Source organism: Alkalihalobacillus sp. NPDC127517 (genome assembly GCF_050276055.1).
Lineage (GTDB): Bacteria > Bacillota > Bacilli > Bacillales > Bacillaceae_D > Alkalicoccobacillus.
Genome location: NZ_JBNNQX010000007.1, coordinates 57672 through 112793, shown reverse-complemented (window position 1 = coordinate 112793; position 55122 = coordinate 57672). Strand labels below are relative to the sequence as shown.

71 protein-coding genes and 1 pseudogene (2 of these 72 running past the window's edge) are annotated in these 55122 nt (G+C 36.8%); 25 read left to right on the top strand and 47 right to left on the bottom strand.

Annotation, left to right across the window (positions count from 1 at the left end):
- On the top strand, positions 1–145 hold the end of the coding sequence (locus ACQKKO_RS11240; RefSeq protein ID WP_498647163.1) for a YetF domain-containing protein. Its footprint begins 551 nt before the window's first position; 145 of the gene's 696 nt are visible here — the last part of the coding sequence; the start codon falls outside the window, past its left edge; its stop codon occupies positions 143–145.
- An 8-nt stretch (positions 146–153) separates the two neighbouring features.
- Here the strand turns inward: ACQKKO_RS11240 and ACQKKO_RS11235 are convergent, their stop codons facing one another.
- Positions 154–714: a GNAT family N-acetyltransferase gene (locus ACQKKO_RS11235; RefSeq protein ID WP_498647161.1), complete on the bottom strand. Its 561-nt coding sequence runs from the start codon at positions 712–714 to the stop codon at positions 154–156.
- A 114-nt stretch (positions 715–828) separates the two neighbouring features.
- Here ACQKKO_RS11235 and ACQKKO_RS11230 point away from each other — a divergent pair, with 114 nt between their 5' ends.
- Positions 829–1794 (top strand): ornithine cyclodeaminase family protein, encoded by a 966-nt coding sequence (locus tag ACQKKO_RS11230; protein WP_498647159.1) that lies wholly within the window; start codon positions 829–831, stop codon positions 1792–1794.
- Between the two features lie 41 nt (positions 1795–1835).
- Positions 1836–2294, top strand: coding sequence for a GNAT family N-acetyltransferase (locus tag ACQKKO_RS11225; RefSeq protein WP_498647157.1), 459 nt, complete (start codon positions 1836–1838; stop codon positions 2292–2294).
- A gap of 411 nt (positions 2295–2705) precedes the next feature.
- Here the strand turns inward: ACQKKO_RS11225 and ACQKKO_RS11220 are convergent, their stop codons facing one another.
- Positions 2706–2966 (bottom strand): hypothetical protein, encoded by a 261-nt coding sequence (locus ACQKKO_RS11220; RefSeq protein ID WP_498647155.1) that lies wholly within the window; start codon positions 2964–2966, stop codon positions 2706–2708.
- 121 nt (positions 2967–3087) lie between these two features.
- Here ACQKKO_RS11220 and ACQKKO_RS11215 point away from each other — a divergent pair, with 121 nt between their 5' ends.
- The gene (locus ACQKKO_RS11215; RefSeq protein ID WP_498647154.1) at positions 3088–4071 is read left to right on the top strand and encodes an aldo/keto reductase; all 984 of its coding nucleotides are present in this window, start codon (positions 3088–3090) and stop codon (positions 4069–4071) included.
- Positions 4072–4419: 348 nt separating this feature from the next.
- Here ACQKKO_RS11215 and ACQKKO_RS11210 read toward each other — a convergent pair whose 3' ends face one another.
- The 6 genes from ACQKKO_RS11210 to ACQKKO_RS11185 form a co-directional block, all read right to left on the bottom strand.
- Positions 4420–5250: an anti-sigma factor gene (locus ACQKKO_RS11210; protein WP_498647152.1), complete on the bottom strand. Its 831-nt coding sequence runs from the start codon at positions 5248–5250 to the stop codon at positions 4420–4422.
- Positions 5243–5809, bottom strand: coding sequence for an RNA polymerase sigma factor (locus tag ACQKKO_RS11205; RefSeq protein ID WP_498647150.1), 567 nt, complete (start codon positions 5807–5809; stop codon positions 5243–5245). The genes ACQKKO_RS11210 and ACQKKO_RS11205 overlap by 8 nt, the downstream gene beginning before the upstream one ends.
- 952 nt (positions 5810–6761) lie before the next feature.
- Positions 6762–8564, bottom strand: coding sequence for an ABC transporter ATP-binding protein (locus tag ACQKKO_RS11200; protein ID WP_498647148.1), 1803 nt, complete (start codon positions 8562–8564; stop codon positions 6762–6764).
- On the bottom strand, positions 8561–10288 hold the full coding sequence (locus ACQKKO_RS11195; protein ID WP_498647146.1) for an ABC transporter ATP-binding protein: 1728 nt from the start codon (positions 10286–10288) through the stop codon (positions 8561–8563). The genes ACQKKO_RS11200 and ACQKKO_RS11195 overlap by 4 nt, the downstream gene beginning before the upstream one ends.
- A gap of 1142 nt (positions 10289–11430) precedes the next feature.
- Entirely contained in the window at positions 11431–11832 is a 402-nt protein-coding gene (locus ACQKKO_RS11190; protein WP_498647144.1) for a hypothetical protein, read from the bottom strand.
- A gap of 330 nt (positions 11833–12162) precedes the next feature.
- Complete coding sequence (locus tag ACQKKO_RS11185; RefSeq protein WP_498647142.1) at positions 12163–13518, bottom strand: serine hydrolase domain-containing protein; 1356 nt, start codon at positions 13516–13518, stop codon at positions 12163–12165.
- 123 nt (positions 13519–13641) lie between these two features.
- On the opposite strand from ACQKKO_RS11185, the gene ACQKKO_RS11180 reads away from it, so the two are divergent.
- Complete coding sequence (locus tag ACQKKO_RS11180; RefSeq protein ID WP_498647140.1) at positions 13642–14244, top strand: TetR/AcrR family transcriptional regulator; 603 nt, start codon at positions 13642–13644, stop codon at positions 14242–14244.
- A gap of 93 nt (positions 14245–14337) precedes the next feature.
- Here ACQKKO_RS11180 and ACQKKO_RS11175 read toward each other — a convergent pair whose 3' ends face one another.
- The 4 genes from ACQKKO_RS11175 to ACQKKO_RS11160 form a co-directional block, all read right to left on the bottom strand.
- Complete coding sequence (locus ACQKKO_RS11175) at positions 14338–14889, bottom strand: hypothetical protein (protein ID WP_498647138.1); 552 nt, start codon at positions 14887–14889, stop codon at positions 14338–14340.
- Entirely contained in the window at positions 14890–15288 is a 399-nt protein-coding gene (locus tag ACQKKO_RS11170) for a hypothetical protein (protein ID WP_498647136.1), read from the bottom strand. It lies immediately after the preceding gene.
- Between the two features lie 142 nt (positions 15289–15430).
- Complete coding sequence (locus tag ACQKKO_RS11165) at positions 15431–16171, bottom strand: sulfite exporter TauE/SafE family protein (protein WP_498647135.1); 741 nt, start codon at positions 16169–16171, stop codon at positions 15431–15433.
- A gap of 123 nt (positions 16172–16294) precedes the next feature.
- On the bottom strand, positions 16295–17191 hold the full coding sequence (locus ACQKKO_RS11160; protein ID WP_498647133.1) for a LysR family transcriptional regulator: 897 nt from the start codon (positions 17189–17191) through the stop codon (positions 16295–16297).
- Between the two features lie 438 nt (positions 17192–17629).
- On the opposite strand from ACQKKO_RS11160, the gene ACQKKO_RS11155 reads away from it, so the two are divergent.
- Positions 17630–17758: a hypothetical protein gene (locus ACQKKO_RS11155; RefSeq protein WP_498647131.1), complete on the top strand. Its 129-nt coding sequence runs from the start codon at positions 17630–17632 to the stop codon at positions 17756–17758.
- A 322-nt stretch (positions 17759–18080) separates the two neighbouring features.
- The gene (locus ACQKKO_RS11150; protein ID WP_498647425.1) at positions 18081–19712 is read left to right on the top strand and encodes a BCCT family transporter; all 1632 of its coding nucleotides are present in this window, start codon (positions 18081–18083) and stop codon (positions 19710–19712) included.
- 72 nt (positions 19713–19784) lie between these two features.
- Here ACQKKO_RS11150 and arsC read toward each other — a convergent pair whose 3' ends face one another.
- The 6 genes from arsC to ACQKKO_RS11120 form a co-directional block, all read right to left on the bottom strand.
- Positions 19785–20204, bottom strand: coding sequence for an arsenate reductase (thioredoxin) (arsC, locus tag ACQKKO_RS11145; protein ID WP_498647129.1), 420 nt, complete (start codon positions 20202–20204; stop codon positions 19785–19787).
- 19 nt (positions 20205–20223) lie between these two features.
- On the bottom strand, positions 20224–21522 hold the full coding sequence (locus ACQKKO_RS11140; RefSeq protein ID WP_498647127.1) for an arsenic transporter: 1299 nt from the start codon (positions 21520–21522) through the stop codon (positions 20224–20226).
- Positions 21523–21538: 16 nt separating this feature from the next.
- Positions 21539–21913, bottom strand: a complete 375-nt coding sequence (locus ACQKKO_RS11135; RefSeq protein ID WP_498647125.1) for an ArsI/CadI family heavy metal resistance metalloenzyme — start codon at positions 21911–21913, stop codon at positions 21539–21541.
- A gap of 57 nt (positions 21914–21970) precedes the next feature.
- Complete coding sequence (locus ACQKKO_RS11130) at positions 21971–22285, bottom strand: ArsR/SmtB family transcription factor (protein ID WP_498647123.1); 315 nt, start codon at positions 22283–22285, stop codon at positions 21971–21973.
- Between the two features lie 90 nt (positions 22286–22375).
- Positions 22376–22750: a hypothetical protein gene (locus tag ACQKKO_RS11125; RefSeq protein WP_498647122.1), complete on the bottom strand. Its 375-nt coding sequence runs from the start codon at positions 22748–22750 to the stop codon at positions 22376–22378.
- Positions 22751–22767: 17 nt separating this feature from the next.
- A complete protein-coding gene (locus tag ACQKKO_RS11120) occupies positions 22768–23214 on the bottom strand; it encodes an ASCH domain-containing protein (protein ID WP_498647120.1) in 447 nt (148 codons plus the stop codon).
- A gap of 133 nt (positions 23215–23347) precedes the next feature.
- Here ACQKKO_RS11120 and ACQKKO_RS11115 point away from each other — a divergent pair, with 133 nt between their 5' ends.
- The gene (locus ACQKKO_RS11115) at positions 23348–23584 is read left to right on the top strand and encodes a PaaX family transcriptional regulator C-terminal domain-containing protein (RefSeq protein WP_498647119.1); all 237 of its coding nucleotides are present in this window, start codon (positions 23348–23350) and stop codon (positions 23582–23584) included.
- 42 nt (positions 23585–23626) lie between these two features.
- Here the strand turns inward: ACQKKO_RS11115 and ACQKKO_RS11110 are convergent, their stop codons facing one another.
- Entirely contained in the window at positions 23627–24472 is an 846-nt protein-coding gene (locus tag ACQKKO_RS11110) for an HAD family hydrolase (protein ID WP_498647115.1), read from the bottom strand.
- Positions 24473–24753: 281 nt separating this feature from the next.
- Here ACQKKO_RS11110 and ACQKKO_RS11105 point away from each other — a divergent pair, with 281 nt between their 5' ends.
- Complete coding sequence (locus ACQKKO_RS11105; protein WP_498647114.1) at positions 24754–25089, top strand: immunity protein CdiI family protein; 336 nt, start codon at positions 24754–24756, stop codon at positions 25087–25089.
- 5 nt (positions 25090–25094) lie between these two features.
- On the opposite strand, the gene ACQKKO_RS11100 is transcribed toward ACQKKO_RS11105, so the two are convergent.
- The 3 genes from ACQKKO_RS11100 to ACQKKO_RS11090 form a co-directional block, all read right to left on the bottom strand.
- Complete coding sequence (locus ACQKKO_RS11100; protein ID WP_498647112.1) at positions 25095–25577, bottom strand: GNAT family N-acetyltransferase; 483 nt, start codon at positions 25575–25577, stop codon at positions 25095–25097.
- Positions 25577–26011, bottom strand: a complete 435-nt coding sequence (locus ACQKKO_RS11095) for an HIT family protein (RefSeq protein WP_498647110.1) — start codon at positions 26009–26011, stop codon at positions 25577–25579. The genes ACQKKO_RS11100 and ACQKKO_RS11095 overlap by 1 nt, the downstream gene beginning before the upstream one ends.
- Positions 26012–26074: 63 nt before the next feature.
- Positions 26075–26224: a hypothetical protein gene (locus tag ACQKKO_RS11090; RefSeq protein ID WP_498647108.1), complete on the bottom strand. Its 150-nt coding sequence runs from the start codon at positions 26222–26224 to the stop codon at positions 26075–26077.
- 766 nt (positions 26225–26990) lie between these two features.
- On the opposite strand from ACQKKO_RS11090, the gene ACQKKO_RS11085 reads away from it, so the two are divergent.
- Positions 26991–27656: a hypothetical protein gene (locus tag ACQKKO_RS11085; protein WP_498647106.1), complete on the top strand. Its 666-nt coding sequence runs from the start codon at positions 26991–26993 to the stop codon at positions 27654–27656.
- An 11-nt stretch (positions 27657–27667) separates the two neighbouring features.
- Positions 27668–28207 (top strand): dihydrofolate reductase family protein, encoded by a 540-nt coding sequence (locus tag ACQKKO_RS11080; RefSeq protein ID WP_498647104.1) that lies wholly within the window; start codon positions 27668–27670, stop codon positions 28205–28207.
- A gap of 265 nt (positions 28208–28472) precedes the next feature.
- Here the strand turns inward: ACQKKO_RS11080 and ACQKKO_RS11075 are convergent, their stop codons facing one another.
- The 6 genes from ACQKKO_RS11075 to ACQKKO_RS11050 form a co-directional block, all read right to left on the bottom strand.
- The gene (locus ACQKKO_RS11075; RefSeq protein ID WP_498647102.1) at positions 28473–29036 is read right to left on the bottom strand and encodes a hypothetical protein; all 564 of its coding nucleotides are present in this window, start codon (positions 29034–29036) and stop codon (positions 28473–28475) included.
- Positions 29037–29163: 127 nt separating this feature from the next.
- On the bottom strand, positions 29164–29931 hold the full coding sequence (locus tag ACQKKO_RS11070; RefSeq protein ID WP_498647100.1) for an SDR family NAD(P)-dependent oxidoreductase: 768 nt from the start codon (positions 29929–29931) through the stop codon (positions 29164–29166).
- Positions 29932–30091: 160 nt separating this feature from the next.
- On the bottom strand, positions 30092–30613 hold the full coding sequence (locus tag ACQKKO_RS11065; RefSeq protein WP_498647098.1) for a GNAT family N-acetyltransferase: 522 nt from the start codon (positions 30611–30613) through the stop codon (positions 30092–30094).
- A gap of 480 nt (positions 30614–31093) precedes the next feature.
- A complete protein-coding gene (locus tag ACQKKO_RS11060) occupies positions 31094–31468 on the bottom strand; it encodes a hypothetical protein (protein WP_498647096.1) in 375 nt (124 codons plus the stop codon).
- A 91-nt stretch (positions 31469–31559) separates the two neighbouring features.
- Positions 31560–31844 (bottom strand): hypothetical protein, encoded by a 285-nt coding sequence (locus ACQKKO_RS11055; RefSeq protein ID WP_498647094.1) that lies wholly within the window; start codon positions 31842–31844, stop codon positions 31560–31562.
- Between the two features lie 386 nt (positions 31845–32230).
- Positions 32231–32836, bottom strand: a complete 606-nt coding sequence (locus ACQKKO_RS11050; RefSeq protein ID WP_498647093.1) for a DUF1349 domain-containing protein — start codon at positions 32834–32836, stop codon at positions 32231–32233.
- Positions 32837–32998: 162 nt separating this feature from the next.
- Here ACQKKO_RS11050 and ACQKKO_RS11045 point away from each other — a divergent pair, with 162 nt between their 5' ends.
- The gene (locus ACQKKO_RS11045; protein WP_498647092.1) at positions 32999–33523 is read left to right on the top strand and encodes a cupin domain-containing protein; all 525 of its coding nucleotides are present in this window, start codon (positions 32999–33001) and stop codon (positions 33521–33523) included.
- A 54-nt stretch (positions 33524–33577) separates the two neighbouring features.
- On the opposite strand, the gene ACQKKO_RS11040 is transcribed toward ACQKKO_RS11045, so the two are convergent.
- Positions 33578–34279, bottom strand: coding sequence for a M23 family metallopeptidase (locus ACQKKO_RS11040; RefSeq protein ID WP_498647090.1), 702 nt, complete (start codon positions 34277–34279; stop codon positions 33578–33580).
- Between the two features lie 348 nt (positions 34280–34627).
- Between ACQKKO_RS11040 and ACQKKO_RS11035 the strand changes: the two genes are divergently transcribed.
- Positions 34628–34837: a hypothetical protein gene (locus ACQKKO_RS11035; RefSeq protein ID WP_498647088.1), complete on the top strand. Its 210-nt coding sequence runs from the start codon at positions 34628–34630 to the stop codon at positions 34835–34837.
- A gap of 23 nt (positions 34838–34860) precedes the next feature.
- Here the strand turns inward: ACQKKO_RS11035 and ACQKKO_RS11030 are convergent, their stop codons facing one another.
- The 7 genes from ACQKKO_RS11030 to ACQKKO_RS11000 all read right to left on the bottom strand — a co-directional run bounded on the left by ACQKKO_RS11030 (position 34861) and on the right by ACQKKO_RS11000 (position 38898).
- Positions 34861–35418, bottom strand: a complete 558-nt coding sequence (locus ACQKKO_RS11030; RefSeq protein WP_498647086.1) for a hypothetical protein — start codon at positions 35416–35418, stop codon at positions 34861–34863.
- 80 nt (positions 35419–35498) lie between these two features.
- Entirely contained in the window at positions 35499–35687 is a 189-nt protein-coding gene (locus tag ACQKKO_RS11025) for a hypothetical protein (RefSeq protein WP_498647085.1), read from the bottom strand.
- A 50-nt stretch (positions 35688–35737) separates the two neighbouring features.
- Positions 35738–35953 (bottom strand): hypothetical protein, encoded by a 216-nt coding sequence (locus ACQKKO_RS11020; protein ID WP_498647083.1) that lies wholly within the window; start codon positions 35951–35953, stop codon positions 35738–35740.
- Between the two features lie 262 nt (positions 35954–36215).
- Positions 36216–36602: a peptidase M56 BlaR1 gene (locus ACQKKO_RS11015; protein ID WP_498647080.1), complete on the bottom strand. Its 387-nt coding sequence runs from the start codon at positions 36600–36602 to the stop codon at positions 36216–36218.
- A gap of 112 nt (positions 36603–36714) precedes the next feature.
- On the bottom strand, positions 36715–37362 hold the full coding sequence (locus ACQKKO_RS11010; RefSeq protein ID WP_498647078.1) for a hypothetical protein: 648 nt from the start codon (positions 37360–37362) through the stop codon (positions 36715–36717).
- 85 nt (positions 37363–37447) lie between these two features.
- Positions 37448–37840 (bottom strand): hypothetical protein, encoded by a 393-nt coding sequence (locus ACQKKO_RS11005; RefSeq protein ID WP_498647077.1) that lies wholly within the window; start codon positions 37838–37840, stop codon positions 37448–37450.
- Between the two features lie 11 nt (positions 37841–37851).
- Positions 37852–38898: a flavin-containing monooxygenase gene (locus ACQKKO_RS11000; RefSeq protein WP_498647075.1), complete on the bottom strand. Its 1047-nt coding sequence runs from the start codon at positions 38896–38898 to the stop codon at positions 37852–37854.
- A 239-nt stretch (positions 38899–39137) separates the two neighbouring features.
- Between ACQKKO_RS11000 and ACQKKO_RS10995 the strand changes: the two genes are divergently transcribed.
- Positions 39138–39623 (top strand): hypothetical protein, encoded by a 486-nt coding sequence (locus ACQKKO_RS10995; protein WP_498647073.1) that lies wholly within the window; start codon positions 39138–39140, stop codon positions 39621–39623.
- 99 nt (positions 39624–39722) lie between these two features.
- Here ACQKKO_RS10995 and ACQKKO_RS10990 read toward each other — a convergent pair whose 3' ends face one another.
- The 4 genes from ACQKKO_RS10990 to ACQKKO_RS10975 form a co-directional block, all read right to left on the bottom strand.
- Positions 39723–39989, bottom strand: a complete 267-nt coding sequence (locus ACQKKO_RS10990) for a hypothetical protein (RefSeq protein WP_498647071.1) — start codon at positions 39987–39989, stop codon at positions 39723–39725.
- 13 nt (positions 39990–40002) lie between these two features.
- Positions 40003–40578 (bottom strand): TetR/AcrR family transcriptional regulator, encoded by a 576-nt coding sequence (locus tag ACQKKO_RS10985; RefSeq protein ID WP_498647069.1) that lies wholly within the window; start codon positions 40576–40578, stop codon positions 40003–40005.
- 620 nt (positions 40579–41198) lie between these two features.
- A complete protein-coding gene (locus ACQKKO_RS10980) occupies positions 41199–41921 on the bottom strand; it encodes an SDR family NAD(P)-dependent oxidoreductase (RefSeq protein WP_498647067.1) in 723 nt (240 codons plus the stop codon).
- 318 nt (positions 41922–42239) lie between these two features.
- Positions 42240–42833, bottom strand: coding sequence for a TetR/AcrR family transcriptional regulator (locus ACQKKO_RS10975; RefSeq protein WP_498647065.1), 594 nt, complete (start codon positions 42831–42833; stop codon positions 42240–42242).
- A gap of 157 nt (positions 42834–42990) precedes the next feature.
- Between ACQKKO_RS10975 and ACQKKO_RS10970 the strand changes: the two genes are divergently transcribed.
- Both ACQKKO_RS10970 and ACQKKO_RS10965 read left to right on the top strand, forming a co-directional pair.
- Positions 42991–44175 (top strand): MFS transporter, encoded by a 1185-nt coding sequence (locus tag ACQKKO_RS10970; RefSeq protein ID WP_498647063.1) that lies wholly within the window; start codon positions 42991–42993, stop codon positions 44173–44175.
- Positions 44176–44546: 371 nt separating this feature from the next.
- A complete protein-coding gene (locus ACQKKO_RS10965) occupies positions 44547–44741 on the top strand; it encodes a hypothetical protein (RefSeq protein ID WP_498647061.1) in 195 nt (64 codons plus the stop codon).
- 154 nt (positions 44742–44895) lie between these two features.
- On the opposite strand, the gene ACQKKO_RS10960 is transcribed toward ACQKKO_RS10965, so the two are convergent.
- From ACQKKO_RS10960 to ACQKKO_RS10940, 5 genes are read right to left on the bottom strand one after another with little or no spacing between them, the layout of a single operon-like run.
- Entirely contained in the window at positions 44896–45300 is a 405-nt protein-coding gene (locus ACQKKO_RS10960; RefSeq protein WP_498647059.1) for an NAD(P)H-binding protein, read from the bottom strand.
- Positions 45301–45338: 38 nt separating this feature from the next.
- Entirely contained in the window at positions 45339–45968 is a 630-nt protein-coding gene (locus tag ACQKKO_RS10955; RefSeq protein ID WP_498647057.1) for an SDR family oxidoreductase, read from the bottom strand.
- On the bottom strand, positions 45931–46125 hold the full coding sequence (locus tag ACQKKO_RS10950; protein WP_498647055.1) for a TdeIII family type II restriction endonuclease: 195 nt from the start codon (positions 46123–46125) through the stop codon (positions 45931–45933). The genes ACQKKO_RS10955 and ACQKKO_RS10950 overlap by 38 nt, the downstream gene beginning before the upstream one ends.
- A gap of 56 nt (positions 46126–46181) precedes the next feature.
- Complete coding sequence (locus tag ACQKKO_RS10945) at positions 46182–46550, bottom strand: hypothetical protein (RefSeq protein ID WP_498647053.1); 369 nt, start codon at positions 46548–46550, stop codon at positions 46182–46184.
- Positions 46551–46553: 3 nt separating this feature from the next.
- On the bottom strand, positions 46554–46736 hold the full coding sequence (locus ACQKKO_RS10940) for a helix-turn-helix transcriptional regulator (RefSeq protein ID WP_498647423.1): 183 nt from the start codon (positions 46734–46736) through the stop codon (positions 46554–46556).
- A 158-nt stretch (positions 46737–46894) separates the two neighbouring features.
- On the opposite strand from ACQKKO_RS10940, the gene ACQKKO_RS10935 reads away from it, so the two are divergent.
- The 4 genes and pseudogenes from ACQKKO_RS10935 to ACQKKO_RS10920 all read left to right on the top strand — a co-directional run.
- Positions 46895–47287 carry a hypothetical protein gene (locus ACQKKO_RS10935; RefSeq protein WP_498647050.1) on the top strand — a complete coding sequence of 131 codons (393 nt, stop codon included), beginning with the start codon at positions 46895–46897 and terminating at the stop codon, positions 47285–47287.
- A gap of 334 nt (positions 47288–47621) precedes the next feature.
- The gene (istA, locus tag ACQKKO_RS10930; RefSeq protein ID WP_498647421.1) at positions 47622–49163 is read left to right on the top strand and encodes an IS21 family transposase; all 1542 of its coding nucleotides are present in this window, start codon (positions 47622–47624) and stop codon (positions 49161–49163) included.
- Entirely contained in the window at positions 49163–49927 is a 765-nt protein-coding gene (istB, locus tag ACQKKO_RS10925; protein WP_498647048.1) for an IS21-like element IS643 family helper ATPase IstB, read from the top strand. Before istA ends, istB begins: the two co-directional genes overlap by 1 nt.
- A 40-nt stretch (positions 49928–49967) precedes the next feature.
- Positions 49968–50264, top strand: a pseudogene (locus tag ACQKKO_RS10920) (tyrosine-type recombinase/integrase); the annotation flags it as partial.
- A 34-nt stretch (positions 50265–50298) separates the two neighbouring features.
- On the opposite strand, the gene ACQKKO_RS10915 reads toward ACQKKO_RS10920, so the two are convergent.
- Both ACQKKO_RS10915 and ACQKKO_RS10910 read right to left on the bottom strand, forming a co-directional pair.
- Positions 50299–51039 (bottom strand): hypothetical protein, encoded by a 741-nt coding sequence (locus ACQKKO_RS10915; protein WP_498647046.1) that lies wholly within the window; start codon positions 51037–51039, stop codon positions 50299–50301.
- A gap of 463 nt (positions 51040–51502) precedes the next feature.
- Positions 51503–51661 carry an anti-repressor SinI family protein gene (locus ACQKKO_RS10910; RefSeq protein ID WP_498647044.1) on the bottom strand — a complete coding sequence of 53 codons (159 nt, stop codon included), beginning with the start codon at positions 51659–51661 and terminating at the stop codon, positions 51503–51505.
- Positions 51662–52408: 747 nt separating this feature from the next.
- On the opposite strand from ACQKKO_RS10910, the gene ACQKKO_RS10905 reads away from it, so the two are divergent.
- From ACQKKO_RS10905 to ACQKKO_RS10885, 5 genes are all read left to right on the top strand, one after another.
- Positions 52409–52834: a hypothetical protein gene (locus ACQKKO_RS10905; RefSeq protein ID WP_498647042.1), complete on the top strand. Its 426-nt coding sequence runs from the start codon at positions 52409–52411 to the stop codon at positions 52832–52834.
- 74 nt (positions 52835–52908) lie between these two features.
- Positions 52909–53478, top strand: coding sequence for a VanZ family protein (locus tag ACQKKO_RS10900; protein WP_498647040.1), 570 nt, complete (start codon positions 52909–52911; stop codon positions 53476–53478).
- Between the two features lie 149 nt (positions 53479–53627).
- On the top strand, positions 53628–54089 hold the full coding sequence (locus ACQKKO_RS10895; protein WP_498647038.1) for a hypothetical protein: 462 nt from the start codon (positions 53628–53630) through the stop codon (positions 54087–54089).
- Between the two features lie 52 nt (positions 54090–54141).
- Entirely contained in the window at positions 54142–55044 is a 903-nt protein-coding gene (locus ACQKKO_RS10890) for a hypothetical protein (RefSeq protein WP_498647036.1), read from the top strand.
- Positions 55041–55122, top strand: the beginning of a protein-coding gene (locus ACQKKO_RS10885) for a hypothetical protein (protein WP_498647034.1). It continues 1211 nt past the right edge of the window; the window shows 82 of its 1293 coding nt (coding positions 1–82); it begins with the start codon at positions 55041–55043; the stop codon falls past the right edge of the window. Before ACQKKO_RS10890 ends, ACQKKO_RS10885 begins: the two co-directional genes overlap by 4 nt.

Sequence of the window (55122 nt, the reverse complement as noted above, 5' to 3'; positions counted from 1 at the left end):
ACGAGAAAAAGGGTATACAGAGGAGTGGCTGCTCGTTGAAATCAAAAAGCAAGGAGCGACTGATTTTAAAGACGTCTTCCTTGCTCAAGCTGATTCGTTTGGGAATGTTTATGTAGATTTGTATGAGGAAGAGAAACAAAAATAGATTTATTCTTACTGTTGAACTCCTTTATATTCCTCTCTCAAAACCGACATAATGATGGTGTCATAATAGCTACCATTAATAAATTCACCTTTTCTCAGCCTACCTTCTAATACGAACTCACACTTTTCAAAAAATCGAATAGCTCTTTGATTTCCGCTCCACGTATCAATTTGGATCCGTTCTAGGTTGAGGGAATCAAAGAGATAACGCAATAACACGTGTAACGCATCTTCACCATGTCCTTTGCCCCAATACTCAGCTTCACCAATCATCATACCTATTGTTGCTGAACGTGCAATCCAATTGATATCTCGATAATCACATTTTCCAATATGAGCATTATCTTCTTTTGAATAGATTGAAAAGAACTGCCCATCCTCAATTAAATTATTCTCAAGTGTATTTTTCTCTAAGTAATGACTTAACCCCACTTGGGAATTGTTAATCTGAAAAGCCTTGTCACTTCCAGAAGCCAATGTGACCAACGCTTCATCATTATTCCACTGACATACGTTATGTAAATCCTCTTGAACGACCGGTCGAAGTTCTGTTAACTGTCCCGCAAGCATTGTTAGACCTCCTCTTTCTGTTTTACAATTATGTTGTTCGATGCTAATAATTTTAACATGACACGTAGTTTTAAAGCTTCCCTGCACAAATTCTTAAAAAGGTGGGCGTATCGTTTGGAAACGTTATTACTTAATCGAAGCGAAATTGAAGCAATCTTAGATCCTTTAGAGCTTTATCCGAGATTAGTTGAAGCCTTTAAACTGAACACCACAAATCGGACCATAACCTCTCAAAGAGCATATTCTAAATTACCGAAAGAAGAAAACAGTGTAATGATTTTGTTTCCTGGGCTTAGCTCCAATGTACCTGCTTATACAGTGAAGGTTCATTCTAAATTCCCTACAACTACACCTTCTATTACTGGGATTATTCATCTTCATGATGTTGAAAACGGAAGTCTATTGTCTATTATGGATTCTACCTATATCACTGCTGTTCGCACGGGACTTTCTTGCGCTATTGGCACACACCTTTTAGCAACCAAACATGCAGAGAATGTCGCGATCATTGGGGCTGGTGTACAAGGTCAACTCCAACTGCGTTCTCTTAGTTATCTACGAAAAATATCGCAGGTAACAGTTTTTGACACTAATATAAAAAACGCTAAACAATTCGCTGAGAAAATGCAGACAGAGCTTCAGATTCCCATTCATCCATGTAGCTCACTTGAAAAAGCGGTATGCGAGAGTGACATCATTATCTCAGCTACCTGGTCTAAGGAGCCATTTCTCTTTTCACATATGATCAAAGAAGGCACGCATATTACAACACTTGGTCCAGATCAACCAGGAAAATGTGAAGTGAGTGCAGAATTAATAAAAAAATCCACCTTTGTATGTGACAACATTAAATTATCGATCGAAATGGGTGCAATCGGTGGGGCAGGCTTACTCGAATCCGATATTCATGCAGAACTTGGCGACATTCTAACTAATCAGGAATGCGGCAGAGTGAACGATCAGCAAATTACAATATACGGTGCTGTAGGACTTGCTTTTCAAGACTTAGTAAGTGCTTGGTATGTGTATCAAAAAGCAAAATCACTACATAAAGGACGTTTCATTAACTTCTTAGACTAGGATTAAAAGAGTTCACAAAGAACAGATGAAAGGATGAACCTATGCCAAAACTATCCATACAAGAAGTAACAATCGACAGCTTTGATGCATGCATTAATCTTAAGTTAGCTGAAGATCAAGTTCATCGAATTGACCCAAATGTCTACTCTATCGCTGAATCGAAAGTAGACCCCACCCTCACCCCATACGCTATTCATCTAGAAGAGACGGTTATTGGTTTTGCAATGACGGAATTCGATCAAGATGAAATTCCTGAGAGAAGGTATTGGATTCCTAGGTTTATGATTGATGTTACCTATCAACGGAAAGGGTATGGGAAAGAGGCCATGCAAAAAGTGATTGAACGTTTGAAGCAAGAAGATGACTGTCAGTTCATTGGTCTCTCTACAGAACCTGATAATGAACCAGCTCTTCAATTCTATCAATCACTTGGTTTTGTAAATACAGGAGAGTGGCTTGAAGAACGAGAGGTTATACTTATCCTGAAAGTATCAGCTTAACCAATATTATCTAGCTTGTTCAGCCTCTCTCTCATTCTCTACGTGAAATGTACGATAGGATGGTAAAACAATAGATAAATTGCTCCTACAGTAAGGATTAATGTCATTCCCCCAAGAATTGTAGCACTTCTTGGGGAAAGAGCCGTTCCGACTGCTCAAGCACGAAAATCTCCTAATTGAGGTCCACCAAATCTGAGAAGATATTCTACAGAGTTTACTCTTGAACGTAAGTGATCTGGTGCAGAGTGGACTACGATGGTTTGATTTAAGACAACCATGAGTGAATCCGCTGCACCTGGAGCATTAAGAATAATAACGGGAGGAAGATGACTCTATTAACACTTAATCCAAAACACATGATTGTTACAGCATAGGAAAAAGCTTACACGATGACTGCTCTTGCTTCTCTTTTTACTTTTGAAAGCTGACCTGCGCAGATTGATCCAAGAAACCCTCCCAAGTCTGGCGCGGCCATAAAGTAACTAAAATGGTTGGATCATTACTAAAATACAGAGCCGTTATCGCTAGAAAGAGCGCGGTTGAAGTCCCAAAAAGTGTGACGCTCATATCCGTAAAGAACGCCCCTTTCATTCGTTCATTTTTCACAATGAATTCCATTCCTTCAGCAATCATTCTAATAGACGGCTTGGCTGACCCACCTTCTAGAAGCATAGCAGGTAACTTGAACGCTCCATATAAAATATTGTAAACGCTAACATTTCTGAGCAATCTACAATTAAAAGAAGTACAATAATAGTATGCTTTCATTCTGACTCAAAGGGAGTTGAAGAAGTTGAAGTACAGACAATTGGGTAATACTGACCTAAAGATTAGTGAACTTAGCTTTGGGACATGGGCCATTGGTGGATCTTGGGGACAGACAGATGATCGAGAGTCGCTTAAGGCGCTAGAGATTGCAATCGAGAATGGGGTAAATTTTTTTGATACGGCTGATGTCTATGGGAATGGACACAGTGAGGAATTACTTGCGAAAGCAACAAAGGGAAAAGAAGATACTATTTATATTGCGACTAAATTTTGTAGAGACGGTGATATACATTCACCAGACACCTACACGATCGATCAAGTACGAGCATATTGTGAAAATAGTCTGAAGCGTTTAGAAAGGGAACGATTGGACTTATATCAGATCCACTGTCCACCGCTCGACATTGTTAAGGACGGTAAGGTATTTCAGGTATTAGATCAATTACAAGAAGAGGGTAAAATCCGCCACTATGGAGTAAGTGTTGAGACTGTAGAGGGAGGTCTCCTTTGCTTAGAACACTCAAATGTACGTGCGTTACAGGTTATCTTTAATCTATTTAGACAAAAACCACTTGAGGAGTTGTTTCCAAAAGCAAGCGAAAAAGGGGTCGGTATCATTGCTCGAGTACCATTGGCTAGTGGATTATTAACCGGAAAATTTACGAATGAGCACAAGTTTGAAAAAGATGATCATCGTCATTTTAATAGGAATGGTGAATCGTTTAATGTGGGAGAGACCTTTGGAGGAATAAATTTTGAAAAAGGGGTCGATCTCGTACAGAATCTTTTATGGATTGAACAAGGAAGAAAGCATCTTTCAAGTGCGGCTTTACGGTGGATATTGGATCAAGATGCAGTAACCACTGTCATCCCTGGCTTTAAAACGGCGGAGCAGGTTAAAGCGAATTTAGAAGCCGTTCATGTTCCTCCGTTTACAGTGGAGGAGCAGCAAAAGCTACTTACTTTTTATCAAACAATGGTGAAAAAACATATTAGAGGCCCATACTAATATTTAATGGGTTCGGTCATCGATAGAATACCGGGCCCACTTAATTTTATTTATTCAAGATTAATGACGTTTATTTTTAAATTCCTTTATTGTAGTAGTTAAAGAAGATCTCATGTCGTTTTATTATAAAATCAACTGTTTAATGATCAGTATAAATATTACTTAATACTGATCAGTAATCATTATTTAATGCTCGTCACTCTTTTACCTGTACACCAATAACGACAACTGGAACAGCAAAAAAGCTGGGGCATAAATAACTTCTGATACAAAAAGATCTCGTTCACTTGAAAAAAGTAAACGAGATCTTTTTCCTCATTTTGATACTACCTTTTACATTCTAAAGCTTTAGTATAACTCTGAAAGAGTCACAATCGGTCCTTCCGGCAAGAGATTATCTGGCTGAGGTTCGAGTGTAATTGCAATCGCTTCGAATAAATCTTCAATATTCGTGTCTGAGTCAAGGTCATAGACGATGGCACCTTCACCTTGTTCATTTGTCGTAAAGGAACCAGCGGGTAATGGTGTTTCATCTTGGAATAACCAAATCTGATAGACTTCTGAATCCACAGGCTCCTGCATTTGTTCTACCTGTACAATTAATTTGTACCCATCCTCTTGTTGAACAATGGAGGCCTGGCCAACATGTTCATTTTCTTCACTCGAAAGCAAAGAGGTTGATGTAACGACCTGTTCAATCTGAGCCATTCCAGATGAAGGTGATTGTTCGGCATCACTAATTTGACTAGCTAATAGGTCGCGCTCTAGTTCTGTATTAGCAAGTTCTGATTGCGAATCATTTAATTGATTCATTGTATATACGTTTATTCCAATCGAAGCAATGAACCCGGCTGCGATGACTTGAGCCCATGGCTTCCATTTGTTTTTCTTCTTTATTGGTGTTACAAGCGGAGTAACAACGTGATTCTCTACTTTTTGTTTTTCCTCAGGCGAATTCTCTTCCTCTAGAATGGAACCAAGTATGCGTTGCTTCATGCCATTCGGAGGCGTGCTTTGCGTAGAGTGAGTAGCCACTTCACTAGTAAATTCATATAGCTCTTGTAGCTGCTCTTGGCATTCTTCGCATTCTAATAAATGAAGTTCAAATTCCTCTTTTTGTTTTGAATCAAGGTGATCGTTAAAATAATCAAGTAAGTGTATGCATTTGTTATCATTCATAGTAGATATCGCCTCTTTCGCCTTTCCTGCTAAGAGTCTTACGTAGTTGATTCAGTGCTAAACGCAGCCTGCCTTTAACAGTTCCAAGGGGAATCTTGCAAATTTTTGCAATGTTGCTTTGCGGTTCTCCATCAAAATAAAATAATTTAACCACATGTTGTTGCTCTTTAGGTAAGAGAATCAGTGCCTTTTGTACGATCATGCTTTCTTCTTTAAGAACAAGAACATCCTCAGGGATCTCTAAATCAGGCTCTGCATCTCTCTCCTGAAACTCGACCTCAGTTACCTTTTTCTTTCTAATTTGATCAATCGCTGCGTTTCTGGCAATGGTTAAAAGCCAAGACGAGAGTTTCCCCTTACTCACTTGATAACTGGCCTTGCCTTGCCAAAGCTTCATAAAGAGATCCTGCATTACTTCTTCAGTCAGACCCTCGTCTTTTGTAAATCGAAGAATGAATGAAAATAGAATTCGTTCATACCGATCATACAGCTCCTCAAGAGCCTCCTTATCTTGCTGAACAATTTGTTGGTATAATTGTTCGTCGGTAAGATGTGGCATGTATAACTCCTTTGCACGCTGCTTCCTTATATAGAAAGTCTTTCATCGGTTACCTGGATAGTAGCTATCGTGATAATCAGACTTCCTTTCATTAAGCATACGTAAAATGATGGTTTTTGGGTCATCATGTAAGATAAAAACTCTATTATCTTTATAATGTATCCGTTTACTCTATCTGAACTAGAAATATAGACTTATAATTCCCTTTTCAAAGAATAGTAAACAGGCTTTTTAATTGAGGAGGGACATTAAATGACAAAGAATTTAATACCGTATTATTATTCTTCTGGGCATGTTTTTCTAGACGAAGTTGAAGTCAGTTGAGTAAAAATACTGAATTCAAAGAAGTGAAAGAAGCGATGTCTGTTTTTGTCCTTTTATTACTTAACACGTGTGCAAGTAAGCATAAACCCCAAAGCAATTTTTATTTCCTTGTAGGATACTTCTAAAGACTCCGTTTTCATATCTATTAGAGATTCAACAAAATTACAATAATCATTCCTTAAAAGGTCGTAACTCCAGAAAATAATGACGAATTTATCTTTAAAAAAAGTCAAAATAAAAAAACAGGCAGTCACCTGTTTTTTAGCAAAATGATAGGCTCCATTATGTCTTGAACCTTCCAATGTAATTGTTCCTTTGTGTACCTGTTTAATTTCTTCGCTAGCATAGATGCTTCAGAGAAATTATTAAAGGTTTTATCCAATTGACTGCTTGAGTCCTTTAAGGTCTCCGTTGAACCATCGATGCTTCTTATCAAAGAAAACATTTGGTCAACTCCAATTATAGCTATGCGTCAGCTATATATTTAATCGTCTCATACATATCGACGACTTTAAACCCATGCGACAAAATAAGACAATTTCACAACTCAATCTATAGCTAATCGAGTTAAATACAAAACCAAAATATTTCATGTTTAGTGAAAAAGATAATTGCCTTTTCACTAAACTTAATGGTATGCATGCTGTTGATTAAGGTTAGCGTAGAACCCTCCATTTGCAATAAGTTCATCATGACTCCCTTGGGCCACGATTTTTCCTTGATCCATTACAAGAATCAGATCGGCATTTCGAATGGTTGAGAGCCTGTGAGCAATGATAAAACTTGTACGCCCCTTCATCAAGTGAGCCAATGCTTCTTGAATCTGGTGCTCCGTCCTAGAATCAACATTCGCTGTTGCTTCATCAAGCACAAGGATCGACGGATTAGAAAGGAGCGCTCGAGCAATTGTCAGTAGCTGTTTCTGTCCTTGAGATATATTGGATCCCGATTCATTTAAAACGGTCTCATACCCATGAGGCAGTGTTCGAATAAAGTAGTCAGCGTGTGCAGCACGAGCCGCTTGTACAATCTCATCTTCTGTGGCTCTTTCATTTCCGTAGGCAATGTTTGCTTTTACAGTTGAACTAGAGAGCCAAGGATCTTGCAAGACAAGACCAAATTGCGCGCGCACATCCTCCCGTCTCATTTGCTGAATATTCGTTCCATCTATGAATATCTGGCCCTGGTCCACATCATAGAAACGAAGTAACAAATTCATTAATGTTGACTTTCCAGCACCAGTTGGTCCAACAATCGCTACCTTCTGTCCTTGCTTCACATTTAAATTAATATTTTGAAACAACGGTTTATCTCCGCTATAAGAAAAAGACACGTTCTCAAATGTCATGTTTCCTTTAGTAAGAGCATGATACGGCAAAACATTTGATTCCGATTTCTCTTCTGGTTCATCTAGAATCTCAAAGATTCGTTCAGCTGCGGCAACGGTTGATTGAACCACATTTGTGATATTTGCTACTTTCTGGATTGGCTGAGAAAAAAGGCGTACATACATGATAAATGCCTGAATATCACCAATTGCCATCCTACCTCCTGCCACAAAGATCGCTCCGATCACACAGACTAACACGTATACAAGATTGCCAACAAAGCTTAAAAATGGCACCATCAGACCCGAAATAAATTGTGCGCGCCACGTCGTGTCATATAGTACAGTATTTATCTTCTTAAACCGGTCAACGGATTGTTCTTCCCTACCAAATGTCTTAACAATTTGATGGCCCGTATACATTTCCTCAACATGACCGTTTAAGATCCCAAGAACCTGTTGCTGCTTAACAAAGTAATTTTGTGAACGCGCCACTACATATTTAGTAATCAAAAGGCTTAATGGCAGAATGAGCATAGTGATCAGCGTTAATAGGGGGCTAATCGTTAACATCATAATGGTAACCCCAATCATTGTAATCAGTGATGTGATCAGTTGTGTCAAGCTCTGTTGTAGGGTACTACTTACCTTTTCTAAATCATTAATAGCACGGCTCAATAGATCTCCCCTTGTTCTTGAATCAAAGAAATGGAGCGGCAACCGTGACAATTTCTCATTGATTTCCTTTCGCATTACACGTGTGACCTTCTGTGCAATCCCTACCATAACGTATTCTTGAACATAGCTGAAGTAGCCACTTAGTAGGTAGAGCCCACCAAGCACAAGTAAAATTTGTAACACAAGAAAGAAGTTAATGCCATCACCTGTCACACCCTGAAACAACTCTGTAACCGCTAATCCTAGAATTTTTGGACTCAGGATCGTAAAGGCTGTGCCGATGATCGCTGCAACACTCAGAATCACTAAACGCCACCTGAATGACCCTACGTAACGAAGGAGTCTAAGTAGACTTCCTTTTGTGTCTTTCGCTTTTTGAGAGGATTCTCTTTTTTTTGTAGGAGGTGTTCGTTGTTTCTTGCTCATGCTGTTTCCTCCTCTGCCTGCTTAGATGCGACCATCTCTTGATACACTGTACAGTGCTTAAGCAGTTCTTCATGCGAACCAACACCTGCAACTTCTCCCTCAGACAATACGACAATTTGATCTGCCTGTTTGATTGATTCCACACGTTGTGTGGCAATGATTACAGTGGCAGCTTCCGTCTCCTTCTGAAGGGCTTGGCGGAGCAAGGAATGTGTATGAAAATCAAGGGCAGAAAAACTATCATCAAATAAATATAGTCCGGGTTTTCTCACTAGCGCACGAGCAACAGCTAAACGCTGACGTTGCCCTCCGGAGACATTTGTCCCTTGCTGAGCTAAGGTAGAATCAAATCCGTCCTTCATTTTTGAGACAAACTCCGTGGCTTGCGCTATGCTAGCTGCATGTTCGACTTCCTCATCTGTAGCTGATTCATAACCATGACGTATATTTTCTGCAATCGTCCCTTTAAAGACAAAGGACTGTTGAGGCACATATCCTATTTGTGCTCGCACATGCTCATGCGGGATATCTCGAATATCTACACCATCTAAGAGTATAGAGCCTGCATCAGCCACAAATAAACGAGGGATGAGCTGAATTAAAGTTGTTTTTCCCGAGCCAGTACCTCCAATAATGGCTGTTGTTTCTCCAGGCTTAGCAGTAAACGAAATCGATTGGATCACTGGTTTCTCTGCTCCAGGGTACCGAAACGATACATTTTGAAATTCAAGTTGTCCCTTTCCTGCACCTGTATGCCATGTTTCTCTCGTTTCTTGTTTTTCAGAAATCTTATCTAGTACCTCAAGGATTCGATTCGCTGAAACAGCTGCACGAGGTATAGCCACAATCATGACGGAGGCGATTGTTACAGCAAACATCATTTGCATGGCATACTGAATAAATGCCATCAATTCACCAACCATAAGTGATCCACTATCTATCCGAAATGATCCAAACCAAACGAGAAAAATCAACGAGAAGTTTAAGATAAACATCATGATTGGCGTGAGCGAGACCATGAGCTTGTTCGCATTCATCGCTGTATCTGACACATCCACATTCATCTCGTTAAATCGTACCTGCTCCTGTTTCACTCGATTGAATGCACGAATCGTACGAAGTCCTGTTAGACCCTCCCTAAAGATAAGTGTTAGTCGATCGTTTTTTTGTTGTAATGATTTAAACAGCGGAACCGCCTTCTTGGAGATCAAGAATACAGCTCCAACGATAATTGGGAGTGGCGCTATCAGCCACAAAGAAAGTACGGGATCAATTGTTAGTGCCAGTGTTACAGCTCCAACAAACATTAGTGGTGCCATTAACATGACTCGCAACAACATGGTCAACACCTGTTGTACTTTCATGATGTCATTTGTTGTCCGTGTCACTAACGACGCTGTTCCTAACTGATCAAAGTCCTGAACCGACATACTCTCTACATGAGTAAAAACTTGATTACGTACCCTTTGTCCAAATCCCGCAGATACCTTTGAAGCATAAAACACACACAGAATTGAAAACACCACACCCACAGCGGAGACAGCTAACATCCATCCACCTGTTTGAAGGATAAAAGCACTGTCCCCTTGTACAATACCTACATCTACAATTCTAGCCATTAATGTTGGCAGGACTAATTGTGCAAAGCCCTGTAAAAACGTAAACACAATAACCCAGACGATCTGGGTCCGAAATGGCTTTACATATGCAAGCAACCTCATCATCTCTCTCACCTCCATTACTTTTCAACTATGTATACTATCAAGACAAATAATTAAAGCCGGGGCAAAATTAACCCCGGCTCCTGCATCAACCTGTATGAAACCAATTGCTTTCACACACATTGTTCTTATTTAAATGGGGTCTTAAACGACTTAGAGCAGGTTGCTGACATCTATATCGAGATTGCCAGATTCGTTCCCGCTCTCGTTCAGGATGTCTCCTAAAATTTGCGTGATATCATTCATCTCTGGTCACCTCCTTATTTTCTTCAGCTTTCGTTTCAGTTATTTAGATTAAAGCAGGTTGCTGACATCAATGTCGAGATTGCCAGATTCGTTCCCGCTTCCGTTCAGAATATCTCCTAGAATTTGCGTGATATCATTCATCTCTGGTCACCTCCTTATTTCGTTCAGCTTCTGTTTTCAGTTATTCAGATTAAAGCAGGTTGCTGACGTCAATGTCGAGATTGCCAGATTCGTTCCCGCTTCCGTTCAGAATATCTCCTAAAATTTGCGTGATATCATTCATCTCTGGTCACCTCCTTATTTTCTTCAGCTTCTGTTTTCAGTTATTCAGATTAAAGCAGGTTGCTGACGTCAATGTCGAGATTGCCAGATTCGTTCCCGCTTCCGTTCAGGATATCTCCTAGAATTTGCGTGATATCATTCATCTCTGGTCACCTCCTTATTTCGTTCAGCTTCTGTTTTCAGTTATTCAGATTAAAGCAGGTTGCTGACATCAATACTAATGTTTGCGGAGTCATTCCCGCTCTCATTTAGAATGTCACTTAAAAGTTGAGTCACATCAGTCATATCTCTCGCCTCCTTTTTTCCGTTTCATAAAGCTAACGGAAGAACTAGATTCTTGGATCACTTTCTGAGAAACTTTTTTAATCTTTTTTCGCAATCTATAGTAGATAACTACTACCTACCTCTAGTTTGCTTGATTTATGGCCTCTCTCACCAAAAGTGTCTTTCAAGATTTGCGTTACATCAATCATGATGTCGCACCTCTCTTGCTCTTTCATAAAGGCTAACGAAACAATTACGAGATTGGATCACTTTTAGAGAAACTTTTTTTAATACTTTTTTCTACTATACTTATATTCCCTGGTATATCAGTACTTTTGTATCCTCTCTATTAATTACTCAGCAAGCTCAGACGGTTCTGACTCTCTCCCCGCTTCATCAACAGACGTGATGTAATAACGATGTTTAGCTGCATCAGAATCTACAAATGTCTTTCTCTCATGCACTGCTACACGTCCTACTTCTTCAAATTCATTATCTTTCCCATCACGATACACTACATAACTCACAACTCCGTCATCTCTTACTGCATGCCAGCTCACAAACGTTCCATTAATTTCAACATTCGTTGGGGAATCAGGTCGTTCCTCTTTCAGACCCTCTATCTGTTCCGTCTGAGAATTTGAAGCGGGCGACTCGTCCATGGCTTGTTCAGTATTGTAGAGGTTTGTTGCATAACCATAAATACCCCAGAGGCAAAAGAGACCACATAGAACGAATATCGTCATTTTCTTCATTTACGTCACCTCGTATCTATATAAAGAAAACGTGAGAAATGATATTTTAGATCACTTTTAGTGATATAAAAATGTTTATGATTATTATTCAATTGACTTTAGTCTGTTCCCTAAGAGTTTCAGTTTTCTAATATATTTTGGCTATTAACGAATACAAAAAACCTGTATCTGTGCTGGACACACAAATACAGGCGTAAAACAGGTTTAGTCACCCTAAAGGCTGGTGCAAGAAATGTTCTCATTAGCCCTTATTCATGTCTTCAGCTCTAAGGGCTATTTTATGCTTCTAATGATGTAAAGCATTACTGTAACATTTTTACATCTTTACGATCATTCATTCTCAATTTTCAGGAGTTGCCTAAACCCAAAGTGCAGACGATTCTCTCTAAACTGCAGCAAGAACTCGGTCCCATGCATTGTAATTGTGACAGCCCTTTGGCCCACTGACCGGTTTGGCATTTCATTTCCTTGGAATTCCACAATGATGGTCGCATCTTTTTCATAGACTTTAATTGTTAGACCTTCACTAGACTGATATGTACCAATAATCGCATGGCGATCTGTCTCAGAGAGCACATAATCTTCATACGTTAATGCGACTTTATCAGGTGCAATATCCATTTCACATTGCACAGCCCCTTTTAAAAGAGCCTCAGCAGGAGCACCTGCCATATTTGTTAAACAAATTGCTGCAATATTACTATCAGGTAATACGGCAAACTGTGCTGATGCTCCCTTAATACTTCCCCCATGTGTAATGAGCGTTTTCCCGAAAAAATCAGGTATGATGAGGAGTCCATAACCATAATGCACACCAGGCTCTGCTTCAATATGTTTAGAAATTAACATATCAAGACTTTCTGGAGTTAAGATGCCATTGCCTTCTTTTAGAAAAACATCTCCGAAACGGAGCATATCATTCACCGTTGACTTTGCATAACCCGCTGGCCTCATCGCAGGAGCATCCCACCATTCAGGTGAGTGTTCAACCGTTGCAGTAAATGGATCTAAGCTGTATAAGCAAGCCGCCTGCTCATCGATCCGTTCAAGGTGAAAGAAACTGTTTTTCATCCCTAGAGGTTGAAAGATGTTTTTGTCTATATAATTTTCATATGATAACCCACTAACACGTTCAATAACACTACCCAGTAAAGCGTAGCCATCGTTTGAATAGCTAAATGAATGTCCTGGTTGGTCAAGGATAGAGAATTCAATTGCATTTAAATAAGCGATAAGGTCCTCGTAATTATTAATACTCTCTTGCTCTCTGTCTAGAGGGACACCCATCTTAATCTGTAAATCGAAGGAACCATCCCTCTCCATTGATTCCCTATTCGCATAAAACAGTGTATTTAATGGTGGAATACCGGACGTATGGGTCAGCAAGTGATGAAGAGTTATATCATCACTACCTTCAAAGGTGATTTCGGGTATGTATGTTTTAATAGTGTCATGTACAGAAACTTTACCAACTTCTTGTAGTTGAAGTATTGCAATACTAGTCATTGACTTTGTGATACTGCCAATACCGAAGATCGTGTCCGTTGTAACAGGCAACTGCTTTTCCTGATCACGATAGCCGAAGCTTTTTTCGTAACAACGATTGTTCAACGCGATAACTGCTGCTGGGGTTTGATGCGTGTTTATAAGCGATTTAGCAAACTCTTCGTAGAGATCTTTATTCATATTAGTGCCTCTTCCTTTTATAGCTTTCATTTTTATTATCCACATATTTTATACCGATAAGTATTTAAATACTTATCGGTATGTTAATGTAATATGATAATATTGTCAAGAGGAGGAAGGACAATGAATAGAAAAAGAAGGACTCATGAGGAGCGAAAAGTAGAAACTCGGAAGATGCTTCTGAATGCAGCTGCGGAAATTTTTGCTCAACTAGGATTTCATGGGGCATCAGTGGATAAAATTGCGGAATATGCAGGATATAGCAAAGGAGCCGTATACGCCAACTTTAATTCTAAAGAAGAACTGTTCCTAGCCTTATTAGAAGAGAAAATGAAAAGAGATGTAGATACGATTCATCAAGCCATGAAACAACAACAATCCGTTGATCAATTCATTGAAAAAATAGATTATTATTTTGACTTAGAGAGGCAAACGAACAGAGTTTGGAGCATTCTGAACATGGAATTTCTCTTATATGCCATGCGTCAAGAATCAGTACGTGAAAAATGGACGGCCATGATTGTAGATTCGGTCGAACAAATCTCCGATGGTATTGAAAAAATGATGGAACCGGATAATCATATGAAAATTCAATCATCAGAAGAACTGGCATGGACCATTTTATCTTTAGGAAATGGTATGGCTACTCTTCATTATATTGCAGAAGATCGTGTCCCTCCTAAATTGTATGGTAAAGCGTTGCAGAACATTTTTAGGCCTTCCTAGTCTTTAGACATTAATAAAAACATACTAAGTTTAGTGGGTAAGATCATCGAGGGATGAACTCACCCACTCACAGCTTTAGCTGAATAATAAAAATCATATAACACCATTCTCCGCCAATGCTTCTAAATACAATTGAAACTCTTGATTATGTAGATCATCTCTCACCATTCCACCTACACCCACATGTGCATGTAAATAAGAAATGAGTGTGCTTGCGAATCCGTATACTTTAAAATGAGACACAGTATCTTCTGATTCCTTCTCGAGCAAAATGGAGACCCTTGTACCATTGTTGTGTTGATGGATTAGTTTGTTATATACGCGTACCTCAGAACTCTCCGCTTTTAGTTGAAACCCAATATGTTCAAAATAACCCCTGATTTTCACTAATAGCGCATCATCAAGTACCTCTCTATCTTCCTCTGTTTGAATCACCTTTAAAACATTCTTATCTGTAATTGTAAACAGCTTATAAATGAATGTCTCATTGACTTCCTCATCATGAAGATAGTCCTGGCTACTAATGAAAGTAAGAGGGATTTCACACGCCTTAAATGTTGATGTAAGAGCCTTTTCTACTTCTAAGATAGTCATAATCGGAGGGTCTGATTGGTTATATCTTGTCACTAATTCGAAGTTGTACATTTATATGTCCTCTACTTTATTTTCCACCTGGATAGTAATATACTGCTCTGTCCACATTTGCGTACTGACAATGAGTTCTTCTTCTACGTTTTGAAAGATAAATGCGGATCCAATCTTCTCTTTATAATTCCAGCCTTTGTTTTCAATAAACTGTACAACTTTTTCATCTGCATTTGCGAAGCCCTCTTCCCTATCGCTCTCTGTGAGGTACCACGTGTAGTCTTCTAATTCTGCTATCTTCGCCACGTCTTCGCCTGATTGATCAAACTGTGCAACGACCGTACGCGCAGATAAATTCGATACTGGGAACATCGGGTAGAAATAATAGGTTCTTGTTACAAACAGATATACGGCTAATCCTAAAACAGCCAAACTAAATAGAATTCCAACCTTTTTCATACTAACACTCCTTTTAAATTTCAACCTTTTTTTCTATATTACACCATTTATTGTCTGTTATTTCTTAATTCTTTCTTAAGCCTTTCTATACATAGTTAAAGAACCAAAGCCCTAGAGAGCCTTGGTTCTTTTGTGTATAGACCTACCAAATCAAAATAACACCCATCACGATCACAACTGTAGCAAGCATCCTCGTCACAACGTTTGCACTCAGTCTTTTAGAAATAAAGACTCCTAGCTGAGATCCCACTAATACGCCAATTCCAGACCAAGCAAGTACAGTCCAATCAATATTTCCTTTTAATAATGGAGGAATAGACCCAATCGTTGAATAAATGATCAATGCGAAGATAGAAGTAGCTGTCGCCAAATGAATTCTCAACCCAAAAACATGCAATAGAATAGGAACCACAATAAATCCTCCACCAATTCCGAAGAAGGAGGAAATGGTTCCAATTCCTACGCCAATCAGTGGCAAAAAGAGTTTTTGCTTTTCTTTACTTATAATCGGAGAACTCTGTTCAGATGGCGTTCTAAAAATCAGAAAGAAGCCTAAGCCTAATAGCATCAAAGCAAAAATTTTATAGAACGTCACTTCCGGCACAAATGAAATTAGTGTATTCCCAATAAATGTTCCTGGAATTGCTCCTGCCGCTAGTAGCAATCCTATTTTATATTGAATCCTTTTTTGTTTGATATAAGAAATGAATCCAGATAAGCTACTAATCAAAACAATTAACAAACCCGTACCGGCAGCTTCTTCCGGAGAAATGCTATAAAATAATAAAAGCAAAGGTACAAAAATGAATCCCCCACCTGCACCAATAATGACTCCATACATACTTGCAATGAGTCCTAAAAGAATGAATAATACTATTGTCATGTCTCGCCCCTCCAACATCTCCTATATTACAGGGAATAAAGAAGTAAAAGAGAGAGGAGCGCGAGGATATATAGCCTATATCATTTTGGCATACGAAGGTAATCTCATCGGATTAACCTCTTATTAGATCGTATGTAAGGTTTCAGAAACAATCGCCTCAAACGTTTCAAGAGCCGCTTTCTCAAATCTTAATGGTTTTTTTACTCGCCAAAAAGGACGCTCGATTTTACAGTTTACTAAAGGAACATTCACAAGAAGCCCATGATCGATCTCATGTCTGACCGCATAATAGGAAGCAAATCCATAGCCTAAGCCTGATTGGATGGCATTTTTTACGGCCTGATTTGTATTTAACTCCAGATGAGGTGCTACTTCATACTCATTAAATCGTTCTTTTAATTTCCGTTCAACAATCCGCCTCGTCGAGGATTTTGACTCTCGCGCGACATATTTTTCATTCATTAATTCTTTAATATAAACACTTGGACGCTCTGCCCACGGATGAGCAGGACTAACAACCAATTGTACGTTATCGTACGAAATCACTTGCTTCATTAATCGTTGATCTGTTAATTCTCCTTCTATAAAAGCTACATCTAGTTGTTGATTATCAAGCTGTCTAAGGATTGTGCGAGTATTATTAATTTCAAGATGGATAACCGAGTCCGGGTATGCCTGTTGGTACCTCGCAAGCACGGAAGGCATGATATATTCGCCAATGGTGTAGGAAGCCCCTACAATCAATTGTTTCTGAATTCCCGTTTCGAGGTAACTTACGGCTTCAAGTGAATTGTAGTATTCACTTAAGATTCTTTTTGCATGAGCATATAATTCATGGCCTGTAGACGTTGGCGAGACACTTCCATTTGTTCGGTGCAAAAGTAGCGAACCATAATGATCTTCAAGCGAGTTCATATATTTGGTTACCGATGGTTGAGTGATATAAGCTCGTCTCCCAGCTGCACTCAAACTTCCTTCTTCAACGATATAGCAGAATAGCTCTAACCATTTTAAATTCATCTAGACTCACCTTCTTGTTGCTTTAATGTGTTTTCTTTATTGTACATGAAATGCCTTACGATAGAAAAAAGCACCGAAAACCTGAGTTGGTTTTGGTGCTTTTTTCTATGGAGTGAGTTCCACAGGTATGCCTTTGCTCATCTTATATTGCATCCGTGAATACTCAACAAATTTCTCGAATTGGTCTGTGTAGATAAGTTTAAAGCTCCACTTGAATGTCTTTGTAAGAATGGAATAATACATATTTCTTGGAAGATTGACCCTTCTTTTAAATCTCGTTCATCCCCGTCATATACATTCTCAACGATAAAATCATTCCACTCCAGAACATGTTTACAGTTTAAAAATAAAGTTTCTATAAAATATCTTTCCATTCCTACCAAATTGTATCGCTTGCTTAAAAGTTCTTATAGAATAGAGCTCAATAAGGAGGCTCATATGGATAAAAATAAACAGAAGAAAAAAAGAGAGTACTTTGATTGGTTTGCACTATTAATCGAAATTCTTCTTTACCTCCCTCGTTTTATCATCGGTATCATAAAATGGGTTTTTCACTTACTCACTTAATGTTTTTAAAGTTCTTATAAATGTATTGTTATTAATCCTTAGAGAAGGGGAATACGTGAGTTGGGTGTATTTCAGCAGAATGTCAAGGTGACTGTTTTCTTTCCTTTACTGTCAGCCCCTTTACAGTAGATTTGATTTGTGAGCATAATATACCCTTGTTCTCAATCGTATCTGGCTTATATCTGTATAAACTTGTGGATATGATAAGAAGTATTGAGGAAATTAAACGGTGATGATATCTTTTGAAATCCTATAAAGTTTATTACCATGCGTATTAAGGTGAAAGGTGGGACACTTAAAGTTATTTAACTTTAAACAACTTATGAAGAAAAGCAATTTAACGATCGTTTTCTGGATTTCATTAAGTATTGCAAGTATTTTTATTCTGTGGGGCGTTATTTTTCCTGCTAACGTTGATCGTGTGTTAGGAGCCATCGACGGGTTTCTATCGAATTACTTCGGGTGGGTCTACATAATTACAACAACGTTATTCGTATTATTGGCCTTATTTTTTATATTTGGTCCATACGGTCGGATTCGTTTAGGTCAACCAGATGAACGTCCTGAGTACAGCTATTTTACATGGTTCGCCTTTTTATTTACTGCAGGAATGGGTGTTGGACTTGTTTTCTTTGGCGTAGCAGAACCGCTTATTCATTATTATGAACCTCCCTCTGCCATTCCATTAACACCTGCAGCTGCAGAAGAGTCTGCTTATTATACTTTGTTTCATTGGGGCTTTCACCCATGGGCTACATACGCAATCGTTGCTCTAACTTTAGCTTATTTTAAATTTAGACATCAGTCTCCTGCTTTACTGAGTTCGGCACTTGCTCCGATCTTTGGTAGTACGCGCACAAGCGGTTGGCTTGGACACAGCGTTGATTCATTAGCAGTATTTGTCACAGTATTTGGTGTTGCCACCTCACTTGGACTTGGCGCCTCTCAGATTACCGCAGGTTTAAATTATGTAAATGGAAATATTCCAAATAACATGTTTACAACCTTAATTATCATTCTTATTGTGACGGCACTATTCATCTTTTCTGTAATGAGGGGTGTTGACAAAGGCCTACGCTATTTGAGTTGGACAAACGTCGTAGTTGCAATCCTCTTAATGTTATTTATCTTTGTTCTGAGTTCTCCAGTACGCATTATTGAGTCGTTCACCACGACACTGGGAAACTATATTCAGCAGCTACCGAGAATGACTTTAGGAATGCAGGCATTCACTGGTGAAAGAGAATTTTTAAATGAATGGACTTTATTCTACTGGTCCTGGTGGATTGGCTGGTCTACATTTGTTGGAACATTTATCGCTCGTGTTTCAAGAGGTCGAACAATCAGAGAGTTTGTGATTGGTGTTGTAACTGTACCGGCTGTCTTTAGTGCATTATGGTTCTCGATCTTCGGCGTTGCTGGAATTGATATGGACCAGGCAACAATGGGTACACTCTATAACTTAATCAACGAACAAGGAACGGAAGTCGCCCTATTCGCCTTCCTAGAACAATATCCGTTCAGTATTGTCGTACTGGGAGTAGCCATTTTACTCATTGCTTCCTTCTTCATTACCTCTGCCGACTCAGCAACATTAGTTCTTGGCATGTTAACAACAGGTGGTCGATTAAACCCTCCAACGAAAGTAAAAGTAATCTGGGGCTTAATTCTATCTGCAACTGCTTCAGCCCTCCTTCTTTCCGGTGGACTCGAAGCACTTGAAATGGCCATGCTCATCGCAGCCTTTCCATTTGCCATTGTGGTCATCTTTATGATGATTTCATTACTCAAAGCGTTAAGCAGTGAGTATGACATTCTGCGGCTTGAGTCGAAACACAAAGAATGGACGAAAAATTATCGGGAAGATTCGAAGGAAGAGCTAAAAGAACTGAAAGAAGCGTTTGAAGAAGCGATGCCTGATGAATTTGTGGATGACAAAAAGAAAAAAGATTAAACGAATCAGGATAAACAAACACCACTCTGAACTGAAGCAGAGTGGTGTTTTTCCTAATACCGGCATTTCTGTTTATTCACCGGTTTGTTTAAACTGTTTGATTCTTTTTTCAATCTCATCTCTAACACGCTGGAAAAACGACCATTGCTCTTCTTCTGTTCCTTCCGCTTTAGCAGGATCATCAAAGCCCCAATGTGCCCTCTTTACGTGCGGTGGCGTCATTGGACATTTGTCGGCTGCGTCCCCACATAACGTGACCACAAAGTCCGCGTTCTCGAGCAAATCAGAATTAATCGTATTAGAGGTTTGACTTGTGATATCTACTCCAACCTCAGCCATAACACGTACAGCATTTGGATTTAATCCATGCGCTTCGATTCCCGCACTGTATACATTCCATTCATCAGCTAGAATTTCCTTCGCCCACCCTTCTGCCATTTGGCTTCTACATGAGTTGCCTGTACAAAGAAAATAAATACTCTTTTTCGTCATTTTTACATGCTCCCTTTTTCTAAGAAATAATAAGTAACCATAGGTATAAACCAACTAATGTGATAAATAAGACTGGCAGGGTGATGACCACACCTGTTTTAAAATACGTTCCCCAGGAGATCTTTACTCCCTTTTGAGTTAACACATGGAGCCATAACAACGTAGCAAGTGATCCAATTGGTGTGATCTTTGGTCCTAGATCCGCACCAATGACATTGGCATAAATCAATCCTTCTCTGATGATGCCCGTTGTTTCCGTATTCCCTATTGCGATCGCATCAATTAATACAGTAGGCATATTATTCATGACAGAGGAAAGAATAGCCGCTAAGAATCCCATGCCCATCGTTGCCAGAAATAGCCCTTGATCTGCGACCACTTGAATGACATCTGACAGTAGATCCGTTAGCCCCGCATTACGAAGTCCATAGACAACGACATACATACCGATCGAGAAAAACACAATGTTCCAAGGTGCACCAGTTATGACTTTTTTGGTTTCAACTGCTTTACTATTACTCGCAAATCCTAAGAAAATAAGTGCAATCACTCCTGCGATAACAGATACAGGAATATGTAAGAATTCACTCACTAAATATCCAATAAGCAGCAAGGCTAATACAAGCCATGAGAGCCGGAACATCTTATGATCTTTAATGACCTCAGCCGGCTCCTGTAGCTCCGAATGATCATATCGTTTCGGGATATCTTTTCTAAAATAAAGGGATAGAACAAGAATACTTGCCAGGAGAGAAAAGAGATTAGGAACAATCATGCGTGTTGCGTACTCAACAAAGCCAATGCCAAAATAATCAGCAGATACGATATTTACAAGATTACTCACGATCAGTGGTAAAGACGTAGTATCCGCAATAAAACCACTTGCGATAATAAAAGGGAAAACCATCTTTTCATTAAACTTGAGCGAACGTACCATTGATAAGACAATGGGAGTTAAGATGAGTGCTGCCCCGTCATTTGCAAAAAAGGCTGCGACCACAGATCCTAATAAGCAAACATATGTAAACATGAGAATAGCATTTCCCTTTGCCATTCTGGCCATGTGTAAAGCCGACCACTCAAACAAGCCAATCTCATCAAGTATTAAGGAAATAAGAATGATGGCGATAAAAGTAAAGGTCGCATTCCATACAATACTCGTCACATCCATCACATCATTGAAAGAAACAACACCAACTAAAAGGGCAAGAATCGCCCCTCCACATGCCGACCAGCCAATATTCAATTGCCTAGGTTGCCATATGACAAAAACCAACGTTAAGACAAAGATAGCCGAAGCTAAAACCACCGAACCCAAAATAAACGTTCCCCTCTCATGACTCTACATGCTGTTTCGTATAGAAATATTCCCACTCAATTCCATTTGGATCAGTTACCCAGAACTTATCTTGAATGGCATGACAGCAATTCACATCGATTTCTTCTCTTGCAAAGAAACCGACCTTCTCTAATCTTGTTTTATGAAAAAGTACTTCTTCTGATGAATCAAGTTGAACTCCTAAATGATTAATTTGGTTCCCCTCGGACTGTTCTACTTCTTTTAATGTCAGATTCAAAGCAGGCGAATCAGTTAGAAACTTCACGTAGTTCTCCTTTTCTTTTTCAGGTTTAACTCCAAGAAAACGCTCGTAAAACCCCTTGCTTTCTTCTAAGTTTTTAACATGTAAACCAATGTGAACATAAGTCATGCTATCCGCTCCTTCTTACATCAATTTTTTTTGATTAATGATTCAAAAGAAAAGCTATTAAGTTGACGGCTTTAATACGCAGCACAATTGTTCTGATAAGAGTTGATCCATAACATGTTTATTCACAGCATAATAACTCCACGTACCCTTTGTTTCTTTCGTAAGTAAATCCGCATTCATTAGGATCTTCAAGTGATAGGACAATTTCGATTGAGGCATATTCATATCCTCAACTAAATCACACACGCAGGTTTGCCCTCTCGTACTTAATAAATGAAGCAGTTGAATACGTTTCTTATCGGCCAAGGCCTTGAATTGCGTTTCGAGTACATCAAAATCATACTCTTTCAGTTCACAAACTTGAAACTGCATGCTTTCACCTCTTTCATCAACTTTTTTTGATTAACTAAAGTGTATAAGATTTAAGATGATTAATCAAGAAAATTTGATTTAATTATATACTTAATTCACTACACCCTTCCACCAACGTTGATAACAGAAATAAAAGATTAAATGACCCACGCAGCTTACCCCTAAAAGGGAAATTGCTGCAGGCCAATCCGTATAAAATCGACCTTGACTAATAAATAGTAAACAAATGAACCCACTTACGAACCCTGCTAATAGATAAGCAATAAACCGTATCACATCATATCTTTTTCGAATCCACACAATAAAAAAGTGAGACAATGGAATGAATATGAAAAATGCCGGTGATGCATAAAAGAGAAAAAATAGTAGGAAGGTAAAATCAAAGTCACCAGCTATAAGTAACAGGAGACAAACAAGTAGTATGAGTAAGATATAAGAAGTGAATAGAGCTATAAGAAACCTCAAACAAGTACCTCCCCAGATTAAGGATGCTTCACATGAACCAACTGAAATGTTTGGCACACCAGAATCATCGCTTCATAAAACTCAATCTTTGCTTCGCGACACTTCTCATAGAAAAACTTTCTATGGATATCGTACCAATTCTCGTAAGTGCCATCACCTTCAGCTATTGCAAACGCTTCGGTAACTTCGTTCATGGGAACCATTTCAACCTTAGTTAACTGGATAATGGCACGTGGATTATCTTTACTATCAAGAATAATGCTGTAGTCTCCTGGTTGAGGCATTCTTTTATTTTCAATGGTATAAAAAATTGCACCGTAACATGTCGCTGTCTTTAAACCATCTATAACCAACTCAAGTAAATAATCTGGTTGATCACCGAATTGGCCTGCATCCACTACTTTTTCGGAAAGATTTTCATTCTCCCAGAAGTTTTGCCAGTATTGATTAGCTAGCTCGTTCAACGTATATCATCCCCTTCTAGAGAATCATTCGACGCTTCTTCATATACTTCCTTTATATCGTTACAATCCTTAATCCAATTACAGCTATAATGATCAGACTCAAGAAGAAAATTCACTTGGCCTTGTACATGATTTGAAAGATAAACTAACTAATCTTACAAACACGTCGAATGTTGATGATCAATTTCTTATTTCCTACCTCCTAAAGCTAACTACGATAAAAGAAGAATTGTTAGATAGAGATCCGATGTTACCTCCTGACTTTCTTCCCGGAAGTTGGATTGGAGGAGATGTCTTAGCACTCATTGATGATCAGCTCAACACGCTAACATCCCTCTTACAAGCAAGTAGTTTTAAGATGAATAATTAAACAAGCACCAAAGCGCTAACGGCTTTGGTGCTTTTCGTATACTTATATTAAGTGATACTTTTTAAAACTAGTTAGGATTCCATCTTCGTCAGGAGTACCTGTTACATCATCAGCTACGTCCATGACAGCTTTTTTTGCATTCCCCATCGCAATGCCTCGGTTCACAAATTGAAGCATCTCAATATCATTAAGTCCATCCCCATAGCCAAACGTGTTTTCCTTATTAATCTTTAGATGTGTAATTAATGTTTCAATAGCTGTGGCTTTGTGGATCCCTTGCAGAGATAACTCTCCACTATTTTCTCCAAACATCGGAACAGTACTAGGGATGACCGTAAAATGAGATTGAAAATAATTCTCTATCTCATCAAATGGAACAGTTGAACCTAAGAAAGAAATTTTGTTAATGTCATCTCTAACTAAATCCTCTCCTTCTATTAACACATCATAAAAAGGCTGCAAGCCATTCTTAATTTCCTCTTCAGAGTCAGGTTTTTCTTTGATAAATTGATCAATTATCGATTGTAGATGTCTCTTGCAATTGACACTGGCAAACAACCCACCATTTGATTCTAAATAAAAGTCAATTTCATGCTTATTAAAGTATTCTACTAATAACTGAACATGTTCTTTTTGGATGCGTTCATTCAGCAAGACTTCGTTTCCGAGCTCAATGTAGCCACCTGCTGCCCCAATAATTCCATCAAACCCTACCTCAAGAATGTCCGGAAATATTTCCGCTATCGATCGACCTGTACATATAAATACGAGATGTCCCTTTTCTCTAGCAGCTTGAATTGCATATCTAGCAGACTCTGGAATGACACCATTGTCATTTACTAACGTTCCGTCAATATCAACAAATATTGCTTTATTCAAATTCTGCACCCGCTTTGTTCTATTATGTAGTTTGAAGCTAGTATTATTTTATCCTAGAAAGGAATGGACTGCACGTTCTATCAAACTCTGTCTACTCATCTCTAAATTATACTATTATGTTATAATCAGTCTTAATCTATTCCTCAGGTTATATACCTGAAGATAAATCTTCGTTGTTTAGAGCAATCTCTGGTGGTTCAGCGGTTGTCGCTATCATCTTCTTTTTAGAAAAAAGAAAAAAGCGCATTAGTCATTGTCTAATGCGTTTTTGTATGAAAGAAGGTTCTAAGATGAGTTGTGAATGTACTACACTTCATGCATTAAAAATCGAAGCTGATGTGGGTGCAGATCCACTTTGGTGCAAAACCTGCGGATTTAATCTCGAGTTATCGGACTTCCAACTATCTACACCCTTAGCTAGAGAGCTGATAGAATGGGCCGAGCTCTACGGAAAATGGATTGATTGGGACACAGACACACTAATCCCACATGGAATCGAGATGGAGGATGATCATAATAAGACTGGTATAAGGTTAACAAAGAGGGTAAAAGAAGAGTTGAGTGGACTTTATACGATCACATTTATCCCCTCAAGCATGGCTAGAATGTATGCGAACAAAAGATAATCCTGCTATTTAGATCTCTTTAACGACATCCTTATTGTCTTAAGAATATGCCCATCGAAGTTATCATCAAAAGTATCCACCACTGTAAACCCCTTTTTCATGTAAAAGCTTTTCCCTTTTAAATTATCAGACTCGACTTCAACAAATACCTGGTTAGGATGTAACTGTTTACAGCCGTATTCAAGTAAGGCTGAACCAAGTCCTTGCTTTTGATGCGCTGGATGTAAGTAGATTGCAGCTAGGTCCACATCCCCGTTCTCTTTTTTATTTGAGAAATTAGCAAAGCCTAGCACTTGATTCTCCACTTTTACTACATAAAAAGGGGACCGCTCCAATCTCATAAGCAAAACGTCCTCATTGTACGCTTTACTCAGAAATTTTGTTCTGACCTCAACAGGGATTATGCCATCATATGTGTCGTGCCAGCTAAGCTCGGCAATCTTTTTTACTTCTTTAATATCGCTTGATTTCATTACGGTTATCTTCATTAGATCCCTCCATTAATGGTTTTTAATTTGTTATATATTTCTACCTTTGCTTCTTCCTGTTGAGCATTTAAATCCGTCTCAAGATTAAAATGGACATGATCATTAGCATGTCTAGGAATGATGTGAAAATGAACATGTTTGATGTCTTGCTCTGCATGTTCGCCATTATCTTGAAGTATCGAATAATCGAAGCAAATTCCTGCTTTCACTAACAAATGCGCAGCACCTCTAATGGATTGCATCAGCTTGTTTGCAGCTTCTAGGCCATCTAGCTGATCAAGTCTTTCTACGTGCTTATTCGGTACTACTAGCATGTGACCATCTGCAATTGGATGACGATCTAAAAAAGTCGTCGTATACTCATCTTGATTAAATAGATATGAATCGATCTTCTTATGGATAACGTGACAAAAAACACAATCATTGTTTTCCACTTGCTCCCTCCTTGTCATGCACTCACTATGGTTGTTTCTTTCTTTTAGAAAAGATGGACCAAATTAAAAGACAATCATTGCGAGCATGTATGTTAAGAATACTATCCAGCTCCTCGTATCATCGGGTAACGTTAGCATAAAGATTAAGTTCACTAAGATCGCAGGTACCATGATAATGATGAATCTTCTTTTACTATCTTTCGAGATCAGCATGATTGTACCCTCCTGTAACATTCTGGATACTTCTCATATTTCCTCTTACAAAATTACATTAAACGTCTTACATCGTTGATCAAGCAGGCCATCAAGTATAAGATAAGTAGATAAAACCATATGGAAAGGTGCGCTTACAATAAATACTAAAAAAAGATTACTCGTTTTTATTCCTATCGTGCTCCTCATGTTATTCATTCGTGAAATCTTTGATCTATCTGATAGAGTATTTTGGATCATCATGGCTTTTGTCTTTATAGCTAATGGTTTAGCTGCTTTTACTTATAAAGAAAGTAAATCGTAAGTGTATGGATACTGGTTAAAAAAGTATACTAGAATGTAAGTCTAGTATGCTTGGGCTTCAAATCATGCGTTCCCTAAATAAAGCAAGACTAATACGGATAGTAGGGGAAGCACATACATCGTGACTACCCCAAAAATAAAAAACTTTTTCTTTAAAGCAATCAATACACAGATCAGCCAAATGGGAATGGAAAATAATACTTCTGGATTCACATACCTATCACCAGTGTAATTCTCGCCTATAGCTCCGCCTGCAAAAAAAGTTGCGAAAAGAAGAATAAACACGCCACTAGGAAAAGCGTTGTACAAGACATATTTTTTAGTATCGTTTATGATTAACCCTCCTTATCCATTTTATGTATTTATTCATGCAAGCATAACACTTGATTCCACACATATCATCGTAGTTTCAAAGATAATTGAAAATTGTTTTTTATTCATGTCTACTTTAATTGGAGGATATATGAATATCATCATTTCTCAACCTAAGCAGGAGAACAACCTTCAAACTTTAAAACAACATATCACTTATGCATCCCCTAATGACTTTGTCTTCTTTCCAGAAGGTTATATAAAAAGCTACGAAGATGTGTGTAAAGTAGCTAAACTAGCACAAGCCAAATCCATCTTTGTGGTAGCCGGCTATTTAGACAAAGATTCAAAAGATAGAGTTCTCATCATTGATAATAAAGGAAAGATTCTTTTAGATAGAAGAAAAACCAGAACGAATGAACGATTGGTTGAGCCATTCAGTATTTTCATAAACGACATGAACATTGGCTATATCTTATGTATGGAGATCTTAAAAGGATATGATCAATTAGATAGATACACTGACATGAAGTTAGATATGATTTTTCACCCGATCGGTACAGGTATGTTCAGCGAGGCGCAATTTAAAGAGTGGATTCACGAAGCAACTAGAATATCTAAGAAATATGATACAACGGTTATAGGAACGAGTCACGCCGATGGCTCATTTCAGAACTGCGGTGTATCTATACCTATATCTTATGTTGTGAAGAAAGGTGAAACCCTTTTCATTTCAAAAGATGACACTAGAAGCAGAGTGTATAATTACGGTACGGAAAAAACGTATATCTTTAATCCTAAAAATGAACATTACTAAGAGGTGCCGACATGAATAACAACAGAAACGTAGTATTATTTATTGCCACAAGTTTAGATGGATACATCGCTACAGAAGAAGAACGTCTTGAATGGTTGTTCGAGGTGGAAGGTGAAGGTGATAATGGGTTTTCTGATTTTTACAGTACGATCGATACGGTGATCATGGGAAGGAAAACGTATGATTGGATTGCCGATGTAGATAACATGGAAGAGTATCCGTACAAGGACAAGAAAGGGTTTGTCTTAACTAGGTCGTCCATGAAGAACGATGAATACACAACATTCGGCAATCCAAATATAGAGCAACTCATTTCACAGCTCAAAGAGCAAGATGGGAAAAAGATCTGGTTAGTTGGCGGAGGCCAATTGGTCACCTCCTTTATAGAAAAAGGATTAATTGATGAAATTTTTATAACAGTAGCGCCAACCATTATTGGTAAGGGGATACCACTTTTTAATCAAGGTGAGTATCAAACAAAACTTCAATTAGAAGGCGTAAAAACGTTTAATCAATTTGTTGAATTACATTATACAGTTAAGAAAAAGTAACTACTCTCAATACATGGACTTAGACTTAGTTCTTAGCTGCATTCTAACTCAACGAATCATTTGATATACATGTTTGAATTCGAATTTTATAAATATAAGTGTTTACGCATAGTCCATGAGATCAATTCAAACGCAAGACCTTGAGACATAACTAAAACTAATTAGAAAATGGCGAATGACTCAATAAGAGAATTATTTGCCGTTCGTTTTTAAACAAACAATCAACAAAAAACCTGTATCATCAGACACAAGTTAGGTCATCTGCCTATTCATGTATTTTCTCTACTAAGCTATTAAACGCTTCCCTATCAACTACCTGCCGAATATTCGGTCCTAACAGGTCGTCATGATTTGCTGGTTCAATCGACGTTAATTCTTCATCTTCTATTTTTCTTTTAAGAACGTCTCCATCAATATGATACGTTCCAAGTTCTTCTCCCTGAACCCAATAATCAGCCATACTTCCACTCGTGGTCTGACGTAGAAAGAGAAGATAGGTGTCACCTTCCTGGAAGATCTGATTTTGATTAAAAAGCATTCTTTCTGATCCTGATTGCAGAAACGTTATCTCCTCTTCTGATTCTCCTACTAGAGTCTGTACCACTTTTGCACTGTGTTTGGTCTTACACATATTGTCGAAGACCGTCTCGCTATCCAGAATCTCAACTTCTGCAATGAGATCTGCTTGCTTCACAGAGTCTGTAAAAGGAATCCATTCAAGCGATGCTTCAATGGCTCCGTACTGTCTACACTCCTCCGGTTCAGATGTTCCAAACCCACAACCTCCAGTGATAAGTATGGCAAACAATCCGATTATATATCTTTTCATCTTGTCATCCACCCTCCTTATCGTGTTCTATCTTTCATTATAGTTTAAAATGGTTAGATCTATCCTTTTTACTTTTCTACAAAAAAAGCATACTAGTCGCTAAACTAATACGCTCATATAGCCTCTATTACACATTAAATAATCCACCATCAATTGTGTATGAAGACGAAGTAACGTAAGCAGCTTCATCTGATAACAGGAATGCGATCAGGTTTGCAACTTCGTCTGGCTCACCGTAGCGTTTCATCGGAACTGCATCATTGTATGCATGTTTAGCAGCCTCAGCATCCTCAGACACATTTGATTCAATGTTACGCATCATCTGTGTGTTAATTACTCCAGGGTTTACTGTGTTCACACGTACATTATGAGCAGCTGATTCTAAAGCAGCTACTTTATTAATCCCCATGACCGCATGCTTTGAAGAATTGTATAATCCCATACTTGGCGCTCCAGTTAATCCAGCTACAGAAGACGTATTAACAATGGAACCAGCATTTTGATTTTTCATAACTGGCAACACATGCTTCAAACCAAACAGTACACCTTTCACATTAATTCCATACACGAAATCAAACTCTTTCTCTGTAATTTCCTCAATTAGTTTAGCGGGTCCTTCAACACCTGCGTTATTCACAAACCCATCGATGCGGCCAAATGTAGCTATTGTTTGTTCAACGTACTGCTTCACGCTTTCTTCACTCGATACATCAGCTTGTACAACAAGACTATTCTCTTTCGTTAAAGAAAGCTCAGACTGAACAGCTTCAATTGCTTCTTTATTCAAATCAACCAATACAACCTTCGCTCCACCAGAAGATACTTTTTTTACTACTTCTTTTCCGATGCCGCCTGCTGCCCCTGTCACGATGATTACTTTATCTTTAAAATTCATAACTGAATCCCCCTAGTATATATCTATTTAATTGAGATCACTCTCGAATTAATACATATAGTATAAATCCATTCTTACCATTTATGAAGTACGCACATAAATGTGGTATAGTTACTAAAAAGATACTTATGTGATTCAAAGAATTAGCATGAATTGCTTCTCAAAAATTAAGGTAATAATAAATATCAGAGTTCCCTCTTTCCGATGTAAACTCGTAATCTCTTGTGTTTAACCCTCCTATTTCAAATCCATACTTCAGATAAAAACGATTTGCAGCTAGATTATAGGCTTGGGCGATGGTACTGAGGCCCTTACAATGCTTTTCTTTCGCTAGGTTCATTGCAAAATCTAGCATCTGTTTAGAAATACCTCTTCCTCGGTTGTTCTCCTTTACCTTGAGATCACTTAGATAGCAGTATTTATTCCATCCGATTTCAAATACTGCCAAACCGACACATTGACCTTGATCATATGCAGCAACGGCAAACCCCTTTTGACTGATGTTCTCAAATGAATAGTTCTCCTCTGGGAACGTTTTTTCTGTTCGTTGATCAAAGGTTCGTTCGGAATACTCCCATGAGCCATTTGATCTCGTAACAAGTAACTCACCGAACAACTGAAATGGTTCGTTTGATAAGCTCAAACTCTCTTTTGTTTCTTCTGTGACCTGTTCAATTTTCAATGGTTGGCCCCCTATCGGATAAGTAAAGTTTATATTAGTATACTCGATCTCATAAAAAAGAACGTCATTCCCTTACATGTGAATGACGTTTCATATACGTATCATTATCATCTCAATGTTGTACTATTTAACTATAGTACAAGCAAATACACGTGCTTCAAATGACTTTCGCCACACCTTTAATCTGATCTGATCGCACTCTCCTTGCAGCAAGCACATTTAAAATGTCCTGCTTGTACATAAACCCTTTCTCAATGGCATAGGAAGTGATATCGTTTGGATTCTCTAAGTGTGATGATGATCCAAAATAATAATTTTGTCCGCTACTAAATTTAATAGAATAAAAGAAAATGGTAGTTACTCCTTACTGTATTGAATTTAAGTTCAACTAATGATGTTTATCAGAATCCTTATACCCACTTTTCTTAGTTTTAAACCAAAAAATTAAGAAATATCGTTAAATTGCAATTTTTTTGCCGGTTATTCTGATTGATCAACTACCCATCCCATTTCTTGCAGACGATCTAACGTTTCATTCGGTAATTCACTCAGAGCACCTTCCTCTAGAAATGTACAAGATGTAACATTAGCAGAGGCAGGATCACTTTGATTTATTGCATTCGTAATGATTGCAATCTTATCACCCAGCGTAACGTCTTCACATACTTCACTTTCATTGAGTTCATTTTCCATTACCATGATTCCTTGATCATTAACTAAAATACTTTGACCATTAGTCAATTTCAAAAATCTTCCTTCTGTTGTCTCATTAACATCCATCTGATCATCTAATGTACACCCGAACAAAGTGAACAGAGCCGAAATACTTAAAAGATAAAGAAGATCTTTGGTCATATTCTCACCCCAGCTTTTAAATATGGATTCATTCTAATCGTATACAATGTATGGGTGCGTCATTTAGAAGTTATATTAAGGTTTCGTTAAATTACAAACGTTCATATAAACTCGATGAAAAATGTGAATGAAGACTCTTCTCCAATTGCAGGAAATGATACGAATTTAAATCCATTCTCATCTGACTATTTAAGCTGTACCCACAAATAATGAGATGAGTATGAGGAGAACCATCTTCATGAGCGAAGTGATTAATCCCCAACCAATCCATCCTGTGTCCAACTATTTCTTGTAAATCATTCATACTCATTCTAATCCATTCTTTGATACATTCATCATCAAACCCTGAAATCTCTCTGCTAACATGAATAATCATTCGGTAGCCACAATTATTTCCCTTTGAAGGAAGTCTGTTCAGTAATTTGATAAAACGATTTTTCGTTGTTTGATTGTGTTCCTGATCGAAATAAGGATGACTATGCAAAACCTTTTTTCCTATATAGGTAATGTGACCTTTTAATTGAGTTAAAGGAATGACAATGACTTCTCTTAAATATCAAGTGTTCGATTTTCACTAGCAATATCATCATCTCCTTTATAAAACGCAAAAAAGCCCATCATCAAATGGACATATTCATCCCCTGGTGACAGGCTCCTCCTAAGTAATCATTATTTTATTAAGTAAATTTAGTATACACGAAAATGACATTCAGTACATTTCCTATGGTTCATTATGTTCATACACAAATGACTTGAATGAACCTATTTACCATACCTAATGTTCTTAACTGTTTTACACTCCAATTTGTAATCTGAAAAATAACGCTCTCCCCCATTACCTATAGGAGCTTGAGCAACAAATCCGACTTTAATCGTTTCTTTAACAGGCAAGTGAAAAACGCGCATCATTTCATAGTGTTCACCATTTAAAGAGTAATGAAACGAGAATGAATTCCCAACTCTAACTACTTTTAACCATACTGTATCTCCCTCAATATGATTTCCATTAGCGTCATCTGTCGTTTGATTTCGTACAACGCTTACAACAGCATTTTTATTGAAATCCGTTCGTTCTAAACACGCTTTTGCCCAGCATTCTTCATTCTGGTGGATCATGATGGCAGAAGCATCAAATGTATCTTTAAAAGTGAGTGATACGTTAACACTCATAACAAAATCTCCTTCTACTTCTGTATAAAAGTAGGGAGCATTGTTAAGGCTTTTTGATAATTCACTTGATCCCGAGGTCATCCCATTGTCATAGGCAAAATCACTTTTGGGCGGAGCTATAATGACCATTTTCTCTTCTTTGAAAGAGTGTGATCCTTCATTTAACCATTCGAATTGACCAAGCTTCATGCGATCCATTTTAAAACTCCTTTACAATCATTTTTATCATACTAAAACTATTATACACGCTTACATTTATTTCTTAGTCATTTACACTCACGCGATTTAATGTACTTTTCTGATGAACCTCCAGTAGGCTAATGCATATAATACACAATATAAAAGCTAAGGAGTGATATTGTGTATTACTATCAGAATCCTTTTTACTCTTGCTACCCCTTTATTCAAAGAAACTCAATATACTACCCCTACACTCAATCACAGTCCATAAATAGAACCGTTCCGTATCAGCAACCCAAAACGGATTACGGGAAGGATCCATTTACCCTTAACATTGCACAAGCAGCAAGAAATAATAACACCTACCGTACTGCCATTTGGACAGGAGATCATCTGCAGGTGACTGTCATGAGCATTAATGTAGGGGACGACATCGGGTTGGAAATTCATCCTAATACTGATCAATTTCTTCGCATCGAACAAGGTCAGGGGTTAGTTCAAATGGGGGATAATCCGCAGAATCCAAATAATCTAACGTTTCAAGCCAATGTGTTTGAGGATAGTGCCATTATGGTCCCAGCAGGTACATGGCATAACATTATTAATACTGGACCAACTCCATTAAAACTGTATACCATCTATGCCCCTCCGCACCATCCTTATGGAACGATACAAATGACAAAAGCAGATGCAATGGAATCATAGTAAATTAGCTTGCAAGCAAACTGTTTGCAAGCTTTTTTATGCAGGTTTCACTCTTCAGCAGTCATCCTTATAAAATCTTATTCGATCTTTATTTGTTGGAATACCATTTACTACACTTTCCCATACACCGTTTTTATAGACTTCGTATTGTTCAAACGCAAAAGGAACTCCATTCGCGTCAGCTATATCACTGTCATCCATAAACTGAATATGTAAATGTGGAGCAAAAGAGTTCCCCGAATGTCCAACCTTTCCAATGAATTCACCTTTTTTTATAGACTGACCGACAGCTACTTGGACAGACCCCAATTGAAGATGAACAAAAGCAGCATACACACTATTGGCACAATCTAACATGATGTAATTACCCGCCACTGATTGCACATCATCTTTAATCGGGTCGAACCATCTAGCATGTTTGTATGCATTAGTCAGATCCTTGAGCAAATTCGTTTTTGCTCGTTCTGGATATCCATCCTCCGCTTTGATAACAACCCCGTCACAAGGAGCAAACACATCTTGCCCCCAACAATAGTATTCATGGATCGGAACTCCAGAAAACAAGTAGTGAGCTAAGCCCGTCCGGTAAGCAGGCCATCCCTTTTGATTCCAATTCACTTGAACAAAGTCATAAGCATATCTAGATCCAAATTTGTCGGTACCATGACTAGGAATTTTCGTTCCTGGCGTGTTAGGAGCATACCACTCTCCTCTTAATGGAAACTCTACAATGATTGGATCACGTGTGTAAATCATGTGCACTTCCTCCTCTGCTCTTTTTAACAATCGATTTAATATAAATGATCTAGTACGAAATCCTTCAGTCATCCTACTTGACGTAATATACTTTTAGTTGAAATTACGCTAAAAAATAGCATGTAGACAGAAATAACGAATGGAAATCATAGTAATATAGAGTTAAGAAGAGAGGTGTTAAAGTGATTAATTCAAGAGACATTAAGACCAGACAGGATCGAATCCAATACCTATTAAAAAGCGAGTATAACTGGCGCTTTTCTGAGTTGAATTTCTTTAATTCTGGTACCCCACATATATAACAATTAATGGTAAAATAAATAGACGATTTAAAAAGGAGCGACACTCATGGAAGCCATTCTAGCAACGATTTACTCCACCATTATTCTAATCATGACCGTTTATTTTATAGTGAAAATGCTAAACATAGCTTATAAGAGAAATGAAATCACGATCCGTAAATTCATCCTCATTGCCACCGCATCCATCACTATTGGTATCACATTGTCGGTATTATCTCTTTATATGTACCAAACATTATTTGGTCTCCTTCTTTAGATAAAGAAACATAACGTATTTATTTAGGAAAACTTCTTTTCTAAAAGCTCCTGTGACTCTAATAAATTACTATACGAAGACTCTTCTAGATCAAACTCAAACTGCCTGATAAATTGAATAAATCGTTGACTTGCATGAAAGACTGCTTCATTAAAAATGGTTAATGGAATATGCTTAAAGTGTATTTGCTCATCTTCTTGGTCAACATAATTTCGTCGAATGATACTTAGTTCAATTTCTTGATCTGTTGCAATCAGTTCATAGCTATCTGGTGTTAGAGAAAGTAGTGGCCAAGGTGGTTCTTGGTAATCCTTAATTAACCCTGATAGTAAAGAGTCCCACATGCACAATAGATCATACGTAGCGTCCTTTTCATCTAAAATCATTTGGTCATTCCATTTTATTTCTATAAATCCAGGTAACGCGTGAAAATCTTGACCAATTAATGTCTCCCTAACGACCTCTATAGCTGACTGATCTTTCATATGAACCCTATCCGGCTCTTCATCTGTTGTCCAAATTGGATTCCCATCTTCATTCACATGATAAAAGAAGAAATCGATCGTAATGATATCTTTCAATCGCAAAACCTCCTAAAGAGTGTAAACTGCATTACTTAGCGACAACTGGACATCAAGATACTATTAAATAAAATCAAACTTTACTTTGCGCTTTCCTTTCTTTTTCTTTCAAAATATGGATGTATGAAATATCCATTTACAAACCCACCTAATGCAAAACCAATTACTCCTTGCCAATAAAAAGATCCCCCTAGGATAAACCCTACTATAAGCATCATCAGAGCCGATACAAGAGAGTATTGTGATGCTCTGTAAAAACGTCTACTCATGGTAACCTCCTACAAAGATATTTAAGGTATTGGTATTTTTATCTTTTCTCCTATAACTTCTCCATACGTTTTTCTCTTAATCTCAATAAAAGTCCGATTAATAGTAGTAAGAGCCCTAATAGACCAAAAATTACTGATATCAACAGTACACCTACGCCTCCCCAAGAACTTTCACCTGTTGGATAATAAAACATAACAAATAAAAGTAATACTAGGCCAATACCAATTGAGATTAATCCACCTACCAGCAAAGATTTAGCTCCCATTCATACCCTCCTATAATTTTCCTTAGTCAAAGTCTACCCTGTAGCCTGTTTATAAAACAATTTAAAAAGCGAACTACAACCTTGATAATATATTTGATTTACTACCTATAAATTCTCTCCAGGATAAATTAGTTAGTATCTTAGTTACAACAGGAAAAGCAAAGGCATAAAAAAAAGAATCGGCTAAAGATTAGCCGATTCTATTCGTTTTTACCTCTTACATACATTATCTATCTACATTAAGCAAACTTCCGTGTTCAACTCACTCAGTATTCAAACTTATACTAAACACACCTATAACCGTCTTACCATTTGCTTCATATAAAGGAATGTCCGTATCTTGATTTCTCTCTCGTTCTGCTTGCTTTGCTAACGCCTCTTCAGGGGTTTTGGGTAAATCGGATTCACCTGTTACTCTATCTAAGTCTACTTTTTTTATATAACCTTCTGTTCCATCTACTCCAATAGCCTGAATTAGATCAGGCTCATCTGCTGAAGAGGTAGAATATAAGGCCGATCCATACGTTTCTCCTGAATCATTTAATGAATAATCAGTCATTTCTTCTCCGCCAAATGCCGTTTGAAGTGAAAGCACACCTATTAAGGCTCCGATAGAAAATGTAGCGAATATCAATGTCTTCTTTAGCACATGATTCCCTCTTTTTTATCCATTCATGACAATTCATGTGAGCGATTTCTTTTATTATAAACAATACAAAGGTAGAAAATACGATGAAGAGAGGTTGTTGTAGGATTCGTTTTTAAGATACAGCATCTATATTAATAGCCTGCTGCCTATACTCTTCTATCTCCTCATGCGTCAGAATAAACGACAAAGTATTTGGCTCAGTAAAAGATAGAATCTTCCCTTCATAGAGAAATTCACCCAACCATTCACCTTCTAAGTAAAACTCGATTTCTTCTTGAGTTGCTTCGATGACTTCCCCTACACTTTGTTGCCAATCAACTCCTCCTCTCCCAGTCCTTACAGCATCAATATCGGCTACTACCCTGTCATCACGATCTGAATAAAAGTTAATGGTCGTCAACAAATTATACACATCGACTTCCTCTCCTTTTGTCCCCAAATATAGACGATAGGAATCTACGGGTATTTCTTTTTCATCACCTGTTCGAACTGACTCTAAAAGAGCATCTCCAAGGTAATGACTTGTATGCCCTTCTTGTTGTTCTTCTTCTTTGAACCTTACAATGTAGGTTAGTAACGTTTCAACTTGTTCTCTATCAAATGTAGGAATTGTTTGCGGATCACGATCACCAATCTCATTAATATGGATCTCAATTCCATATTCCTGTTCAAGTTCTTTCACTTCATTCTCAAGTTGATTGCATCCAAATAGAGCGATACTAAGTAATAGAAATGACGAATATCTTAACGGCTTGTTCATACCTTTGCCCCCTTGGAGTCTCAATACTGTATGAACAACCATACCCATATTTTTCAAATAGATAACTTCGCTTTCACATTTTCTGTTACCCTTCTACTAACGCATAATAATAATGCAGTTCCCCATCCTCATCTACAATTAACACATCATCTCTTTCATTTGCTTCAAAGATAACTGAACCGATTAATAACTTATTTGCCATTTCATTCGTGTAATCATAGTTCCCATCTGCAGCTTGCACTTTAATTTCACCCAGCTGATCACCTTTTGTTAACGTGAGTTCATCGACCCAATCAATGTTTGTTTTGTATATGATCCCGTTAAACATCAGAATATCAACTTCTGTATCTCCTGTTAGAACCTCTTCTGCTGTCGGATTTTCTTCCGAGTTAGTCACGGTCTTTGAGTCGTCATTATTAGAACACCCTACGAATAGAAAAACCAATCCAGTACAAAAGATAGGTATTAATTTCTTCATAAAGCACCTCCCTATTTTTCACCACACTGACTCTTTAAAATGAGATTTACAATATAATTAGCATCGTGTTTTACTCCATAAATCAAGGCGGAGCTTCTTCGACTCTGCCAGCTTAACCCTATAAAGTAGAGACCTATAACCAGTGATTCTCCGAAAGTATGAATAGGTTGCCCTTTTAAGTTAACGACTCCTTCGATCTGAATCCAGTCATATCGGTTTCTAAAGCCTGTAGCCCATATGATAGAGTTTATAGCTAGTGGATAATCTTTTTGGAAATAGCTTTTCCCACGCTCCACTCTTATGACTCTACTTACCATTTTAACTACTTTCTTTACACGTCTATAATCGCTCCCGATAATCGGATCTCTTTTGCGTAGAAACTTACCGACCAAGGAATCGGGTGTAGCTTTGGACAGTCCAAGTACATCAAACCACCAGAATAGACTCTTACCAATTATATGTTTGGGGATGTTTCTAATCTTTTGACTGCTAGAAAGAATGACATTATGAGTGTGGCTTAGCTCTGCTGCAATTTGTACGCCTGTATTTCCGCTTCCTACAACTAATACCTTTCCTTTTGGAACTTGGTTAGGATTTTTGTATTCTGATGAATGAATCATAAATGGGATCGTTTGGTCATGAATGTCTGGAATAAATGGATCATGAAATGCTCCTGTTGCTATGACTACTTGAGCAGCAGTGTACGTCGTTGATTCACACTCTATAAGAAACGTCTGGTTCTTGTCCTTAGTCACATTTAATACTTTTTCGTTGTGTTTAATAGATAATCCCTTTTCCATTACGAACCTTTTCATATACAAAGCTAACTCATTCTTACTCGGAAAACCCTGTGGCTCTCCTTCTATAGTATATTCGTACAAAGTACTATAATTCCTTGGTGTAAATAACGTTAAAGAATCATATCTTTGTTCCCAAGATGCACCAGGCTTTTCATTTTCATCAAGGATTATGTAGGGAATATTCTGTTGCTTCAGTGCATAAGCCATGGCTAATCCTGCTTGGCCACCACCAATAATAATGACTTCATATGTGTTCATTATTTGAAACCTCCGTATCACAAACATTCAAATGTATGTTTTAATATTAGAATGTATGATAAGGACGGGCGTGTCAATATAAAAAGTACCAAAGCTCAAAAGCCTTGGCACAATCGGTTACTTCTTATATTATTTGATTCATTGATAGTCCACATTCAGTGTTATACAATCTTAATTATTGAATAATCTACCCTCTAAGTTATTATAATCTTATATGCTTCTTAACTTGGGAGGTACTGATGAGCAAATGGATCTGGATCTTGGCAATCTTATATTCTTTAACAGCTGAAATCTTTCTCTTATGTAATCTAACAGCTAGTTCCAAACCCCCTTTTAGCGCTGGAAATGGAAATATTGCAATCGTATTTGTGTTCATCCTAATACCTATTACAATTAGTATTGTTTGGATAGTTTCAATTCTCTTACGTCATGTAGAGATTAAAAAAAAGCACCTGAACATACTAGTACTCATTTTAATCTCACATATCTGTTTCGGGATCATGTATCAGTTTAGTAAGTTAGACGATTACAGAGACCTTTTAGCAAATGAATACTTCGATTTTATGGGGTCCCATGATATGGAGTATATTCACATGATCACAGTTGGTTTCAGCATGCAATTGAATAATCAATATTTTAATATGAATACTTGGTTTGTATTTTTGTCATTTACAATTCTAAGCTCGCTGTTAGTTAATAGTGTGAGACGTATCAAGAGAGTATAGTTATTTATCTTTTGATGGAGTAAAACCGGACACGATAAATTCTTTTCCATGATCACGTAAAAACTCAACATCTTTCCCATAATGCTCAAGTTGCCCTTCTCATCCCTTTTTCGATTGCTTCTCGATTCTTTTTAAGTTGATAATATTCGAAACAATTGTTACAGCACCCGCAAGGATACTCCCAACTCCGTAAGTATTACCTATACTTATTATATAGATACCTACACCCATCAAAGCTACACCTATTCCAATACCGAGGTTTGAACCAATTTTCGCTACCCTGATTGAAGGGTATGTGCCCTTCGCTGCTTTTCTTGAGACGTCCATATACTTTTTAGTGTGGTCTTTCACATTAATGGATTTCATACATTGTCTCCTCCTACTCGAATATGTTATCAATCAGATTGTCAATCATAAAATCAAAAACACTTACAGGACTACACAAGGTACTTTCTTGAGTGATTGTGTTTAACATCGCTGATAATACTGATATAGCTAGATCCTCCTCAATCTTTAAAGTGAGATAAGGTTTATCTAACATGTACTTAGTTGATCTATACGCTTTTTCAGTAAGTTCCTCTCTCTGTTCCTCTTCTAACTTATTAAAGAATGCTAAAAAATCGGGGTTTTTAATATCATAGATAAACGTGCATTCATTATAAACTCTATAGATTTGCTTTAACGCCTCGGCAACACCAAACTTGTTTGACATGGCCGCTAACTTACTTTCTACATCCTCATATAAACGATCCTGTATAGTTTTAAAAGTTTGATAAAATAGGGCCTCTTTTGTATCAAAGAAAATGTAGAACGCTCCTTTAGAGATCCCTACACTCTTACAAATGTCATCAATACTTGTTTTTTTAAATCCGTATCGCTGCCAACTCTCTTTGCATTCCTCAAGTAACTTATTGTGAATGGTTACTTTTTGTTGCTCAGTAAAACCTTTAGCCATCTTATTACACCTCCATAATACATATGACTAAAATAACTTATATAGTCATATGTATTATATTCTGAATATTGATAATGGTCAATAAGATATTTTCCATTCATTTTTTGCAATGTTATTAAGATACGAGCAAAAATACACAAATAAAAAAGCACCAAAGCTCTAAAAGGGCTGGTACTTCAACATACTTCCTATATGGCATTAAGAGGACTCGAACCTCCACGCTTTGGCACTCAAAAGCTTGGTATACATACATTTAAAACCCTATAGTAAACGTATTAATATGTCTCTCTGAATCTCCTGGATAACATATAGAGACCATTACGTATATAATCAAAACACTGATTAAAATATACGTATTAAACATACTTAATAATAAGATCAAGTTTTACTAAAAAAGAAGAAGATTAACCCTCTTCTTTTTCTAACAACGTTACTGGGTGATATGGCGCTTTAGGATCATTATTCAGATTTATAAAGTAAAAATGCTCATTCTTTTCACCATATTGTTCAGTATAAGGCATTTTTAAAGAGTTAAATGTATGCTCATCATTTACAAGAGAGATGTAAAGCTGATATCCCTCACCAATAAATGCTAGTGTGTCTTTAAGAAAGTATAGGACTTAACAGTTTTTGTCTGTTATAGCTGGTATATTCAATTCTTTAACACATGAAACAGCAGACAAACTCACTATACAGTTGACTATCGATACAATATCTTGAACCGGAATTCTCGTACCTGCATATTCGATTATAGCCTTTTCAGCTCCATCTTCATAAGGGATCTCGGCAGCCAGTTCACCTGGATTGATACAAGTAACCGCAATTCGATCTTTCCTTACATGTTCTCTTAATGCACTTGATATCCCACGTAGTCCATATTTAGAAGTTACAAAAGAAACCTGTGAATTGCTAGTGTTATCTAATCCAGCGGTTGATCCAATTAAGATAACCTTACCATTTTTTGATTTTCTTATATTTGGTAATAAGGCTTGAGTAAAAGTTATTGTTGAAGTTAAGTTAATATTTAATATAGTAGCAATGTCTTTGGGGTTATCATGATCAAAGTCATAATCATCTTCAAATCCATCCTTCTCCCATACGCCAACATTGTAAATAAGCACATCTATTGTTTGATCTTTTAGTGCGTCTTTAACCACACCTATTTGATCTTGCTGTGACAAGTCCACTTCTAACCAGTTTCTCTGAACGCCATCATTCAAGTCTAAGGTATCTGGTCTGGTTCTTGATATGATCCATACGGTATCTCCATTAGTAGGTAACCCTTTCACAAACGCATCCCCTAAGCCTTTACTTGCCCCAAGAATAATGAAATGTCTATTCAAATTGCCTCAACCTCTCTACTAGATATTAATAATGTGTTTATCATTCGCTAGTAAAGAATATCAGAGTACCTTATACATAGACACTTCATAAAGTCCGAGCGTTGCTACATCTTTAGTTGTAGAGGTAATTTAAAAAGGATTCTGACTAGTCGTTCAATTTAAGATACCAAAGCTCTTAAAGCCTTGGCATCTTAACAGAAAATTGATCAACAAAACATCTCTTCCGCTTACCAATTAGTGACTCTTTTCAAAATGCATCAGATGTAAAATGAACACTAATAGAATTGTTATAATGTTATTCGTCCTTACACTTCCATCTTACATATCAAACGTTTTCATCATTTGCGTTATAGCTTGGTCCATTGATTGATGACCTACTCCGTCTCTCGCCTGTGTAGAGATTCCATACATAAAGCCTTCTATTAACGTACATAAAACATCTGAGTTAACGTTACTCGTTATATCTCCGTTTTTTTGTCCTCTTAAAATACATGCTTCTAGATTAGCCCTAACTAAGGTCCGTTCTTCAAATACCACATCACGTACATGTTTATTTTTTTCTGAACAGACATTTGCTGATAACACCAGCATGCAACCTGAAGGATGGCTGGGATCTGTCTGCATCTTGGCTGTCTGTCTTAAGGCTTTTTCGATTGCCTCTTTAGGGTGCAATGATGGATCAGCTAAACAATCTGTCACTGTACCATAAGACGTGTTGTACCGATCAATCACTTCTTTGAACAGGTTCTCTTTAGAACCAAACGCCGCATAAAAACTTGCAGATGATATCCCCATCGCTTCTTTAAGCTGTGCAAGTGACGTAGATTCAAAACCTTGTTCCCAATATAAAACCATAGCTTTAGATATGGCTGATTCTTTGTCAAATACACGAGGGCGTCCCGTTCGAGCCATACGTACACCTCCTTGATTACTTACTTATATACTAATTGATCCATAAATGATTGACAACCATAAAGAGATAGAATAACATATGGATTGATCGATCCATAAATGACGAAAGGAGTTTTATATCTTCCAACTTTTATTTATAAAAAGGAGAATACGTACAATGTCTGATATTAGCCAATCGCAAAACGCTAAACCAAAGTTACCTTTAACGAGTTTATTAGCACTATCAATGGCTGGATTTATCTGTATCATGACTGAAACAGTTCCAGCCGGTTTACTCCCGCACATTAGTAATGGATTAGACGTGACTAGTCCACTTGCAGGACAGTTAGTTACCTTATATGCAGTTGGATCACTTGTAGCTGCTATACCAGTTACGTTTGCAACTCAAAGCTGGAAGAGAAAACCACTACTACTTTTTGCAATTGGTTTGTTCTTTATCTTTAATACGATTACGGCCTTATCTTCAAATTACACATTAACTTTAGCCGCTCGCTTTTTTGCAGGTGTAGGAGCTGGTATTGTCTGGAGTATGCTAACTGGGTATGCAAGAAGAATGGTTCCAAAAGAATTAAAAGGTCGAGCTACAGCAATAGCTATGGTGGGAACACCGATTGCTCTAAGCTTAGGAGTTCCAGTCGGTACGATTTTAGGAGATTATCTAGGGTGGAGAGCGGTTTTTATCATCATGTCCACTTTAGCGTTTATCTTAATCATTTGGATTGTAGTTAAGGTTCCAGATTTCTCTGGTAATTCAAGTAAGAATCGTGTAAGTCTGTATAAAGTATTCACCATGCCTGGAGTACGCCCCATTTTGTCGGTTGTCGTCTTATGGATGATCGCTCATAATATTCTATACACATATATTGCACCATTTCTTGTAGCGATGAATGTAGGTTCTAAAGTAGGGATCTCATTATTTATCTTTGGTGGTCTCTCACTAATTGGTATATATATTACAGGTGTTTTAATTGATAAGAAACTTAGACTGCTTGTCTTAGTAAGTCTAATTGGTTTCTCATTATCAGCAGTATTATTTCAATTTGCAGGTAGCTACGCGTTCATCATTTTCATTGGGATTGCCTTATGGGGAATTACGTTTGGTGGGGCTGCTACTTTATTACAAACTGCGCTAGCTCAATCAGTAGGCGAAAAAAATGTAGACGCCGCAATGTCTATGAACACAACCGTTTGGAATGCAGCAATTGCTGGTGGAGGGATTATAGGAGGGCTATTGCTCGATTCATTTGGAAGTATCTCTTTCCCACTAACGATTCTTGTACTTACCGTTATAGCCATTGGGATTGTCATCTCTAACCAGAAATACGCTTTTGTGAAACAGTAAAACCTATATGCTAAGTGCCCGACAGGATTCGTTTATGACAATGTAGTCGGGTCTTTAGTTGGTTTAAGCAAGAAGCTTTAACCACTTCTAATAAATTCATCCTTTTGATATAATTAGAAAATGAAAGTTAAATTGAAAGGCATGGTCATTATAAAAAGATTAAAATTTAGATTTCTTACTGTTTTCCCTTTATTAATTCTTTTGTTAATTGCAAAGAATGTTTTCAACTTTTCTAGTACCACTTTCTCAGTTTGCATGATAATTATTATTGTGGTTTTTTGGATAGTGGAAATTATAGTATTTGAGAAAGAAAATGAATAGCTACGTTAGCTCTAAATCGTACTCATAACTAATCTAAGGAGCTACTCATAATGAAGGAGCAGATTTTATTTAGAAACGTCTTAATCACTTTATTAATTGGTATACCGATTAGCATCCTTCCCTCCTTGTTGGATTTACCAACAATACTGGTATTCATCCTTGCACCAATCGGAATCATACTTAACTTTATTGGAATAGCATCTTCAATCTTACTCATCCAACATAAAGCTGTTGCAAAGAAGTAACGTATTAAGCTATCTACTCTCCATTTTAAGTTAATAAGGGGAAACGATCCAACCTATCCCTCTTATGACGAATAACAAAAAAAGCACCAAAGCTCTAAAAGCCTTGGTACTCATAAATTACTAAATATTTCGTTGAAGAGTTATACCCTAGATATTAAAAATGTTTGCTTACTGCTTCCTCGATTGATTCGTCACCTTGCTTAATATAAAAACTCTTACCAAATAACTTTTCATTTCCAATTATTTGATCGAGTACCTGCGCAACATCCTGTCTAGTGATACGATAATCATTAAAATGATCTTGCCTTGTTGGATGTAACTCTATTTTTCCAGATGCTTTTTCATTGTTCATTGGTCCTGGTCGCACAATTGTGTACTGTAGGTCGCTTTTTTCAACATAGAAATCTGACATATACTTTGCAACCGCATAAGGCTTCATTTTCTCGTTTTCCTCATCCACATCTAAACTATCTGCTGCACTTAGTTGAATAAAGTGTGTGATACCTGATGATTTTGCATAATCAATTGCTTTTTTAGCACCCCATAAATCAATAAGCAATGACTTATCCGCTCCAGTGCTTCATACGATATAGATTCTTACCATACTTGTTTCGTTGGTGTCACAAAAATATCGTTTATCATAACATTACTCGGCTTATTCACTGCAAAAGCGATGGTTTCAGCCACATGTTCTGGTGAAATCGCTACTTCATTCAGGTTACCTAACACGGAACTCACATCTTTATCCGTCACCTTCTCTTGCCAATCAGTTGCGATTACGCCCGGTGAAATGTATACCGCTTGAATATTATGATTTACAGATATCTCTTCTCTTAAGCTTTCTGTAATGGCTTTTGTCGCGTATTTTGTCGCACTATAGACACCGTGACCTTCACCTACTGCGTGACCTGCTACTGAACCAACATTAATAATTTGACCAGAGCCTTGCTTTTTCATTTGTGGGAGAACAGCAGCTATACCATATAATACTCCCTTTAGATTTAAGTCGATCATTTTTTCCCACTCATCAACATGAGCATTATCCCATTTAGAGAATAACATTAATCCTGCGTTGTTAATGAGTGTATCTATTCTTCCGTATTTCTCCACAGTGAAATCTATTAATGCACTTACTTCATCTCTTGAGGAAATATCCGTTGCTCTAAAGGTAGCGACACTAACATTTCCTTCAAGAACCTTCTGCAATAATCTTAGCAATTTGCTCAAATATGCCTTGACCCAAAATTGTTACGAAAGAACGCTCAAATTTTGAACCTTTCCATACTTCCACAGGAACTAACCTAAATCCAAAAGGGTTTTTAGCTTCGATCTCTTTCTCATCAAACGGTTCAATATTTACTCTTCTATTTATTAGCCTTTCCATTAATGGAGCAATATGATTGGTGATTTTTACTTTAATTGAAGCCTAATTTCAGTTAACTAGTATTTGTTACTTATTAATAAAGAACTTAAAGCCTGTGAAACATAATGAACTAATAATAATGTGATTAAAACTAATGAACCTTCTAACTGTGTGAAGAGAAAATGTACTATAGTAAGAATTATCAGAGCCGTCCCAGTGATTCTGTTTGACATATCAGAGCTTTTTAAAACGATATATCTATATCGTTCATCCTCATTAACATTAGTTCCTTTTAACTTTAAATCTGTTAGAGCGTTTAAAGCTATTCCAAATACCAATATTCCCATTACCCACACGTCTTGTCCCCAGAATATGAATACTACAGCTATAATTAACATTACTAATGGAGCCCATAGAGTTAAAAATATTTCCATTTTTTTATTCATATATTATTCCTCCAATACAAAAATGTCTTCTACTTTTCTATCAAAAAATTGAGCTATTCTCATGCTTAATTTAAGTGATGGATCATATTTCCCATTTTTAATCGAAATAACTGTTTGCCTACTAACGTTTAAAGACTCACTTAAACCTTTCTGTGATAAATTTTTTTGTTTCCTTAATTCACGGATATTATTCTTTATGACAATTGCCCCCTTTGTAAAGTTTGCTTTACACCACTATAAATGAATCCGAACTTGAAACAAACTTAAATGCAGAAGATTATGAAGCAGTAGTAAATAAAGTTGAGGAGACAAATAATCTCCTTAATCAGATTACTGATGAAGAATTGGCTGAAGCAAAAATTGAAGATGGAGTATTAACCTTTGGAGACAGTGCTACTCAAAGTGATTTCTCCACAAATGAATTTGAAGAAATGGCAAACCGTAATGGTATAGACATACTTTGGTGGGGATATCGAGTATATTTAAGTGATGATTTAACTAGGACTACAGCGCAGTTAATTGGGGCTGGAGCAGGTGGAGCTGCAATAGCTGCAGCATGGATGCCTGTTTTCACTGCTCCAACTGCTCTCATTAAAGCTATAACAGCTTCTTTAGTGATCGTAGGTGGTGGTGTCTCAGGAACTTTAGTTGCAGTAAATGATGGTAATGGTGTATATATTCGATTTACTGGATTAATGCCTGCACAAGTAATTTACACAGGAATTCATCCACAGTAAATATCCAGAAATAACATAACTTATTATTCACTATATTTAAGGATTTTAGGCCTATTATCTTCTAATACTAGGCCTAAAATCTTTTTTATACTTAACATAAACACTCGGATCTTTATAACTAATACCCTATTAGAGAAAATCATGAGATAATCCATACAAAAAGGGAGGAGTTCCCTAGCCCTATATTTTATCTCCGTGCTTCTGTAAACGCTAGAATAAAGTTGACACTTTTTGCTCGATAAGATTTTATACTTTTGCTCAATCAACCTACCACTTTAGTAAAATAGATCGTGACGTTATTTTACTGGAGGTTAGGATTTTGGAGGAGAAGTTAGTGTTATATATTAAGATTCAGGAATTACATAAGAGAAAATTTAAAGTAGCACAAATCGCTAAGGAGCTTAAGATCTCAAGACCGACTGTCTATAAGTATTTAGCAATGACATTCGATAAGGCAAAAGCCTATACTGAACAGCCCTTGGGGAAGAAGAAAAAACTAGACGATTATAAGGATTGGATACTGGCGTGGCTAGAAGAGTATCCCCAACTAAGCAGTGCTCAGATCCATGATTGGCTATTAGAAAGATATCCCGACCTATTGGTCGGTGGAAGTACTGTAAGAACTTATGTGAGGGGAATTCGAGAAGTTTATCAGATTGAGAAAAAGGTAATTGTCCGTCAATATGAAGCAGTCCCTGAACAACCTATGGGTAAACAACTCCAGGTAGACTGGGGAGAAACAAAACAAAAAACAGTAAACAACAAAGATATCAAACTGTACTTTATTGCCTTTGTACTCGCTAACTCACGACATAAATATATGGAATGGCAAGCACGTCCATTCACCACAAGAGACGCCATTCGGTGTCACGAAAATGCATTCCAATTCTACGGAGGACGAACAGAAGAAATTGTCTATGATCAGGATCATTTAATAGCAGTAAGCGAAAATGCAGGACAACTGATTTTAACAGCTGAATTCCAAAGCTATGTGAACGAGCGTAAATTCAAAGTTCACCTTTGCCGAAGGGCGGATCCAGAATCTAAAGGTATGATCGAGAATGTAGTGAAATACATAAAAGGCAACTTCGCTGACAGTCGTGTATTTAGAGATATAGAAGATTGGAATGAACGAGCAAAACAGTGGCTCAAGCGTACTGGTAATTATCAGGTTCATCAGACAACGAAAAAAAGACCAGCAGAAGTGTTTCTCCTCGAAAAGCAACACTTACAGCCAGTCTCTTCGTTACTTTCATATGAAAGTACCAATAACCAAAGTATAACAAGAAGTGTTAGCAAGGACAACACGATTCGGTACAAGTCAAACCGTTATTCCGTCCCACTCGGGACTTATCAAAATATGGGTGAGAACCTTGTGTGGATTGAAGTGAAGCAAGAAGATCACAGCGCCCTAGTGATTCGTAAAGAAACAAATGGTGAAGTCGCCGAGCATATCATCAGCTCTGAAAAAGGAAAACTGATTCAAAATCGTCACCATACGCGCGATCGCTCTAAAGGTGTGGAAGAGCTTAAGCAACGTCTCATCTCGCACTTTGAAGATCAGATCCAAGCATCTGCCTATTTAGATGAGATTAGCCAAAGATACCCGAGGTATCGGAGAGATCAGTTCACGATACTTTATAAAGTGATTCAACAATATCCAGCTGTCATTAATAGGGTTTTGACCAAGTGCACAACAGAAAAGCTTTATAATGCAAATGATTTTCGTGATATCGCTCATCACCTGAATACTTTACAAGATGAACCGGTTGAACAAGTACAATCCTTTTACACGAGTTCACCAAAACATTCTCATATCAAAGCCTCTACCCGTTCTTTAGCTGCCTACTCGAGCATTTTAGGAGGTAGAGTCTGATGAATAAGACTGTACATGAACTACAAGATCAATTCCGGCAGCTACGTCTAGCTGAGACTGCGGAGGAGCTGCCAAAGCTTCTTCGCGAAGCTGAAAAAGCATCATGGACTTACTTAGAATTTTTAGAGTCTATCACTCGATATGAATTAGACAAACGTGAAGCGAAAAGCCTGGAGAAGAGAATGAAATGGGCACGCTTCCCTTTCGTGAAGTCATTAGATGAGTTTGAGTTGGACGGACAAAACGTTCTGACAGCTCGACAGCTCTCTCAACTCCGAGAATTAAGCTGGCTAGAGCAACAATATAATCTGATTCTTTTGGGACCTCCAGGCATTGGTAAGACGTATATCGCAATTGGGCTTGGACTTGAGGCTGTTTACAGAGGATTCAATGTGTATTTCGCTACAATGGGTGAACTGGTGCAGCTTCTCAAATCAGAGGAATACCTCAACAAATCTAAAGTTCAGCTGAAGAGAATTAAAAATGCCGACCTAGTGATCATTGATGATTTAATGTATATGGCCATGGATCAGCGAGAAGCAAATCTATTCTTTCATTTAATCAATCATTTATACGAACGAAGTTCGATTATCCTGACATCAAATAAGAGTCCAGAAGAATGGGGCAATTTAATCGGTGACCAAGGCATCACCACAGCGATTTTAGATCGCCTACTTCATCGTGTGGAAGTGATCCATGGAGGTGAAGAAGAGGAAAGTCACCGAATGAAAAATCGAAAGAGCATTTTTTCAGCAGAAGTGTAAAAAGCAAACGAGCAAAAAGTGTAAAATTCAACTTGACGTCTACAATATAAAACATCATGATGAAGTACACATGTTTCAATATAGAGAGAAACCTCCCACTAAAGATATATTCAGTCGAAGAATTAGAACGATATGTAGTAAAGGTGATTTAGAACCTATTCGCTTGCACGATCTAAGACATTCGCACGTAGCTTTACTTATCAATCAGCAAGAGGATCATGTGACCATTAAAGAAAGATTAGGACATGCTTCTATTAAAACTACCATAGACGTATATGGTCACCTGTTCCCAAATAAACAACAAGAGACAGCAGATAAATTTGATAATATCTTTTAAAACCAAGCAAATATTACTTCGCTTGGTTTTAAAATTATTTTTTACGGTATTTATTAGGTAATTTCCCTAGATGTTTACCTTTATGAAATTTCCACTTCTTCTCGTTTAATACATAGAAAAAATCTTTCATAACATAAGGACCTTGATTTCTTAAACAGAGATACATTATCGTATCAAATGTTCTGAACAATAACTTGTTAAACGTATCCAAATCTTTATGATCTTGAAAACCTATCTTTTTATTGTCTAATTGCATTTTATATTCTGTAATCTGTCTTTTAGAAGGGTGAGTGAATTGCGATAGTAAGGAGTATAACTCTTTAGTATCCGTAACCATTAAATCATCTAAACCATGAATTTCATCAAGAGGGCTAATTGAAGATCGAGGTATTTTCTCATAAAAGAACTCTAACTTTTCTTCCAGAGATTGTCCCTTACAAAATTGATCTACAGCTGAATACTTTATTGTAGCTTCTAACATATATCTTAGTTCTCTCTTTGAGGCATTCATAACAAGTTCATTAGATATTATCCTTATGGATGTAATAGATCCTACCAACTCTGTAATACTGAACATCAATGCAGAATCCATATAAGCACTATGGTTTCGACTAGATGACATAGCAATTATAATTAAACCTTTCTGAAAATCATCTAATAGACTCTTCATGTAATTAAAAGATTGTTGATATGCTTGAGAATTTACTACGTCAGCTTCGTATACTTCCTGCATTTTTTTCAGTTCTTCTTTTTTCTCGTCAAAAAATGAATCCATTTTAAAGACCTCCTTCAGAGAAGTTGTTAAACACGAACTATGAACATTTTGTGAACATTTTGCCGTATTAGATAAAAACTGTTTTTTACTCCAGTTCTACTCCCGTTTTTTTCGTCCGTGGTGAAGATACTACCTTAATATGTATAAAATAAAAAAGCACCAAAGCTCTAAAAGCCTTGGTACTACTGGGATGCGGTTGAGAGGACTCGAACCTCCACGAGTTTAACCTCACTAGGCCCTCAATGACGAGAAAAAGGATTGTGAGGTATAAACCCTTGGTATAAGTACATCCTTTTGTTTTGATTCCATATCTTTATTAATATTTCTTCTTTTATGGAGTAAATATGGAGACCCTTTCGTCAATTATAAACGCACATCAGCTAACTTTGTAAAGTGTAATTTTTTCTCGGAGATCAACCGTACATTCATTTAAACACGAACAAAAATATTCGCATTAAATTCATTACTTATTATTTCTGAAATTACGACCCTTTAATTGATCAATTATTACTGGGTTAATCAGAAACTGCCTAACCTCTTCGCCAGTCCCCATTTCTAAAGCTTCCTTCATTAGGTTAATCCACTCATTGTCTAACTCTCTTTCATCCTTATGCTGAAACAAAGACATCCCTCCATTGTTCTTATCAATTGATGTGTAGTTCAATCTTTATCTTCTGCAATGGTCAAAGGTATAGTAATAGTAAATCCTAAGACAGTTAAATAAATTCTCAAGTCAAAGAATAGCATAGTTGTTAATTCTATTTACATATATAGTGGCATCTTATAATTATAATTTCAGATAATAGGCCAAAGGATATTCTAATTAGTAATGTAAAACTGATATCAACTATTTAAATTTTAAAATACTATTTAGGTGATTTATGTAAGTCATTGTCTCAAAATAAAAAAGCACCAAAGCTTTAAAAGCCTTGGTGCTTTTACGATGTGGTTGAGGGGAGTCGAACCACCACGAGTTTGACCTCACTTAGTCCTCAATGACGTGAAAGAATATTTTGGGATACAAACCTTTAGTATCAGTACATTCTATTTTTAATATTACACGATTTTATATGTACTACAATTTTTATGAAGTAAAACAGAGAATGAGAAAAAGACCTCTCATTCATATGAGAGGTCTTCAGTCAGAAATACAAAAAGATGTGTATTTATTAATTTTATTTTATAATTTCCAGTTGTGAAATGTGATATTATTGACTCTTGATTTAGTAATAATATTGTATCGATAGAATTTTTAAAAATAAAAGATTCTCAATCATACACAAAGTTACATTTTTTCATTGACTGTAATTATATTCATATGGTAACTTAATATACGTTAATTAACAAATATTATATATAGAGGAAAATAATGAGCAAAAAAAAGAATCTAATAATTACAGCTTTTTTAACAGTAATATTTTTACTAGGCGTAACTGCACCAGCATTAGCAGCATCTTGGAGTATGACTATGTCAGCCGGAGTAGTTAATGGTAATAATAACGGAAATACGTACAGTCTGAATGCAGGAAAAAGAACTGTAACTGGTAGTGTATATGTAAGCAAATGGAACGACCAACTAACAACTAGTAGTGTTAATGTTACAGCAGTATTATACAAAAAAAATACAGTAGGTCTAAACACTAAGGTAGCTACTAGAAGTGTCAATCCAAATAGTAAAGGACACGCTACATCTGTTGCTATGAGTGCTTCTAATCAACCAAAAGGAACTTATTATTTATATTTTTCTAAAGGTCATAATTACACAACAGTTAAAGGTAGCGGAACTATAAATTAAATTTAAATAAAAATAATTGAGGGCTAGTTATGACCTCAATTATTTTATTTTTGATGTTACAAGGTGGTATATCAATGTTAGATTTTAACCTAACCCCTATTTTTATATTTTTGATAATTTTTATTTCTATGGTCACTATTTTAAGAGTAAAAAGAAATAAATCTTTTGTTTATTTAATGTTTTGGACTGTATTTTATGTTTATCTTGTTAATGTTTTCAAATATACGCAGTTCCCTATGTTTATAGTTGATTATCCATTTGGTGAGTCTGTTGAACCATTTAATTTTGAACTTGTAAATCCATTTGGGTACGATTTACGTACTACTTTATTAAATATCTTAATGTTCGTTCCATTCGGTTTTGGTCTTTCATTTATAGCCAAAACTAGTTGGGTAAGAATATTAATTACATCTCTAGTTTTTACATTAATTATTGAAACCTTACAATTAATGCAACATTTACTTTTCGCAGGATCAGATAGAATTTTCGATATTAACGACATTATCTACAATACTTTAGGTGGGCTACTAGGATACTTTTTATTTAAAATGTTTGCGCGACTTTTTAACAAGTTCTTCAAATCAAAAGAAAATCCTAATACCATCCTTGGTTACATAAGTGGATTAGCAAATCATAAGAGTTAATTACATTTCACCAAGATATATGATAAATCTTGTTGAAAAATAATGACCCTTAACAAAAAATAGTATCAGAGTTTAAAATTAGCTTATTTACATTTTGTTGGAAATAGATTACACTTGCAAAGTGTTAAATTTGATTATGAGGTGTATAAATGAAAAAGTTACTACTATCTTTAAGTTTTATTGGGCTTACTAGTTTAAGTCTTGGTCTAAATAACCAAGCAAGTGCAATGGAAGAAAGTGCAGTGGAAGAAATTCCAGTAGATGAAGTTCAAGCTGTAGGTGGTTGGAGTGAAGATACAGGCTACTGGAGTAATAATGAGAATACTATGACTTTGTTTGCTGCAAAAGCCGCTGCTGCAAAACATAAAGGTTGGCATACTTATACTCAAATTGGAACTGCTAAGAAAAAGAAAGTTCATGCTGAGACAGAATGGACAGGAAGTCATTATTCTCGTGCGCGTTTTGAAATGAGATTTACAGGAACAATCAGCCTTGACTCAGGTAGAAAATTTAATGTTGGAAGCAGTAAATTTAGCCGAGCGTCTTCTACTGATTCAATTATTGATGATGCACTTGCACCTACCGGTAAAACATATTACGGTAGAAAATAAAAAGTCAAAAAGGAATCCTAACTATAGGATTCCTTTTTAAAGGTGTTTTAAAATGAAAAAAATATATTTATTTATGAACTTGTTTATATTGACTGTTCTAATTTTTGCATCAAATAATCAATATAAAGAAATGGAAAATGAAACTTTTATCAGTTCTGAAACTATCACTTTTAAAGTTCTAGACTCGGATATAAATGAAGTCCTAGAAATAATAGAGAGTAAAAGTAATATAATCATATTTCACTATAGAGATGATAATCCAAATACTAAAAACGTATTTCTCAATGATTTGATGCTGCCTAGGTATAATAAGGTACAATATGATTCAACAAGAGAATGTAACAATTATTCTATTAAAGGAAGTTTAGCAGCAGATGATTCTGATCTATGTATAATAGGTGAGTTCAAAAATAAGATCTCTTTTGATTTAATGAGCAATATATGGATTATGCATACGGATCTTAAAAGAATAAATATTCAAGAAACCGACTGGATAAGTATTAATTCACCAAACAAAAAACTATTAGAAGAGGTTAAAGGTAACCTCATTAATAAGGAGAACATTTTACTATTAGAAACTAATAAACCTAATCAGAATAATTCATTTAAATACATAATCGTATTTTCATTGATTTTAATGTGGTTTTTCATAGTATTTGATCTCTTTAACTTATCTAGAGAAAAATATTTGATGCAAATATATTTTGAATTTGGTATTAACTTAACTAAGATCATTAAAACTTTTTTAAAGGATAGAATCTTAAAATATACTTTAATAAATTTATTTATTATTGGGATCGGTTTAATTTCTATATGTGTACCTATAAGAACTTGGGGGAATCAATGGTTTTATGAGTATTTAATTATCTCGTTCCTTACGATCTTAATTCTAATTATTTCTTACATTTTAGTTGTAATTAATCAGACCTTGAAAAAGGGAGGGAGAAAATATTGAGACTTATTTATTTAATTTTTAAAGCTAACAAAACTATAAGTATGGGATTTTTTATAACATGCATCTTATTTTTCTCTT

Excerpts from the sequence above, each read along its gene's own strand:
- ACQKKO_RS11185 (WP_498647142.1), bottom strand. The coding sequence starts at position 13,518 with ATGAATAAAGATCTCTACGAAGAGTTTGCTAAATCGCTTATAAACACG.
- ACQKKO_RS11205 (WP_498647150.1), bottom strand. The coding sequence starts at position 5,809 with ATGCCACATCTTACCGACGAACAATTATACCAACAAATTGTTCAGCAA.
- ACQKKO_RS11155 (WP_498647131.1), top strand. The coding sequence starts at position 17,630 with ATGGATAAAAATAAACAGAAGAAAAAAAGAGAGTACTTTGATTGGTTT.
- ACQKKO_RS11195 (WP_498647146.1), bottom strand. The coding sequence starts at position 10,288 with ATGATGAGGTTGCTTGCATATGTAAAGCCATTTCGGACCCAGATCGTC.
- ACQKKO_RS11225 (WP_498647157.1), top strand. The coding sequence starts at position 1,836 with ATGCCAAAACTATCCATACAAGAAGTAACAATCGACAGCTTTGATGCA.
- ACQKKO_RS11035 (WP_498647088.1), top strand. The coding sequence starts at position 34,628 with ATGGAAGCCATTCTAGCAACGATTTACTCCACCATTATTCTAATCATG.
- ACQKKO_RS10950 (WP_498647055.1), bottom strand. The coding sequence starts at position 46,125 with ATGGAAAGGCTAATAAATAGAAGAGTAAATATTGAACCGTTTGATGAG.
- ACQKKO_RS11000 (WP_498647075.1), bottom strand. The coding sequence starts at position 38,898 with ATGAACACATATGAAGTCATTATTATTGGTGGTGGCCAAGCAGGATTA.
- ACQKKO_RS11040 (WP_498647090.1), bottom strand. The coding sequence starts at position 34,279 with ATGATTTACACACGTGATCCAATCATTGTAGAGTTTCCATTAAGAGGA.
- ACQKKO_RS11085 (WP_498647106.1), top strand. The coding sequence starts at position 26,991 with ATGAATATCATCATTTCTCAACCTAAGCAGGAGAACAACCTTCAAACT.
- ACQKKO_RS11070 (WP_498647100.1), bottom strand. The coding sequence starts at position 29,931 with ATGAATTTTAAAGATAAAGTAATCATCGTGACAGGGGCAGCAGGCGGC.
- ACQKKO_RS11175 (WP_498647138.1), bottom strand. The coding sequence starts at position 14,889 with ATGTACAACTTCGAATTAGTGACAAGATATAACCAATCAGACCCTCCG.
- ACQKKO_RS11060 (WP_498647096.1), bottom strand. The coding sequence starts at position 31,468 with ATGACCAAAGATCTTCTTTATCTTTTAAGTATTTCGGCTCTGTTCACT.
- ACQKKO_RS10970 (WP_498647063.1), top strand. The coding sequence starts at position 42,991 with ATGTCTGATATTAGCCAATCGCAAAACGCTAAACCAAAGTTACCTTTA.
- arsC (WP_498647129.1), bottom strand. The coding sequence starts at position 20,204 with ATGACGAAAAAGAGTATTTATTTTCTTTGTACAGGCAACTCATGTAGA.
- ACQKKO_RS11090 (WP_498647108.1), bottom strand. The coding sequence starts at position 26,224 with ATGCTGATCTCGAAAGATAGTAAAAGAAGATTCATCATTATCATGGTA.
- ACQKKO_RS11150 (WP_498647425.1), top strand. The coding sequence starts at position 18,081 with ATGAAGAAAAGCAATTTAACGATCGTTTTCTGGATTTCATTAAGTATT.
- ACQKKO_RS10990 (WP_498647071.1), bottom strand. The coding sequence starts at position 39,989 with ATGAAATCCATTAATGTGAAAGACCACACTAAAAAGTATATGGACGTC.
- ACQKKO_RS11165 (WP_498647135.1), bottom strand. The coding sequence starts at position 16,171 with ATGACAATAGTATTATTCATTCTTTTAGGACTCATTGCAAGTATGTAT.
- ACQKKO_RS11220 (WP_498647155.1), bottom strand. The coding sequence starts at position 2,966 with ATGCTTCTAGAAGGTGGGTCAGCCAAGCCGTCTATTAGAATGATTGCT.
- ACQKKO_RS10995 (WP_498647073.1), top strand. The coding sequence starts at position 39,138 with ATGAGCAAATGGATCTGGATCTTGGCAATCTTATATTCTTTAACAGCT.
- ACQKKO_RS10945 (WP_498647053.1), bottom strand. The coding sequence starts at position 46,550 with ATGAATAAAAAAATGGAAATATTTTTAACTCTATGGGCTCCATTAGTA.
- ACQKKO_RS11005 (WP_498647077.1), bottom strand. The coding sequence starts at position 37,840 with ATGAAGAAATTAATACCTATCTTTTGTACTGGATTGGTTTTTCTATTC.
- ACQKKO_RS11170 (WP_498647136.1), bottom strand. The coding sequence starts at position 15,288 with ATGAAAAAGGTTGGAATTCTATTTAGTTTGGCTGTTTTAGGATTAGCC.
- ACQKKO_RS11235 (WP_498647161.1), bottom strand. The coding sequence starts at position 714 with ATGCTTGCGGGACAGTTAACAGAACTTCGACCGGTCGTTCAAGAGGAT.
- ACQKKO_RS10895 (WP_498647038.1), top strand. The coding sequence starts at position 53,628 with ATGAAAAAGTTACTACTATCTTTAAGTTTTATTGGGCTTACTAGTTTA.
- ACQKKO_RS11075 (WP_498647102.1), bottom strand. The coding sequence starts at position 29,036 with ATGAAAAGATATATAATCGGATTGTTTGCCATACTTATCACTGGAGGT.
- ACQKKO_RS11100 (WP_498647112.1), bottom strand. The coding sequence starts at position 25,577 with ATGAAGATAACCGTAATGAAATCAAGCGATATTAAAGAAGTAAAAAAG.
- ACQKKO_RS10985 (WP_498647069.1), bottom strand. The coding sequence starts at position 40,578 with ATGGCTAAAGGTTTTACTGAGCAACAAAAAGTAACCATTCACAATAAG.
- ACQKKO_RS11025 (WP_498647085.1), bottom strand. The coding sequence starts at position 35,687 with ATGAGTAGACGTTTTTACAGAGCATCACAATACTCTCTTGTATCGGCT.
- ACQKKO_RS11160 (WP_498647133.1), bottom strand. The coding sequence starts at position 17,191 with ATGAATTTAAAATGGTTAGAGCTATTCTGCTATATCGTTGAAGAAGGA.
- ACQKKO_RS11080 (WP_498647104.1), top strand. The coding sequence starts at position 27,668 with ATGAATAACAACAGAAACGTAGTATTATTTATTGCCACAAGTTTAGAT.
- ACQKKO_RS10965 (WP_498647061.1), top strand. The coding sequence starts at position 44,547 with ATGAAGGAGCAGATTTTATTTAGAAACGTCTTAATCACTTTATTAATT.
- istB (WP_498647048.1), top strand. The coding sequence starts at position 49,163 with ATGAATAAGACTGTACATGAACTACAAGATCAATTCCGGCAGCTACGT.
- ACQKKO_RS11130 (WP_498647123.1), bottom strand. The coding sequence starts at position 22,285 with ATGCAGTTTCAAGTTTGTGAACTGAAAGAGTATGATTTTGATGTACTC.
- ACQKKO_RS10900 (WP_498647040.1), top strand. The coding sequence starts at position 52,909 with ATGTTAGATTTTAACCTAACCCCTATTTTTATATTTTTGATAATTTTT.
- ACQKKO_RS11050 (WP_498647093.1), bottom strand. The coding sequence starts at position 32,836 with ATGGATCGCATGAAGCTTGGTCAATTCGAATGGTTAAATGAAGGATCA.
- ACQKKO_RS11010 (WP_498647078.1), bottom strand. The coding sequence starts at position 37,362 with ATGAACAAGCCGTTAAGATATTCGTCATTTCTATTACTTAGTATCGCT.
- ACQKKO_RS11105 (WP_498647114.1), top strand. The coding sequence starts at position 24,754 with ATGAGTTGTGAATGTACTACACTTCATGCATTAAAAATCGAAGCTGAT.
- ACQKKO_RS11055 (WP_498647094.1), bottom strand. The coding sequence starts at position 31,844 with ATGATTATTCATGTTAGCAGAGAGATTTCAGGGTTTGATGATGAATGT.
- ACQKKO_RS11135 (WP_498647125.1), bottom strand. The coding sequence starts at position 21,913 with ATGACTTATGTTCACATTGGTTTACATGTTAAAAACTTAGAAGAAAGC.
- ACQKKO_RS11180 (WP_498647140.1), top strand. The coding sequence starts at position 13,642 with ATGAATAGAAAAAGAAGGACTCATGAGGAGCGAAAAGTAGAAACTCGG.
- ACQKKO_RS10975 (WP_498647065.1), bottom strand. The coding sequence starts at position 42,833 with ATGGCTCGAACGGGACGCCCTCGTGTATTTGACAAAGAATCAGCCATA.
- ACQKKO_RS11190 (WP_498647144.1), bottom strand. The coding sequence starts at position 11,832 with ATGAAGAAAATGACGATATTCGTTCTATGTGGTCTCTTTTGCCTCTGG.
- ACQKKO_RS10905 (WP_498647042.1), top strand. The coding sequence starts at position 52,409 with ATGAGCAAAAAAAAGAATCTAATAATTACAGCTTTTTTAACAGTAATA.
- ACQKKO_RS10890 (WP_498647036.1), top strand. The coding sequence starts at position 54,142 with ATGAAAAAAATATATTTATTTATGAACTTGTTTATATTGACTGTTCTA.
- ACQKKO_RS10915 (WP_498647046.1), bottom strand. The coding sequence starts at position 51,039 with ATGGATTCATTTTTTGACGAGAAAAAAGAAGAACTGAAAAAAATGCAG.
- ACQKKO_RS11020 (WP_498647083.1), bottom strand. The coding sequence starts at position 35,953 with ATGGGAGCTAAATCTTTGCTGGTAGGTGGATTAATCTCAATTGGTATT.
- ACQKKO_RS11200 (WP_498647148.1), bottom strand. The coding sequence starts at position 8,564 with ATGAGCAAGAAACAACGAACACCTCCTACAAAAAAAAGAGAATCCTCT.
- ACQKKO_RS11210 (WP_498647152.1), bottom strand. The coding sequence starts at position 5,250 with ATGAATGATAACAAATGCATACACTTACTTGATTATTTTAACGATCAC.